The 57671-nt window shown below is 64.4% G+C and carries 43 protein-coding genes, 2 tRNA genes and 1 pseudogene (1 of these 46 cut by a window edge); 32 read left to right on the forward strand and 14 right to left on the reverse strand.

Annotated features, from left to right (window positions below; genetic code table 11):
• The 6 genes and pseudogenes from V6584_RS01050 to V6584_RS01070 form a co-directional block, all read right to left on the reverse strand.
• Positions 1-791 (reverse strand): RCC1 domain-containing protein (locus tag V6584_RS01050; protein ID WP_422678590.1); only part of this gene is annotated, 791 nt, incomplete at its 3' end.
• Between the two features lie 135 nt (positions 792-926).
• Positions 927-1415: pseudogene (locus V6584_RS07930) on the reverse strand (InlB B-repeat-containing protein); the annotation flags it as partial.
• A 285-nt stretch (positions 1416-1700) separates the two neighbouring features.
• Positions 1701-4433, reverse strand: a complete 2733-nt coding sequence (gene valS / locus V6584_RS01055; protein ID WP_340468601.1) for a valine--tRNA ligase — start codon at positions 4431-4433, stop codon at positions 1701-1703.
• A gap of 33 nt (positions 4434-4466) precedes the next feature.
• A complete protein-coding gene (locus tag V6584_RS01060; RefSeq protein WP_340468602.1) occupies positions 4467-6017 on the reverse strand; it encodes an ABC transporter substrate-binding protein in 1551 nt (516 codons plus the stop codon).
• Positions 6018-6063: 46 nt separating this feature from the next.
• Complete coding sequence (gene nth / locus V6584_RS01065; RefSeq protein WP_340468603.1) at positions 6064-6738, reverse strand: endonuclease III; 675 nt, start codon at positions 6736-6738, stop codon at positions 6064-6066.
• Complete coding sequence (locus V6584_RS01070; protein ID WP_340468604.1) at positions 6689-7468, reverse strand: winged helix-turn-helix transcriptional regulator; 780 nt, start codon at positions 7466-7468, stop codon at positions 6689-6691. The genes nth and V6584_RS01070 overlap by 50 nt, the downstream gene beginning before the upstream one ends.
• Positions 7469-7655: 187 nt before the next feature.
• Here V6584_RS01070 and V6584_RS01075 point away from each other — a divergent pair, with 187 nt between their 5' ends.
• Positions 7656-8423 carry a hypothetical protein gene (locus tag V6584_RS01075; RefSeq protein ID WP_340468605.1) on the forward strand — a complete coding sequence of 256 codons (768 nt, stop codon included), beginning with the start codon at positions 7656-7658 and terminating at the stop codon, positions 8421-8423.
• 52 nt (positions 8424-8475) lie between these two features.
• On the opposite strand, the gene V6584_RS01080 is transcribed toward V6584_RS01075, so the two are convergent.
• The 4 genes from V6584_RS01080 to V6584_RS01095 form a co-directional block, all read right to left on the reverse strand.
• Positions 8476-9144 (reverse strand): manganese efflux pump MntP, encoded by a 669-nt coding sequence (locus tag V6584_RS01080; RefSeq protein WP_422678582.1) that lies wholly within the window; start codon positions 9142-9144, stop codon positions 8476-8478.
• A 240-nt stretch (positions 9145-9384) separates the two neighbouring features.
• On the reverse strand, positions 9385-10029 hold the full coding sequence (locus V6584_RS01085) for a DUF421 domain-containing protein (protein ID WP_340468607.1): 645 nt from the start codon (positions 10027-10029) through the stop codon (positions 9385-9387).
• 4 nt (positions 10030-10033) lie between these two features.
• The gene (locus tag V6584_RS01090; RefSeq protein ID WP_340468608.1) at positions 10034-10480 is read right to left on the reverse strand and encodes a DUF3290 family protein; all 447 of its coding nucleotides are present in this window, start codon (positions 10478-10480) and stop codon (positions 10034-10036) included.
• 211 nt (positions 10481-10691) lie between these two features.
• Complete coding sequence (locus tag V6584_RS01095) at positions 10692-11183, reverse strand: inorganic diphosphatase (protein WP_340468609.1); 492 nt, start codon at positions 11181-11183, stop codon at positions 10692-10694.
• Positions 11184-11722: 539 nt separating this feature from the next.
• Here V6584_RS01095 and V6584_RS01100 point away from each other — a divergent pair.
• Positions 11723-12718 carry a hypothetical protein gene (locus V6584_RS01100; RefSeq protein WP_340468610.1) on the forward strand — a complete coding sequence of 332 codons (996 nt, stop codon included), beginning with the start codon at positions 11723-11725 and terminating at the stop codon, positions 12716-12718.
• A 128-nt stretch (positions 12719-12846) separates the two neighbouring features.
• Positions 12847-17370, forward strand: coding sequence for an LPXTG cell wall anchor domain-containing protein (locus V6584_RS01105; protein ID WP_340468611.1), 4524 nt, complete (start codon positions 12847-12849; stop codon positions 17368-17370).
• A gap of 179 nt (positions 17371-17549) precedes the next feature.
• On the opposite strand, the gene V6584_RS01110 is transcribed toward V6584_RS01105, so the two are convergent.
• Positions 17550-17626, reverse strand: a tRNA-Met gene (locus V6584_RS01110).
• 152 nt (positions 17627-17778) lie between these two features.
• Here V6584_RS01110 and V6584_RS01115 point away from each other — a divergent pair.
• The 15 genes from V6584_RS01115 to V6584_RS01185 all read left to right on the forward strand — a co-directional run bounded on the left by V6584_RS01115 (position 17779) and on the right by V6584_RS01185 (position 31797).
• Positions 17779-18816, forward strand: coding sequence for a homoserine O-succinyltransferase (locus V6584_RS01115; RefSeq protein WP_340468612.1), 1038 nt, complete (start codon positions 17779-17781; stop codon positions 18814-18816).
• A gap of 384 nt (positions 18817-19200) precedes the next feature.
• Positions 19201-20013 (forward strand): F0F1 ATP synthase subunit A, encoded by an 813-nt coding sequence (gene atpB, locus V6584_RS01120; protein ID WP_340468613.1) that lies wholly within the window; start codon positions 19201-19203, stop codon positions 20011-20013.
• 149 nt (positions 20014-20162) lie between these two features.
• Positions 20163-20393, forward strand: a complete 231-nt coding sequence (gene atpE, locus V6584_RS01125; RefSeq protein ID WP_340468614.1) for an ATP synthase F0 subunit C — start codon at positions 20163-20165, stop codon at positions 20391-20393.
• Between the two features lie 71 nt (positions 20394-20464).
• Positions 20465-21016 (forward strand): F0F1 ATP synthase subunit B, encoded by a 552-nt coding sequence (locus tag V6584_RS01130; protein ID WP_340468615.1) that lies wholly within the window; start codon positions 20465-20467, stop codon positions 21014-21016.
• A gap of 62 nt (positions 21017-21078) precedes the next feature.
• Positions 21079-21906, forward strand: a complete 828-nt coding sequence (locus V6584_RS01135; protein WP_340468616.1) for a F0F1 ATP synthase subunit delta — start codon at positions 21079-21081, stop codon at positions 21904-21906.
• 61 nt (positions 21907-21967) lie between these two features.
• Positions 21968-23659 (forward strand): F0F1 ATP synthase subunit alpha, encoded by a 1692-nt coding sequence (gene atpA, locus V6584_RS01140; protein ID WP_340468617.1) that lies wholly within the window; start codon positions 21968-21970, stop codon positions 23657-23659.
• Between the two features lie 3 nt (positions 23660-23662).
• The gene (locus V6584_RS01145; protein WP_340468618.1) at positions 23663-24616 is read left to right on the forward strand and encodes a F0F1 ATP synthase subunit gamma; all 954 of its coding nucleotides are present in this window, start codon (positions 23663-23665) and stop codon (positions 24614-24616) included.
• Between the two features lie 8 nt (positions 24617-24624).
• Complete coding sequence (gene atpD / locus V6584_RS01150; RefSeq protein ID WP_340468619.1) at positions 24625-26112, forward strand: F0F1 ATP synthase subunit beta; 1488 nt, start codon at positions 24625-24627, stop codon at positions 26110-26112.
• Positions 26112-26420 carry a F0F1 ATP synthase subunit epsilon gene (locus V6584_RS01155; RefSeq protein WP_340469685.1) on the forward strand — a complete coding sequence of 103 codons (309 nt, stop codon included), beginning with the start codon at positions 26112-26114 and terminating at the stop codon, positions 26418-26420. The genes atpD and V6584_RS01155 overlap by 1 nt, the downstream gene beginning before the upstream one ends.
• A gap of 253 nt (positions 26421-26673) precedes the next feature.
• Entirely contained in the window at positions 26674-27555 is an 882-nt protein-coding gene (gene nucS / locus V6584_RS01160; protein WP_340468620.1) for an endonuclease NucS, read from the forward strand.
• Positions 27556-27973: 418 nt separating this feature from the next.
• Positions 27974-28216: a glutaredoxin domain-containing protein gene (locus tag V6584_RS01165; protein ID WP_340468621.1), complete on the forward strand. Its 243-nt coding sequence runs from the start codon at positions 27974-27976 to the stop codon at positions 28214-28216.
• Positions 28217-28498: 282 nt separating this feature from the next.
• Positions 28499-29152: an amino acid ABC transporter permease gene (locus V6584_RS01170; RefSeq protein WP_340468622.1), complete on the forward strand. Its 654-nt coding sequence runs from the start codon at positions 28499-28501 to the stop codon at positions 29150-29152.
• Complete coding sequence (locus V6584_RS01175; RefSeq protein WP_340468623.1) at positions 29139-29810, forward strand: amino acid ABC transporter permease; 672 nt, start codon at positions 29139-29141, stop codon at positions 29808-29810. The genes V6584_RS01170 and V6584_RS01175 overlap by 14 nt, the downstream gene beginning before the upstream one ends.
• Positions 29803-30759 carry an amino acid ABC transporter ATP-binding protein gene (locus V6584_RS01180; RefSeq protein WP_340468624.1) on the forward strand — a complete coding sequence of 319 codons (957 nt, stop codon included), beginning with the start codon at positions 29803-29805 and terminating at the stop codon, positions 30757-30759. Before V6584_RS01175 ends, V6584_RS01180 begins: the two co-directional genes overlap by 8 nt.
• Before the next feature lie 120 nt (positions 30760-30879).
• Positions 30880-31797 (forward strand): cysteine ABC transporter substrate-binding protein, encoded by a 918-nt coding sequence (locus V6584_RS01185; RefSeq protein WP_340468625.1) that lies wholly within the window; start codon positions 30880-30882, stop codon positions 31795-31797.
• Between the two features lie 24 nt (positions 31798-31821).
• Here V6584_RS01185 and V6584_RS01190 read toward each other — a convergent pair whose 3' ends face one another.
• Complete coding sequence (locus V6584_RS01190; RefSeq protein WP_340468626.1) at positions 31822-32778, reverse strand: FKBP-type peptidyl-prolyl cis-trans isomerase; 957 nt, start codon at positions 32776-32778, stop codon at positions 31822-31824.
• An 80-nt stretch (positions 32779-32858) separates the two neighbouring features.
• Here V6584_RS01190 and V6584_RS01195 point away from each other — a divergent pair, with 80 nt between their 5' ends.
• From V6584_RS01195 to V6584_RS01205, 3 genes are all read left to right on the forward strand, one after another.
• Complete coding sequence (locus tag V6584_RS01195; RefSeq protein WP_340468627.1) at positions 32859-34136, forward strand: hypothetical protein; 1278 nt, start codon at positions 32859-32861, stop codon at positions 34134-34136.
• Complete coding sequence (locus V6584_RS01200; protein WP_340468628.1) at positions 34133-35137, forward strand: DUF8094 domain-containing protein; 1005 nt, start codon at positions 34133-34135, stop codon at positions 35135-35137. Before V6584_RS01195 ends, V6584_RS01200 begins: the two co-directional genes overlap by 4 nt.
• Before the next feature lie 278 nt (positions 35138-35415).
• On the forward strand, positions 35416-36372 hold the full coding sequence (locus tag V6584_RS01205) for a tetratricopeptide repeat protein (protein WP_340468629.1): 957 nt from the start codon (positions 35416-35418) through the stop codon (positions 36370-36372).
• 2 nt (positions 36373-36374) lie between these two features.
• Here V6584_RS01205 and V6584_RS01210 read toward each other — a convergent pair whose 3' ends face one another.
• Entirely contained in the window at positions 36375-37001 is a 627-nt protein-coding gene (locus V6584_RS01210) for a CYTH domain-containing protein (protein WP_340468630.1), read from the reverse strand.
• A 352-nt stretch (positions 37002-37353) separates the two neighbouring features.
• Here V6584_RS01210 and V6584_RS01215 point away from each other — a divergent pair.
• The 10 genes from V6584_RS01215 (at position 37354) to V6584_RS01260 (ending at position 54199) form a co-directional block, all read left to right on the forward strand.
• Positions 37354-37429: transfer RNA gene (locus V6584_RS01215), tRNA-Arg, on the forward strand.
• 391 nt (positions 37430-37820) lie between these two features.
• Positions 37821-39590: a pyruvate oxidase gene (gene spxB / locus V6584_RS01220; RefSeq protein ID WP_340468631.1), complete on the forward strand. Its 1770-nt coding sequence runs from the start codon at positions 37821-37823 to the stop codon at positions 39588-39590.
• 95 nt (positions 39591-39685) lie between these two features.
• On the forward strand, positions 39686-41443 hold the full coding sequence (gene argS / locus V6584_RS01225) for an arginine--tRNA ligase (protein ID WP_340468632.1): 1758 nt from the start codon (positions 39686-39688) through the stop codon (positions 41441-41443).
• Between the two features lie 17 nt (positions 41444-41460).
• On the forward strand, positions 41461-42306 hold the full coding sequence (locus V6584_RS01230; RefSeq protein WP_340468633.1) for a hypothetical protein: 846 nt from the start codon (positions 41461-41463) through the stop codon (positions 42304-42306).
• Between the two features lie 25 nt (positions 42307-42331).
• Positions 42332-43657, forward strand: a complete 1326-nt coding sequence (locus V6584_RS01235) for a homoserine dehydrogenase (RefSeq protein WP_340468634.1) — start codon at positions 42332-42334, stop codon at positions 43655-43657.
• Positions 43654-44742 carry a homoserine kinase gene (gene thrB / locus V6584_RS01240; protein ID WP_340468635.1) on the forward strand — a complete coding sequence of 363 codons (1089 nt, stop codon included), beginning with the start codon at positions 43654-43656 and terminating at the stop codon, positions 44740-44742. The genes V6584_RS01235 and thrB overlap by 4 nt, the downstream gene beginning before the upstream one ends.
• A 68-nt stretch (positions 44743-44810) precedes the next feature.
• A complete protein-coding gene (locus V6584_RS01245; protein WP_340468636.1) occupies positions 44811-46193 on the forward strand; it encodes a Maf family protein in 1383 nt (460 codons plus the stop codon).
• Positions 46194-46337: 144 nt separating this feature from the next.
• Complete coding sequence (pulA, locus tag V6584_RS01250) at positions 46338-51764, forward strand: type I pullulanase (protein WP_340468637.1); 5427 nt, start codon at positions 46338-46340, stop codon at positions 51762-51764.
• A 111-nt stretch (positions 51765-51875) separates the two neighbouring features.
• Positions 51876-52769: an ABC transporter ATP-binding protein gene (locus V6584_RS01255; protein WP_340469686.1), complete on the forward strand. Its 894-nt coding sequence runs from the start codon at positions 51876-51878 to the stop codon at positions 52767-52769.
• Positions 52766-54199 carry an FtsX-like permease family protein gene (locus tag V6584_RS01260; protein WP_340468638.1) on the forward strand — a complete coding sequence of 478 codons (1434 nt, stop codon included), beginning with the start codon at positions 52766-52768 and terminating at the stop codon, positions 54197-54199. The genes V6584_RS01255 and V6584_RS01260 overlap by 4 nt, the downstream gene beginning before the upstream one ends.
• Positions 54200-54207: 8 nt before the next feature.
• Here V6584_RS01260 and V6584_RS01265 read toward each other — a convergent pair whose 3' ends face one another.
• Complete coding sequence (locus V6584_RS01265) at positions 54208-55152, reverse strand: AEC family transporter (RefSeq protein WP_340468639.1); 945 nt, start codon at positions 55150-55152, stop codon at positions 54208-54210.
• Between the two features lie 489 nt (positions 55153-55641).
• Between V6584_RS01265 and V6584_RS01270 the strand changes: the two genes are divergently transcribed.
• Positions 55642-57671 carry the 5' portion of an Rne/Rng family ribonuclease gene (locus V6584_RS01270; protein ID WP_340468640.1) on the forward strand. It continues 958 nt past the right edge of the window, so only the first 2030 of its 2988 coding nucleotides appear in the window; it begins with the start codon at positions 55642-55644; the stop codon falls past the right edge of the window.

The following is a 57671-nucleotide window of genomic DNA, read 5'->3' on the forward strand; positions in this document are numbered from 1 at the left end:
TCGGCCGGCGGTTGCACCTTGACCGGGGTATTGCTGCTGGTGTTGGTGCCGTCTCCCAGCTCGCCGTTGGTGTTGACCCCCCATGCGTAAAGGTTGCCGTCCGAACCGAAGGCCATCACTTGCTGCGATCCTGCTGTGGCTTGTTTCCAGGTGAATCCTGCGGGTGCTTCGGCCGGCAGTTTCACCTTGACCGGGGTCTTGCTGCTGGTGTTGGTGCCGTCTCCGAGCTGTCCTTCGCTGTTGTCTCCCCATGCGTAGAGGTTGCCGTCCGAGCCGATGGCCAGGGAGTATGAATTTCCTGCTGTGGCTTGTTTCCAGGGGAATCCGGCGGGTGCTTCGGCCGGCAGTTTCACCTTGACCGGGGTGTTCCTGTTGGTGTTGGTGCCGTCTCCCAGCTGTCCTTCGCTGTTGTCTCCCCATGCGTAGAGGTTGCCGTCCGAGCCGATGGCCAGGGAGTGTGAATTTCCTGCTGTGGCTTGTTTCCAGGTGAATCCTGCGGGTGCTCCGTCCGGCAGGTTCACCTTGACCGGAGTGGTGCTGTTGGTGTTGGTGCCGTTTCCGAAATCGCCCGAGCCGTTGACCCCCCATGCGTAGAGGTTGCCGTCCGAGCCGATGGCCAGGGTGTAATCAAATCCTGTTGCGGCTTGTTTCCAGGTGAATCCTGCGGGTGCTTCGGCCGGCAGTTTCACCTTGGTCGGGGTTATCACGGATAAGCCGGTGCTGCCGACTCCCAGCTGGGTGTTGTTGTTCTCCCCCCATGCGTAGAGGTTGCCGTCCGAGCTGAGGGCCAAGGAAGAGTTTTCGGATCCCCCCCTGACCCAGGAGAAACGGATGCCCCGCGGGGCCGGCGGAGTCACTGTGACAGAGGTTCCGCCTTCGACGGGTCCATTATCCGGTCTTATGTTCCAACCGCTGTCTTTGGTCCAGTGGGCGGTGAGGGTGCAGTCCTCCGTCACGGGCTTGTTGAAATCGTAAGCCAGATCACCGATGAACCAACCGTCGAAAAGATATCCGCTTTTGGAGGGGTTGGTGGGGGGGATGGAGGCTGGTTCCCAATCCGGTATGGATTGATCGTCCGGTTTGGGTGTGCCGCCTGCTGTGTCGAACCGTATGGTATGGCTGCCGTCTGTGCGTGTTGAGAGCGGATCCTGCCTCTTGCCTGTGGTATCGGGTGGAGTTGAAGGGTCTGTCGCTGTTCCTTGCTGCGTGAGCGGAGAGGGGGCTGCAGATTCGGGACTGGTTCCCGTAACCCTCGTGACCGGGAGATTGCCTCCTTCCTGAACGGTGGCAGGAGCTGCGGCCTTCAATTGTTCACCGGCATCGGCCGCTGCCGTTCCGGTCATGGTGCACATCCCCAGGCTGGTCAATATCGCAAGAACCGCCGTCAGTCTATGCGCGATATGCTTATCCCTCATAGAAATCCTCCCCAAAACGCCTCTCGTACTCCGGCTTCCTTCAACGGAAAGCAGGGCTACACTGCAAGAAGCCACTAAGTGGATAATAACACCGTTATAGTCATCTTTGCAATATTGTTATGTTTTCCCACTGTTATGGATCGGTGTCTGTGGGCATGTCCTGCGGTTCCGCTTTCTGCAATGGTCTGATGGGGAATCCGATTGGATATGGAAAACCGGTGGAACCAGGGTCATCTGGTTCCACCGGTCCGGTTCGGAATGGGTGAGGATTCTCCTAGAGGAGCATCAACGTCCAGGTTTCTTGACGGGTGGTTCGCCCAGACGGCTGGCGGTCACGTGTACGTCCATCTCCTCGCCGGCCCCCACGGCATTCGCGGTGTCCTCGACAAGGGTCAGATCCCCGGTCACCCGTCCAGCCTCGGCCACATCGTCCGTGGCGGTTCTGACGGCCTCCATGCCTTCGGGCGACACGGCCAAGGTGGCTGATAGAATCGGTGTTTTCATCGAGACCTTGGCTTCTGACTTGATCCGACGTAAGACGGCCAAGGCTCTGCCGGCCCAGGTCAGGAGGGAAGAATCCTGACCCTGGGCCGCCTGGCGGAAGGCTTCGGACCTGGGCCAGGCCGCCCGGTGGACGGAACCCTCGCCCTGATGCATCCACTGCCAGACCTCTTCGGTGGCGAAGGGCAGGAAGGGTGCCAGGAGACGATCCAGGGCTTCCAGGACCAGCCCCAGGGTGGTCCTTGCGCTGAGCACCTGATCACGTGCGGGCACCTTGCCCGTGGCATCGGCTGTACCGTAGGCACGGTTCTTGGACAGTTCGATGTAGTTGTCGCAGAAGTCCCAGAAGAAGGACTCGACGGTTTCCAGGGCCTTGGAATGCTCATAGTCTTCCAGGGCCCGGGTGGCCTGGTCGATCACCTGGGCAAGGCCTGCCAGGACCGCGCGGTCCAGCGGAACGGTCACATCCGCTGGGTCCCAGGTGATTCTGGCGGATTCGGTCACATGGTGGTTTCCGTCCTCCCGGCCGATGGCCAGGGCGAACTTGGTGGCATTGAGGAGTTTGACGGCCAGCCGCCGGCCGATTTTCATCTGCCCCTCATCATAGGTGGCATCCAGGCCCAGACGGGCCGAGGATGCCCAGTAGCGGACGGCATCGGCACCGTACTTCCTTATTGGTTCGTCCGGTACCACCACATTACCCTTGGACTTGCTCATCTTTTTGTGGTCAGGGTCCAGTATCCATCCCGACAGCGTGGTGTTGCTCCAGGGCAGACAACCGTTTTCAAGGTGGGCCCGATCGATGGAACTGAAGAGCCAGGTGCGGATGATGTCCTGACCCTGAGGCCGCAGGTCCATGGGGAAGGTGGCCTTGAACAGGGCCTGGTCCTCCTCCCCGGGCTCGGCCCAGTGGGTAACGATCTGGGGGGTCAGGGAGCTGGTGGCCCAGGTGTCCATGATGTCCTTTTCAGCTGTGAAGCCGCCGGGCTGGTCACGCTGGGACTCTTCGAACCCATCCGGAAGATCCACGGTGGGGTCGATCGGGAGTCGGTCTTCGGAGGGGGTGATCGGATGGGCGTAGTCGGTTTCGCCGTCCTCGGTCACCGGGTACCAGAGGGGGAAGGGGACACCGAAGAAGCGCTGGCGGGAAATCAGCCAGTCCCCATTCAAGCCTTCCACCCAGTTGTTGTAGCGTACCCGCATGAAGTCCGGATGGAAGTCGAGCTCCCTGCCCCGCTCCAGCAGTTCATCGTTGAGCTTCCTGTCGGTGCCGCCATTGCGCAGGTACCACTGACGCGAGGTGACGATTTCCAGGGGTTTGTCGCCTTTTTCGTAGAAGTTGGTCATACGCTTGGTGGGCTTTGGCTCCCCGTCCAGGTCTCCGGCCTCGCGAAGGGCGTCCACGATGATCTTGCGGGCCGAGAAGGTGGTCTTTCCAGCCGTCTCTTCGAAGATCTCCCTTCCGCCCCGGTCGGTGATCCAATCGGGCACGGTCATGGTTATCCGGCCGTTGCGCTGGATGATGGACCGTGTGGGCAGGTTCAGGTCCCGCCACCATTGGACGTCGGTCATGTCTCCGAAGGTGCAGCACATGGCGATGCCGGCCCCCTTGTCCATCTCGGCGGCAGGGTGGGCCAGGATGGGGACCTCCACCTTGAAAAGCGGGGAGTAGACCTTCTGGCCGAAGTACTTCTGGTAGCGTTCATCGTCGGGATGGGCGATCAGGGCCCCGCAGGCGGCCAGGAGCTCGGGCCTGGTCGTCTCGATGTAGATGGGGGTGCCGTCCGCGAACCGGAAGGCCACCCGGTGGTAGAAGCCGTCGTATTCGCGCGACTCCAACTCGGCCTGGGCCACGGCGGTCTGGAAGGTCACGTCCCAGAGTCCCGGGGCCTCCTTTTGGTAGGCCTCGCCCCGGGCCAGGTTGCGCAAGAAGGCCTTCTGGGCGACCCGGCGGGGATGCTCGCCGATGGTGTGGTAGGTCTGGGACCAGTCCACCGACAGGCCGAGGGACCTCCAAAGCCGTTCGAAGAGTTGTTCGTCCTCTGCGGTCAGCTGCTCGCACAGCTCTATGAAATTCTGGCGGGAAACGGGCACCTGATCCTTGGCGCTGATTTTCTTTCCATCGGTGCCCTGGAAGGGGGGCTTGAAATCGGGGTCATATTTCAGGGAGGTGTCCACCCTCACCCCGTAGTAGTTCTGAACCCGGCGCTCCGTGGGCAGCCCGTTGTCGTCCCACCCCATCGGGTAGAAGACGTCATAACCCTGCATCCGCTTGAAACGGGCTATCACGTCCGTGTGAGTGTAGGAAAAGACATGGCCCACGTGCAGGTGGCCGGAGACGGTCGGCGGGGGGGTGTCGATGGAGTACACGGCCTTGCGGTCGCGGGTGTTGCGGAAGCGGTAGACGCCGGACTCGTCCCACTGCCGGGACCATTTTTCTTCCAGCCCGTCAACGCTGACCCTGTCCGGAAGGGGGGTCAGGTTGGCTGTGACGGTTCCTTGATGTTGAGCAGACATGAACACGATTTTATTGACGAACTATGACAAGGGTCAGGCGGTGACCCCCCACACAGGCAGATAGGTGTCGACCGCGGAACCAGGCAGGCCTTCCAGTCCCTGTGCAGCCAGGATGACCGGGGTCCTGGCGTAAATCCAATCACAGGGCGACTGGGCGGAAAGATCCTTGTCGTACCGGGAGAGGCCCGCCGCATAACCGTCTTCGTCGGCGGCATCCAGGAGGGCCCTGTACGACTGCTGGACCTCGGGTTTGTCGAACCGGGCCAGGGAGGCCGGATCGGCGAAGACGGCGTTGTCCTCGTTGTCCATCATCGCGAGGGTCAACTCATATGCCTGCCCGTCTGCCATGCGGTCCCGATAGGTCGTCCCGTCGACCATCTCTGTCTTGACGGGAATGTTGACCCTGCCCAGGTCGGAGGCTATCCGCTCTCCCACCTGGGCTCCGAACGATTCATGGTAGACCAGCCGCACACCGCCGCGGTAGTACCTGTTGGTGAAGTAGGTATTCAGGGATGCAGCTTTGGCAGGGTCATGGGGGAAGGGGTTGAAGGAGGGATCGTAGGCCGGGCTGAGTCCGTTGACCGGTCCGTTCAGGGGTTTGGCGGTCCCCGACTGGAGGTCGGCCAGGGCGGTCCTGTCCACGGCGTAGCGGACTACCTCCCGGCAGCGCTGGTCTGCGAAAGGGGAGGTCGGTGTGTTGTTGATGATGAGGACCAGGTTCTTCCTGCTTGACCCGGTGGTCACTCTGAGGGCCTGCCCTGTGCCAGCTGCCGCCGTCTTCCGGGCCGAGTCGGCCTGGGTTGGAGTCAGGTCCACTGCGGCATCGAGTCTGCCCTCCTTCACGGCCCTGACCTGGTCCCCTATGGAGTTCCCATAGGAGAAGGCGACCTGGTCGCTTTTCGCAGGGTGGGGGCCCTGGTAGTGCTTGTTCCTGATGAGGGTCAGACTGCGGCCGGACTGCCAGGAGCCCACGGTGTATGGTCCGGAGCCTGCCGAGGATGAGGAGTAGTCGATGCCGGCCCTGCTGTTGTAGACGATGCCGGCCCGGCCGTAGAGGGCCCGGGTGAGGTGGGCATCGGGTGTGCTCAGGTGGATGACCAGGGTGTAGGGATCGGGGTTGGTCACCTGGCTCAGGTGGTCCAGGCCGTGGTAGCCCGGGGTCTTCTTCTTGACGGTCTGTTCCAGGGACCAGAGGACATCCTGTGATTGCAGGTCGCTGCCGTCGGAGAACCTGGCCCCCCGGCGCAGGTGGAAGGTGTAAGTCAGCCTGTCGGCCGAAAGATCCCATTTGCTGGCCAGACCTGGTTCAGGCAGGCCCTTGTCCCCGGGGGTGGTGACCGTCTCGTAGACATTGCCCAAGAGGGCCTGTTCCACCTCCTGTCCGGCTTCATTGCGGATGTCCAGAGAGGCGGGGGCCTGCCTGAGACCGATCCTGACCGAGGTCTCCCCCCTCAAGCCCGGTCCACCCCCCGGCCTGCCGCCGGTGACGTAGGGCCAGGCCAGGTAGGCGCCAGCCGTCAGGACGGCCAGGGCCACCAAGAAGATCAGGGCCGACTTGAGGCTGCTTCTCTTGTGCTTTGGCATGTCTTCGATTCTAGTGGGGGTCTGCGGCCGGGCCACTGCGTGGTGATCAACCCAGCGTACCGGCGCTTGGACAGGAAGCCGCCAGGGGGCAGCTTCCGCAGTCGGGCCGGCGGGCATGGCAGGTCTGCCGGCCATGGAAGATGAGACGGTGAGACAGATCGGTCCAGTCTTCGGGAGGGAAGCAGTCGCAGATTTCGTGCTCGATCCTCACCGGGTCCGGATGGGTGGTCCTCCAGTCGGTCCTCCAGCGCAGCCGGCCAGTGACCCGGATCACATGTGTATCAACCGGGAAACCCGGGATACCGAAGGCGTTGCCCAGGACCACATTGGCCGTCTTCCGCCCCACTCCGGGCAGGCTTGTCAGTTCATCCATCGTCTGGGGGACCCGACCGTCGAAATCCTCCGTCAACATCTGGGAGAGCCCCAGGAGGTGGGCCGCCTTGGCATGGTAGAAACCCACGGGGTGGATGATGCCCTCCAGGCGGGATGGGTCGGCACGGGCCATGGAGCCCGGATCGGGGTAGATGGCGAAGAGTTCGGGTGTGACCGAATTGACCCGTTTGTCAGTGGTCTGGGCGCTCAGAACGGTCGCTACCAGTAGTTCGAATGGGTTGTGGAAGTGCAGTGCACAGTAGACATCGGGGTACATCTCGCAGAGGATGGCATACTCCTCATGCATCCTGGCCACTCGCCGGGCCTTGCTCTCCTTGCTCGCCGCCATCGCCGTCTCCCTCCGCCTGGGCGCCCCCGTTGGTCTGGGGCGGATCGAACCGATAGCCCACGTTTCGTACGGTGCCTATCAGGTGTTCGTACTCGCCGCCCAGCTTGGCCCTCAGGCGGCGGATGTGGACATCCACCGTCCTTGTTCCGCCATAGTAGTCATATCCCCACACCTCCTGGAGGAGCTGGGCCCGGGTGAACACCCTGCCGGGGTGCTGGACCAGGTATTTGAGGAGCTCGAATTCCTTGTAGGCCAGATCGATGGGCTGGCCGTGCAGACGTGCCGTGTAACCCTTGGTGTCCACGATCAGATCCCCCGACCTGATCAATCCCGATGAGGCATCATCGCCCGAGGAGGCTGTCTCGGGCAGGAACGCGGGCAATGCCTTACGCTGGTCCACCAGACGCAGGCGGGCCTCCACTTCGGCGGGGGACGCGGTCTGGACAACCATGTCGGCCATCCCCCACTGGGCGTTGACCACTGTGAATCCGCCCTCGCTCATGACCAGGATGATGGGGGTCGAAAGGCCGGAGGCCCGGATGAGGTTGCAGATGGTCTTGGCGTTGGCCAGGTCGTCGCAGGCATCGACGAAAAGAATGGTGTCCTCGGGCATCTTGACCAAGGAGGCCGCATCCAGGGGGAGCACACGTACCCGGTGGGACAGCAGGGTGAGCGCGGGCAGGACGCTAGCCGGATCCCTGGCGAACGTCATCAGCGTCAGATCGGTCATTCCGAACCCCCTTCCACGCCTGCGGCTCCACCTACTTACCATATGCCTACGTCCCGGCCGATAGGGAACATTGTACAATCGGCCGGGTCCGCCGGGCCTGCAGACGGCTCATGGACCTGCCCACAGCTTGTCTGAGGCACCCGACAGGGTACATTGATAAGAGGTCCCACGAAGCAGGAGGAAAATCGTGCCAGACAGTGTGAAACCCGGAAGCGAACAGACCCGGATCAAGCAGGCGGGAGCGACCGGGGCCCTCGTGCAGGTGTTCTGCTACATTCTCCTGGCCCTCCCCGCCCTGCTCACCATGGGTCCCCTCTCCGGGCTGGGCGGTCTGTGGACCTATGTGATCGAGGGGGTCCTCCTCCTGGCCGCCGTCCTGGTCTGGTGGCCCTTCTCCGCACCCGGTGCCAAGGACCTGCCTGACAGGGTCATCTGTGGACTGTTGGGTGTGGCCGCCCTGGTCTCCTCATACGTGATGCAATATGGCCGAATCAACGCCCTCCGCGACGGAACCCTCACGGGGGGATCGGGCTGGGAGGCCCTGCGGGGTTGGCTCGAGGCGGCGGCGGGACTTCTTGCGATTCTGGCGGTGGTCATGTTCCTCAGGCAGATGGCCAGGGTCAACCATCGCACGCAGGTCATCAGAGGCCTGTCGTTGACGGCCTTCGGCGGATTGGCCTGCATCTGCGCGGCCGGTTGGACCTTCCTGCCCTGGCTGGCGGCCGCCTCCGTCACAGTGGTGGGGGAGGGGAAGGGCCTCATCCTGGCCCTGACCCTCCTGGTGGCCCTGGCGGTCGTCGTCGCCCTGGGCTGGTCGGGCGTCCAGTGGGTCCGGCAGGCGGCGGCCTCCGGACAGCCGGCGGCTGCCAGGACCTTCGGTCTGGCCCTCCTGCCCGTCATGCTCAGTGGGGCCGTCATCGTCCTGACCCTCTTCGTCCTGCACTTCGTGATCTGATACCTCTTACCTGGCACCGGCAGGACCGCCGATGACGGCAGATTCCCTGCTTTCAGAGGATGTCCGGCATGAGGCCCAGGTGGTCCAGGAGTATCTGGGTCCCAAGGGCTATGAGAAGGATGCCTCCGGCAATCTGTGCCGGCCGGCGCCAGCGGGAACCGAAGACGTTGCCGATGCGCAGGCCCAGCATGGAGGCCAGGGCCGTGACCACCCCGATGACCGATGCCGCAAGCCAGATGTTGGCCCCCATGAGACCCAGACTGGCCCCGACACCGAAAGCGTCGATGCTGGTGGCGATGGACAGGGGGAGCATCTTCTTCCAGGAGAAGGGGCCGTCGGGCGTCTCCCTTCTCGGCCCTGGGGCCGGACCGATGCATTCAGACCCGTTTTTGCGGGCTGACCCATCCTGGGAGGGGTCTGTCTGAGTGTCCACCCCTGCCGACCTGTCCACAGCCTGGCCTTGGGGGTCGTCCTCTTTGCCGTAGACGGCCTCCCGGATCATGTTGGCCCCGATGAAGAAGAGGAGGCCGAAGATGATCCAGTGGTCCACGGCCGCCACATAGTCCTGGAAGAGGGAGGCCGTGTAATAGCCCAGAATGGGGAATAGGGCCTGGAAGCCGCCGAACCAGATGCCGACCAGCCAGTGATGGCGGACCTTCACGTTCCTGACGGACATCCCCTTGCCTATGGAGACGGCGAAGGCGTCAGCGGATACGCCCAATGAAATGAGCAAGAGTCTGAAGAGCACAGCAGTCCTCGTATGTTCATCCCCTGTCGGGGGATGGGCCTCGACGAGGTCTCACAGGACCTGCCTACGCCTCGGGTGCGTCGACAGCGGAACTGCCGGAAAATCTCCCGGCTTTGAATTCCTTGAATGCTGTTCACATGCCGCGCGTACGGAATTGAATCTTCAGCTTATAACCTATCCGTTCAGGATGCAAGGGCGGAATGGACGGCATCCTCACTTGCCCGAGTACGTAACCGCCTGGAGCTTGCCGTTCTGGTACCTGGCCATATAGACGTCCCTCACGCTGGATATGCCCTGCTCCTTGAGCTTGCGGTCCAGCCAGTCGGTGTCACGTCCCATCAGGTCGAGCACGTTGGAGCTGGGGCGGCCATCCACGATCACCGGGTAGCGCACGTCTTTCTCCTCGTTGGAGATCACGGTCAGACTTCCGTTCTGCTCCACGATTCCCCGCTTGACGTCTGCGATGTCGCTGACCCCCTTGGTGCGCAGTTTGAAGTCGACCTCCTTTGCCGTCAGATTGACCTTGAGGCAGTTCTGCACCAGGAGCTTGCCGTCCTTGATGATGGTCACGGGCTCCCCGTCTATGTACTTGCCGATGACCCTGACGTGCGTCTTGGCATAACGAATCGTCAGGATCAGCGCAGCCCACATGAGCAGGATGACGATGTACTGGGCCATTGAAATTGAATTGCTGTAGATCACCCCTCCGATGATGCCGCCCAAAACGTAGTTCTGAAGCTGGTCCATGGCCGATGTGGGGGCCAGATTCCCCTTGCCTGTGAAGTTTATGAGCAGGGTGATGAAGATGAGCCCGACAATCAGTTTGAGGGCCACGTTCACATAGAAGTCGATTTCCATGGGTTCACTCTCCGATCACTTTTACATCTGGTTTGTACAGGTCGGCTTTCTCCAGCAGAAATTCCGATCCTGAACCGTTGAAGATCAGCTTGTAATAGCCTCTTGGGGTCTTGATGATCATGTCCGTATTGCGGGATGTGTCGTTGATGCTGATGTCCTGGGGCTTGATGTCCAGCTTGGCGGCGGACTTCTCGATGACCACCGTCAGCTGGCCGCTTTGGACGCTGGCCGTGCGCATGTTGGTGAAGTCGCTGTACTGGATGGCGGCCGCCAGCAGGAGGAGGGTGCCCAGAATGATGGACAGGTCCTTGTATTTGCGGTCCCACCTGTGCCGGAAGAACATGAATATGAAGAAGAGGAAGCCCAGCGCCAGGATGACGACGGTCACGATCCTGACCAGTTTCCAGTTCGTCTGCCCCCCGTTGAGGTAATTGTATGTGTAAAAGGTCATGTGCGCTCCTCGCCCCTTGAGGCATCTTTCACTGATACGAGTCTAGGAGGAGGGCGGCGAATTCCGGTGGATTTGGTGGAGAGGCGTCGCGGGCGGGGCCGTGGTGGTTTGCGTCGGTGCGTGAATGCCTGCCGGCCTGCCCTGGTCATGGAAAAGCCCGGGGCCACGTGCGGGCGCATGGCGCAGACGTGGACCCGGGCCCCTGCCCCGATCAGGCCTGGGAGGCCAGGCGCTCGCGGGCAGCCTTGATCTGCCTCTCGGCCTCGGCCGCATCTGTCCAGTAGTCGCCGGGCTTGACTTCCTTGCCCGGCTCCAGGGCCTTGTACTGCTCGAAGAAGTGCTTGATTTCGGCCTTGTGATACTCGGAGACGTCATTCACGTCCTTGATGTCGTCGAAACGGACATCGGCAGGAACGCACAGGACCTTGTCATCGCCGCCGGCCTCGTCGACCATGTGGTAGAGGCCCACGGCGCGGCACTCGATCACGCAGCCGGGGAAGACGGAATTCGGGATCATGACCAGGGCGTCCAGGGGGTCTCCGTCCTCGCCCAGGGTGTTCTCGATGTATCCGTAATCGTCCGGATAGCCCATGGAGGTGAAGAGGGTGCGGTCCAGCTTGATGCGCCCGCTCTCGTGGTCCACCTCGTACTTGTTCCTTGACCCCCTGGGGATCTCGACGACAACATCGAATGTATCTGCCATTGCTGTTCTCCTTTGCTTGGCCCGGCCACGTGGGGAGGGCTCTTTGCATGTATCGGGCCGCCGCCGGCAACCGCTAAACCAAGCTTAGCTGTGGCAAGGCACAAGCAGCCGTCATCGGGGTGATGTGGACGGATGTGGCGGTGACAGGGTGCGCCCAGCACGCTATTGTTGGATTCACGGCCTTTTCTTGGGCCCTGCCGCCAGCGCCTGTATGGGCCCCGGTTGCCTGCGTGGGACCTGGCTCTGTGGAGGTCCGGGCCGCGCGTCGGGGCCGTAGGAGGATGCCGCCACGACGGTCGGGGATTGCCGGGGTGTGTGGTCATGGGTCGGGCCGTCTGCCGGCCCCGTCACGAGGTGGATTGCCTTCTCATTCGACCACAATTCCAGGTCGGTATCCCTTTCCGGGCGGCCATCGGGCATCCTGGCCCTATGACGAAGAAGAATGAAGATCGCCGTGGTGGTCGCGCCCGTACGCCGCCGTCACCGTCCAGGTGGCCAGGTATCCCAGGCCGCCGATTCGTAGGGGAGGAAGGAGTCGCATGCGCACAGACAGGGTTCCGGATGCGGCCGAAGACGCGGCGGGGGGAGCAGACACCGGCGGTCGTCCGGCCGTTGCACCCGCCCCCTCTGGCCCGGTCTCAGGTGGGGGTGGAAGGATTGCGGCGGTCATCGTGGCTTTTGCGGTCCTGGCCCTCCTCCTGGCCGGTCTGGGTGGTTTCGCCTGGTGGAGGTACAGAGAGGGGCGCCTGCATGATCAGGCCCTCTCCTCGTGCAAGAGGGAGTCCCGGTTGGCCGCCTCGGAGTTGGACAAGCTGGAGCAGACCATGACGGGTCGTCGTCAGCTGGCCGATATCGGCAGAAATGAGGTCGAAAAGTCCTCCACCATCGACGATTTCCGGGTCGCGCTCAAGCAGGCCGAAGATGCGGTTCATGAGGTCCCCTCCTGCCTGGGGGACGATTCCAGAAAGACCCTGGACGAAGCCGCTTCTGCCTCTCTCCGGGCTGCTAAGGCTTATGAGGACCGGAACCAGGCCCTGGAGTCGACGGCCAGGACCTTGATAGCCTCACGTGACGCGAAGATTCTGGACGATGCCAGAAAGGCCCTGTCTTCACAGAGGGAGAGGGCTTCGAGCCTCCTGTCGGACTCGGCGGGGAAGGTGGCCGACGAGACCACCCGTGATGCCCTGCGTGAGGCAATCGACAGGGCCGGGAGGATGGATTCCGGGAGTCTTGCTGACTGCAAGGCGGAGGGTGACTCCCTGTCGAAGGCCATGGATGCGGTGAATGCGTCCATGCGGGCCAGGGCCGAAGCCGATGCGGCAGGAGGGCGGCCGTCGGACGGATCGAAAGATGGCCATGCCAACGTGCGCGCCCCGTCACTTCCCCCGCGTAGGCAGAACGTCAATCCCCCCAGGAAACAGGCCCCCGCGCAGAATGACGGGGGAGACGAATCCTGGAGAGAAAAGTTGAAAGGCAACGTTTCAAACGGGGGCAAGCCTGTTTGTAAGAAGGGCGAGGCCTGTGGGATTGGCTGATGTGGTGATGTGAAGAATGTGCCGGCCGGGGCGGTCTGGTTTGGTCGCTTGCCCGCCCCGTCCGGTTTAGTTGGGCGGCCGCCCCTTGCGGGGTGGTCCGTCCCTTACATGGTAAGGGAAAAAAGAAGATGAGGAAAATCAAATGGAAGGGCCTGGCGGCCGCTGCCGCGGCCGTGGCGACCTTGACCGTCCCGCTGGTTCCGGCCTGGGCCGGCGGCGGGGGCGGCAACGGCGGCGACAACCACAGCGGGGAGCATTCGGGCCTGTTCGCCCAGTCGTGGGCCTATCGTGACAACAACGACGGCGGTTTCGGGGGCCCCACCCGCGAGGCGGTCCTGGCGGCGGCCGCCGCCATGGGAGTGACCATGGGGTCCGGCGCTTCGGCGTGGAAGACGGCCGACGAGGCCACCGCCGAAGCCAACCAAAATTGCCTGGCCCGTTTCGACGAGGCCCATGCCGATCAGAGGGGCGAGGGCAAGTGCCGCATGGTGGCCGTGGGCATGGTCACCACCCCCGGCAAGGTCTACCAGGGCCTGGACCGGGCGATTCATGACATCTGGATGGGCCATTGGAGGGATACGGTCGCCGGGAGGAGTTTCAGTAACAACGGGGCTGAATACGTCACAGCCGACATCTTCCAGGATCAGCCCGGCGCTTCGGTCGATATGATCGCGGACCAGTACGCCGGCGACGAGAATCATGGTTCGATTGTGGTGATCATGCTGAACCAGTATGAACCCCGGCCCGGCACCTATGCCCTGACGGTTTCGACCGATCAAGTGACTCCCGGCCCGTTGAAGGTGGGTTCGACGGCCGCCGTGCAGGACCTGGTCCATGCCGGCGGCCATGGCGGCGCAATCCGGGAGGACCTGGATGCGGTCGCCGTACTCCATCGCGAGGGGCGGGCCGAAGGATATGTGAAGGCGGCCCAGGCCGTGAAGCGGTTCCGGATGAAGAATCAGGGCGACACCGAGGTGTCGTTCACGCCGGCAGAGTTGGGGGTGGGGTACTGGCTGGAGGGGACCTATTGGTTCGACGTGCAGGTGCCCAAGCAGGGTCGCATGGAGGGTGCGGTGGACACCCCGGACCGTGACCCGCGCGAAACCTTCACCGTCTCCTCGGTCCCGCCCCCACCTCCGGTGAAGAGGATCCAGAAGGGCACCTCCGCCGATGGGATGGTCAACCACACGGTCATCACAACGGGAACGGGCCTGGGTGGCTATGAATTGCACATGCGCGATTCGATCGATCCGCATGGTGTGGGCTACAAGGTGGAGAACCTGCAGGTCAAGGACACGACCGAGGATCGGGACCTGTCCGGCGAGTTCGTCCTGGCCTGGGACAGTGCGGCCCATCTGGTGACCGCAGACCGCGCCCCTGACAGGGGGGCGATGCCCCTGGAGCATGTGTACGAGTTCTCCTTCGATGTGAAGGTGTCCAAACCGGACTTCTCGAAGGTCACGGACCATGCCTCCGTGGTTTGGAACCACAACCCATCCGTGGAGACCGGTGCCAGGGAATTCCCCACCTGGCGTCCCCAACCGGACAAGTCCTGGATCAGGCGGGACCCGGAGTCGGACAGGTGGGAGGCCGTCATCGACCCCTCCCGCACCAACGCCACCGGCGCGGATAACCGCGTGTTCCTGGACGGGGACAGGGTGGGGTCGGTGGTCAACGCGACCCTGCCGGCCCACCTGGTCCAGTCCCCGGCCAGGTTCGAGATCAAGGACGACTGGACCCGGGCCTCATACATATTCAAGGCGGATCCGGCCGCCGACATGCACGTCTACCAGGCGGAGGCAGGCACGGACCGGTGGTCCTCGGTCAGCGACATCGTCAGCCGTGGCCGCGACGTGACCGGCATGTTCGACATCGAAGTGACAGACGGTGTGGCCGTGGCCCGGGCCAAACCCGACTACCTGACCGGGCTGAAGGGGATGGCGACCCCCCTACAGGTGACCCTTTTGATTCCGGGCACAGTGGATTTCGCCCGCGGCAAGGGTGCATCCCAAGTCAGGCGGGATCACGGGGTCCAGCCCGGCGGGGAATTGACCTTCTGCACGGCCGCTCCCACCGGTCGTGAGGTCTCCGTAGACCCGCCGCGCCAACCTGACCCCCTGGTCGCCCCCCTGCCGACCGGTGCCCCATCCTTCCGGGAATCAGTCGGCAGGGACACTGCCATCGGCCAGGCCTCCAGGGGAAAGGTCCATGCCGAGCAACCGGTGCTCAGGGATGCCATCGGCATGCACCCCGGCATCGCTGCCGGACTGCCTGCCATGCGCGGGGGCGGGGTCCTGCTCAACAGGGGGAGTGAGACGGTCAACGCCCAGGAAATCGGCACCAATGAGCCGAAGATCTGCGGTTATGTGCCTCCGGTGAAGAAGGATGTCGTCTCGGAGGCCAGCCAGGGTGGAGACCAGGGCAGCGTGGACGGGAAGGTGGTCTACCCCGGTCAGAGGGTCGAATACCAGCTGACAACGCAGCCCAGGCTCCCCATCGGCCTGGCCTATGACGTGAAGTCCGTGAAATTCACCGACCGGTTCGACCGTTATCTGAACGTGGACAAGCAGACCTTGGAGTTGATGGACCTGGGCACCGGTAGTGTCATCCCCAAGACCCGGTATGCCACTGTCTGGGATGACAAAGCGCACATGGTGCAGGTCGTCATCACTGACAAGGACCTGATGGGCCAGTGGAAGGCCGCCGCAAACCCCCGCATCCAAATGAGGTTCGAAGGCATGGTCAGTCAGGATGCACCTGTGGACCACAAGGTCGGCAACCGTTGGATGCTGACGGTCAACAACAGCCTGACGCCCAGCAACGAGGTGATCAACATGCCCTCGAAACCGGAGCCGGTCAAGCAGGATGTGAGCTCAAAGGACCGGTCCGTCAGCATCGACGGCAGGACCCTTCTCCTGGGTGATACCGGCGTCTACAGGGTCACCCTCGACGCAAGGCAGACAGACAACGCATACAAGGTCTGGAAGCTGGGGATCGTGGATGACTTCGAAGAGGAGTACCTGGCCGTCGATCCCGCAAAGATAGAGGTGCAGGGTTCCGACGGCAGGGACTACACCCAGGCCTTCAACATCCAGATCCTGGACGGCGTCGCATACGCCTTCGCCAAAAGGGTGGACACGAAGGTCCCCGCGACCGGGGAGATCGTCAAGGGCGACCCGCAGCCCGGGGATTTGAGGGCCTATGCTTCCTCGGACAGGTACGACCCCCTGGGCGACCCGGCCATTGACCAGGGCCTGTTGGGCCGTACCTACGACCTCGTGCTCCCCTACAGGGTGGTCAAGGTAAGGGATGGCCACACTGTGAAAAACACAGCCACACAGATCACCGACGATGTCAGGAGGGACACCAACCAGGTGTCCAACCCGTTGAAGCCGCTCAATCCCGCCAAGGATGTGGTGATTGAGGTGGGCGGCGGCTCCCTGGCTGGCAGGAGTGTCTACCTGGATGGCTTCTTCCTCTACCAGCTTGACAGCAGCATCCTGCCGGCGGGGCGTGCCTACCCCAAGACAGACAGATGGCTGGTCGAAGACCGGTTGGAGACATCCGTCGACCATTTCACAGGCCAGTGGGCCGTCTATGCCACTCGTGACCTCTACCGGGAGGGCAGGCTTCTGGCGGCACAGGGAGAACGGTTGGCAGGCTCCGGGTACGACTCCTCCAGGTTCGGCGGCCCCTTGTTCACCATGGATCGGGACTCATCCGGACGGGTGTCAATCCTGGCCACGGATGCATACCTGGCGTTGGTATCCGCTTCCGGGGATCGGGAGGCCGGTTGGCGGGCCTACCTGCAATGCAGGCGCCTCAGGGCCGTCGACCGCCAGGAGAACAGGTTCACTGAGTACTACAACGACAAGGTCACCCCATCCAACCTGGTGTGGACCCGGACCCCGGATATGACCCCCCGCCTGCACATCGAAAAATTCGATACCAAGTCAGGCTTCCCGGAGGGCGACCGTGATGAGCCTGGGCAGGCCCTGGCCGTCAACGGCGAGGTGGATATCACCTTCCGGATAAGCAACAGATCCGGTTCCGACCCCGATAAGGGTCAAGGTCCGGTCTTCCGGGCCAAGGACCTGCGGTTGGAGGACATCACGGTGGCCGGCGGCGGGAGGGTCACCGACATTCGCTACCCCCAGGGATGGGAGGACCTGGTCCTCGAGCCCGGAGGCCAGGTGGATGTCCACGGGATCTTGCGCAATGTTACAGGTCACCACACCGATCGGGCCAAGGTTACAGGGGTCCCGCTGACTCCCTGTCCCACACCGAGTACGGACCCCTTCGGGACCGGACGGCCCGGGGGCGATCCTGCCAGGCCACCGGTCCCGGCTGGGTCGGCAGGTAAGGGTGCGGATGATCGCGACCTCTGCCGGGATGCCCCGGTCGAGTCCAACACGGATGACTGGAACGGCCTCAGGCCCGAGTCCAAGCCTGTTCGCCCGCTTCTGTCCAAGACGGGCGGCGATCTCCTGCCGATCCTTCTCATCGGCCTGGGCGCTTTGATATCAGGGGCTGTTGCCCTGCTGGCCCGATTTCGAGATAGGAGGGGAAGGGCCTATTTCCTTGAGAACTATGCTGAACCGGCCTTGCGCTTGGCCTTGCATAAGGAGGGAGATGTGAATGCCTCCATCTGACGGTCATCCGTGAGACTGGGTCTTCGTCAGGTCTGCCAGCCTGGTTCGCTTGCAGGCCTGACTCCGGACCCGTCGATCCTCAAGCGCCGGCCAGTGATCGGCCGGGCCGACCGACTGGCCATCTTCCTGTGCCGGAGGCAAAACAAAAAGCCCGGGATTCGTTGGAATCCCGGGCCATCTGGTAGCGGGGTCAGGATTTGAACCTGAGACCTCTGGGTTATGAGCCCAGCGAGCTACCGAACTGCTCCACCCCGCGTCGGCTGTCTGTGACAGCGCTCTCCATATTACTGGTTCCCCTGCTCTTGTCAAATGATGCCGGTGTCTCTGCCGGTGGAAGAATCGGTGGGACGGCCCGGAAGCCCGGGGTGGTCCTTTCCCCTTGGGCGGCCGCCGGGCCATAATGGTCACATGCCCATCACCATCCCCTCCGGGCTCCCGGCCCGGTCCATCCTTGACTCCGAGCGCATCTTCGCCCTCGAGACCCACGAGGCCGAGGACCAGGAGGTCAGGCCCCTCAGGTTGGTCATCCTCAACCTCATGCCCAAGAAGATTGAGACGGAGACCCAGCTCCTCCGCCTCATCTCCAAGTCCCCCCTCCAGGTGGAGGTGGACTTCATGAAGGTGTCGAGCCACGAGGCGGTCCATACCAGCCGGGATCACCTGGTCAAGTTCTACGAGACCCTGGATGCCTTCGAGGAAAATTATTATGACGGCCTGGTCGTCACCGGGGCCCCTGTGGAGCAGATGCCCTTCGAAGAGGTGGACTACTGGGACGAACTGACCAAGATACTGGACTGGGCCGCCACACACGTCTTCTCGACCATGTACCTGTGTTGGGGGGCCATGGCGGGCCTCTACCACGGATACGGCATCCACAAGCGGTCCCTGGAGCGCAAGCTCTTCGGTGTGTTCCCCCAATACCTCCAGGACGAGTACTGCTTCATCACCAACGGCTTCGACGAGATAGCCCTTCAGCCGCACTCCCGCCTGGCCGGGGTGGATGAAGGGGAGGTCCGGGCGAACCCCCGCCTCCAGATCCTGACCTGGGGCCCGCAGTCCGGCCCCGGTCTCATAGCCAGCCAGGACTTCTCGGAGATCTTCGCCCTGGGCCATTGGGAGTATGACAAGTACACCCTGGCCCAGGAGTACCGCCGCGACCTGGACAAGGGCCTGACCAACGTCCCCTTCCCCCACAACTATTTTCCCCATGACGACCCCTCGCTGGAACCCGTCTTCTCCTGGAGGGCCCATGCCAACCTCCTGTGGCGCAACTGGCTCAACTGGGTCTACGAGACCACCCCCTACGACCTGGCACGGGTGCCTGGCCTCAGGGCAAGTGGTCAGTTGGGGACGGACCGGTCCATCCGCCATGAGCCCGGTCCGCCCAGGAGGGACGGGTTCGTCCCGCTGAAGGCGGATGGATACGGTCTGATACGCGGGAGATGACCGTAAGGCGTGGCGGGGGTGCCCAGGCCTGGTGAAACGCCGACGAAGGCCGCAAGATTGTGCCCTTTGCCCCTGTTGGATTTACGAGAAATTTCGAATGAGGGTATCTTTATTCGTCGGCACTGCGCTGGCCTGACCCCAGCAAGGGGGCGGCCGACGGCAGGGTGCCAGACACGGTGTCGGCAGTCGTCCGGCCCATGGACCTTCCAGTGGATGCCCCCAGGGGCTGCCAACGTATCCATGGCCTGTCGCCCGGCTGCCGGATGTCGTCATGGTCATGCTGCCGTTTGGTTTGCCGATAACGGTACACTGCCTATTACAAGGTACGTGATGGCCGTATTCAAGGCTATAGTGGTCGCTGGTTATCGTTTCAGGAGGCGATAGATGTTAGAGGCAATAGGAGGCGGGGCGCTCATTGCGGCTGAATCAGGGCCGGAGCTTCCTTCCATCAATGACTTCCTGCCTCCCGAAATACTCTTCCAGGGGACCCCCTTCGCCATGAACCGCATCATTCTGGTCCGTGTCGTGGCGACGGTCATTCTTCTGTTGGTCCTGGGCATCACGGCCGCCCGGGCCAAGCTGATTCCCTCCCGTTGGCAGGGGGCCGTCGAATGGGTCATCGAGTTCGTGCGTGATTCGATCGTCTACGACACCCTGGGCGAGGAGCGCGGCAGGCGGTATGTCCCCATGATCGCCACCATCTTCTTCAGCGTCTTGGTCTTCAACCTCTGCGGTGTGATCCCCGGCATGAACATAGCGGCCACGGCCACCGTCACCATGCCCCTCTTCTTCGCCATCTGGAGCTTCTTCGGATACATGTCCGCCGGCATCCGCGAGCAGGGTTGGGTCGGGTACTTCAAGTCCGAGCTCTTCCCGGCAGGGGTCCCGTGGCCCCTTTACATCATCCTGACCCCCATCCAGCTCTTCGAGATGATCATCGTCAAGCCGGCCTCGCTGACCATCCGACTGTTCGCCAATATGATAGCCGGCCACCTCCTGGTCGCCGTGACCCTGGCCTTCACCCAGTTCTACATCTTTGAAGCGGCCAACAAGCTCATGGCCGTGGCCGGTGTGGCCTGGTTCGCCCTTGGGTTCACCCTGACCTGCTTCGAGATCTTCGTTGCTGCCCTGCAAGCCTACATATTCGCCATCCTGACGACCGTGTACATCGGCATGAGCTACCCTGAGGAGGACTAGACCCTGGCCGGAGGGGTTTCAACGCTTCCGACCGGCGCGTTGCGGTTCGTCCGCAGGCCAGTGCAAACAGAATTTCGCGGTCCCGGTGGCAGACAATCGGGAACGCGCTACAATCCAACAACCGGCAACGGTCTAGGAAAGGAAAATAAATGGATATCATCACCCTTGCTGCGGTCTCCGGGAATCTGAGCATTCTGGGATACGGCATCGCCGCCCTGGGCCCCGCACTTGCTCTGGGCATCGCCGTGGGCAAGACCGTGGAGAGCATGGCCCGGCAGCCCGAAATCCGCGGGTACCTCCGTACCACCATGCTGATCGGCCTGGCCCTGATCGAGGTGCTGGCCCTGCTCGGCTTCGTGGCCCTGCTCATCATCAAGTAAAGCCGGCCGTTCCGATTGGACGCCGACAGTAAGGCTGAAGTCGTGATTTTGAAAAGGGAAAGGAGGAGCCGATGAATCCGGTGGCTGCAGACGGAATACAGCTGTTCATACCCCCGATTTACGATATCGTATGGTCCCTGGTTATCCTGATCATCCTCGCGGTCTTCTTCTACAAGTTCTTCATGCCCAAGTTCCAGGCGATTTTCGACGAGCGAGCGGCGAAGATTCAAGGCAACATCGACAAGGCCAAGAAGGCCAAGGAAGATGCGGACAAGGCCAAGAAGTCCTACGAGGACCAACTGGGCAAGGCCAGGCTGGAGGCATCGCAGATCCGTGACGACGCCAGGGCCGAGGCCTCCAGGATAGTGTCCGATGCCCGGACCAGGGCCGAGTCCGAAGCCAACCAGATCACAGAGAACGCGCAGCGGTCGATCAAGTCCCAGCAGCAGCAGGCCCTGGTCAGTCTGAAGGGCGAGGTGGGCACCCTGGCCACCGCCCTGGCGGGCAAGATCCTGGGTTCGCAGCTGCAGAGCGATGCCGTGCAGTCATCCATGATCGACTCGATCATCGCCGACAGTGAGGGCGATGACGGTTCGGCCAACGATGATCAAGCTGGGAAGTAAGGGAAGGCCGACGGCCGGATCTGACGGCCGTCGCCGGACCCCAGGAAGGAAGGGGAGGTGACATGCGAGGCGAGACTTCGCTGAACTCCGACAGGGAGACCCGCGAGAAGTTCGCTTCCCGGCTCAAGGCCAAGAAGGAAGGCGCCCTGCGCGTGGCCACGGAGCTCTATGACTTCGTGGCCCTCCTCGACGAGAATCCCAGACTGGAAAGGGCTCTGACCGAACCCTCCCGTTCCGCGCAGGACAAGGGCCATCTGGTCGATGCCCTCCTGGAGGGGCAGGCTGACCCGCTGACCGTCGACATCCTCAAGGATCTGGCAGGCCGGGACTGGAGCAAGGTGTGCCACATCGCCAACGCGGTGGAGGACCTGTCGGTCGATGCCGCGGCATACTACACGGATTCACAGGGCTCCACACTGCGGGTGTCGAGCGAGCTGGCCGAAATCCATTCGGCCCTGATCGACCTGCCCCTGGTCCTGTTCAGACTGTCCGACGAGTACAGCAGCCCCAAGGCCCGTGTGGACCTCCTTCTGGCCCTGATACCCTTCGACAGGCTGCACCCCGTGACCAAGCAGCTGGCGGTCAACGCCACGGCCGATCTGCGCGGCAGGCGCTTCCTTTCCACGCTCATGTGGCTGATCAACCGCTTCTCGGAGCATATGAACCAGGTGATGGTCACAGTCACCACGGCCGTCCCCCTGAGCGACGAGCAGGGCGATCAACTGGTCCGGCTCTACGGCAGGCAGCTCGGAAAGCCGGTCCACATCAACTCCGTGGTCGACCCATCCGTCATGGGGGGCATGAAGATCCAGTACGGGTCCCTGGTCAAGGACACGACGGTGGTGGCCCAGCTGCAGAAGCTGAAGCGCTACATGTCGATGGTCGGTTGAAGGCCGGGACGGTACAGCGAGATTTGAAGGACTTGAACAAGTATGAGAATAAGGAGTGATCATGGCACAACTGACCATTGATCCCGCCGTGGTGCGCAAGGCGCTCGACGATTTCGTCGAGACCTACAAGCCCTCGGACACCCCGACCCAGGAGGTCGGTTATGTCCGGACGGCAGGCGACGGCATTGCGCACGTGGAGGGTCTGCCCGGTTGCATGGCCAACGAGCTGCTGACCTTTGAGGACGGCACGCTCGGGCTGGCGTTCAACCTGGACCCCCGCGAGATCGGCGTGGTCATCCTCGGTGATTTCGCAGGTGTCGAGGAGGGCCAGGAGGTCCGCAGAACCGGAGAGGTCCTCTCCGTCCCCGTGGGCGACGGCTACCTGGGCAGGACGGTCAACCCTCTGGGCGCGCCGATCGACGGCCTGGGGGAGATCAAGACGGAGGGCCGGAGGATCCTTGAGGCCCAGGCCCCCGATGTGATGCACAGGCACCCGGTAGACGAGCCCCTGTCCACCGGCATCAAGGCCATCGACGCCATGACCCCCATCGGGCGCGGCCAGCGCCAGCTGATCATCGGCGACCGCCAGACCGGCAAGACGGCCATCGCGATCGACACCATCATCAACCAGAAGAGGAACTGGGAGACCGGGGACCCCAAGAAGCAGGTGCGCTGCATCTACGTGGCCATAGGCCAGAAGGGGACTACGATTGCCTCGGTGCGTTCCTCGCTGGAAGAGGCCGGAGCCATGGAGTACACCACCATCGTGGCCTCCCCGGCCTCAGACTCCGCAGGCTTCAAGTACATCGCCCCCTACACGGGTTCGGCCATCGGCCAGCACTGGATGTACAACGGCAAGCACGTGCTCATCATCTTCGATGACCTGAGCAAGCAGGCCGAAGCCTACCGTTCGATCTCCCTCCTCCTGCGCAGGCCGCCGGGGCGTGAAGCCTACCCCGGTGACGTCTTCTACCTGCATTCGCGTCTGCTGGAGCGCTGCGCGAAGCTGTCCGATGACCTCGGCGGCGGTTCCATGACCGGCCTGCCCATCATCGAGACCAAGGCGAACGACGTCTCGGCGTACATCCCGACCAACGTGATCTCCATCACCGACGGCCAGATCTTCCTCCAGTCCGACCTGTTCAACTCCAACCAGCGTCCTGCGGTGGACGTGGGCATCTCGGTGTCCCGCGTGGGCGGAGCCGCACAGACCAAGGCGTTGAAGAAGGTCTCCTCCACCCTGAAGATCTCCCTGGCCCAGTACCGTTCCCTGCAGTCCTTCGCCATGTTCGCCTCCGATCTGGATGCGGCCTCCAAGGCCCAGCTGACCCGAGGCGCCAGGCTGACGGAGCTGCTCAAGCAGCCCCAGTTCACCCCTTACTCCATGGAGAAGCAGGTTGTCTCGGTCTGGATCGGCACGCACGGCAAGCTGGACGACCTCGATCTCGAGGATGTCCTGCCCTTCGAGTCCGGTCTGCTTGACTACCTGGACCACAACACGGACATCCTCAAGACCATCCGCGATACCGAGGACTTCACCGATGACACGGAGAAGGCCCTGGACAAGGCCGTGGACGAGTTCGCCAAGACCTACGTGACCAAGAAGGGCACCACGCTTGACGGCAAGAAGGCCCCCGAGGAGGATTCGCCGGCACCTGTCGAGCAGGAGAAGCTGGTGGCCAACAAGGCCCCCAAGTCCGGCAAGGCAGATGCCCAGTCCAAGGGGTCCGACGGCAAGGCGGGGAAGCGGTAGACCATGGCCTCACAACTTGCATTCAAGTCAAGGATCGCTTCCACCTCCTCCCTGGAGAAGATCTTCAACGCCCAGGAGATGATAGCTTCGTCGCACATCGCCAAGGCACGTGCCGTGGCGATGGACGCGAAGCCTTACTCCGATGCGATTTTTGACGCGGTGCAGGCCCTGGTGGCCCACGCTGATGACATCCGTCATCCGATCGTCGGGAAGAACGAGAAGAACCCTCGGGTCGCCGTTCTCGCCTTGACATCCGACCGTGGCATGGCCGGGGCCTACACCTCATCGGTCATCCGTGAGACGGAGAACCTCCTGGACCGGCTGGACCGGCAGGGGCGCGAACCCCAGCTTTATGTGTACGGGAGGCGTGGCGCCTCCTACTACAGGTACCGCAACCGGGCAGTGGCCGCCACCTGGGAGGGCGACAGCGACAAGCCCGGCGTGGGCATAGCCCAGGAGATTTCGGACACCCTGATGGATGCATACATGACCCCGGCCGAGAAGGGCGGGGTGAGTGAGCTCTACATCGTGTTCACCGAGTTCATCAACATGGTGGTGCAGAAGGTCCGCGTCCTGCGCATGCTCCCCCTGGAACTGGTCCGCGTGGACAGCGACCTGTCGCAGGAGGAGACGGCAGACACGGCCGTGGATGCCCCCTCCCCCTCCTCGGGCAGGGACGACTACGTCGCCCTGTATGATTTTGAGCCCAGTGTGCAGGAGGTCCTGGATGTGGTCCTGCCGAAGTACATCCAGTCCCGCATCCACGAGTGCCTGCTGACGTCCGCCGCCTCGGAGACGGCAAGCAGACAGAACGCCATGCATACGGCCACCGATAACGCGCGGAGCCTGATAGACGACCTGACCAGGAAGCTGAACGCCACCCGCCAGGCCGCCATCACCCAGGAACTTACAGAAATCGTCGGCAGCGCCGATGCGCTGAACAAAGAGGAAGAGTAGGAACGCCAATGGTTGCACAGGAAGAAAAGCAGACCACAGCGGACCACAAGCAGGATACGGCCTCACAGGGTCGTGTCACCCGCGTCCAGGGATCTGTCATCGACGTGGAGTTTCCGGCAGGGCACCTGCCTGACATCTACGACGCACTGACCGTCGATCTGAGCAAGTCCGCCAACACCGAGGGCGAATCCCTGACGACGATCATGCTTGAGGTCGAGCAGCATCTGGGAGACAACACGGTGCGCACGGTCGCCCTCAAGCCCACGGACGGTCTGGTCCGCGGGGCCCGGGTGACCAACACGGGCGGTCCCATCGAGGTCCCGGTCGGTGATGTGACCAAGGGCCACGTCTTCGACGTCGCCGGGAACATCCTGAACAAGAAGCCCGGCGAGAAGATCGAGGTCAAAGAGCGTTGGCCAATCCACCGCAACCCCCCGGCCTTCGACGAGCTGGAGTCCAAGACCCAGATGTTCGAGACGGGCATCAAGGTCATCGACCTTCTGACCCCCTATGTGCAGGGCGGTAAGATCGGCCTCTTCGGAGGCGCAGGCGTGGGCAAGACGGTGCTGATCCAGGAGATGATCCAGCGCGTGGCCCAGAACCACGGGGGCGTCTCCGTCTTCGCCGGTGTGGGCGAACGCACCCGTGAGGGCAACGATCTGATCGGCGAGATGGATGATGCCGGTGTGCTGGAGAAGACCGCCCTGGTCTTCGGCCAGATGGACGAGCCCCCGGGGACCCGTCTGCGCGTCCCCCTGACCGCGTTGACCATGTCGGAGTACTTCCGCGACGTGGAGAACCAGGACGTGTTGCTCTTCATCGACAACATCTTCAGGTTCACCCAGGCGGGTTCCGAGGTTTCGACCCTGCTGGGCCGCATGCCGTCGGCCGTGGGCTACCAGCCCAACCTGGCCGATGAGATGGGTGCCCTCCAGGAGCGCATCACCTCCACCCGCGGCCACTCGATCACCTCCCTCCAGGCCATCTACGTGCCCGCCGACGACTACACCGACCCGGCCCCGGCCACCACCTTCGCCCACCTGGACGCCACGACCGAACTCAGCCGTGACATCGCCTCCAAGGGCATCTACCCGGCCGTGGACCCCCTGGCCTCGACCTCGAGGATCCTGGATCCCCGTTACGTGGGGCAAGCCCATTACGACTGCGCCAACCGCGTCAAGGCCATCCTGCAGAGGAACAAGGAGCTCCAGGACATCATCGCCCTGATCGGCATCGACGAACTGGGCGAGGAGGACAAGACCACCGTCAACCGTGCCCGCAAGATCGAGCAGTTCCTGGGCCAGAACTTCTATGTGGCGGAGAAGTTCACCGGTCGCAAGGGGTCCTATGTGCCTGCGGACGAGACGATCGAGGCCTTCACCCGGATCTGCGACGGCGCCTATGACGACGTGCCCGAGCAGGCCTTCTCGGGAATCGGCGGCATCGACGACCTTGAGGAGAAGTGGCACAACATGCAGAAGGAATACAACGCATGATGGCCGCTTCCGACAAGACGCTGATGCAGGTGAACATCGTGGCGGCCGACCGTCCTGTCTGGACAGGTCAGGCCAGGTCGGCCATGGTGCCCGCCACGGCGGGTTCCATGGGCATCATGCCCGACCACGAGCCCCTCCTCACCCTCCTGCAGAAGGGGAGGATCACCGTGGTCACGCAGGACGGCTCGCAGCGGACCTTCAATGTGGACAGCGGATTCGCCTCCTTCGATTCCAACAGACTGACCGTCGCCGTGGACCACAAGCTGGCCGACGACAAACGGTCGGACGAGGATACGGACGGCGACTGAGCCCAAGGTGGACGGAGCCCGACCCTGGACGGCCGGTCCCCCTCCCGCCTGAGGGCCGTATGCAGCGATCCGGGACACCCGCAAGGGTGCCCCGGATTTTGCATGTCAGGTCGGCAGTGGCCTTGTTCCTGCGGCTCCGTCTGCTTTCTGCCGCCGACCTCACCGTCCTGGTATCGCAGGGGCCTTGCCCCTGCGGCTCCGCCACCTTGCCGGGTTGTGGGCCGAAGCAGGGACGAATGCTATATTGGCTGGCGTGCGAATCATTGTTGCCGACTGTTCGGCCGAGTACTCGGGCCGTCTCAACGCCTCCCTGGGGCCGGCCAAGCGGGTCCTCATGGTCAAGGCCGACGGGAGCTGCCTGATTTTTTCAGAATTGGGATCCTATAAGCCGCTCAACTGGATGAGCGCCCCCTGCACGGTCCGGGAGATCGACCCTGAATCCGCCCTTCCCCCACATGACGGGCAGGGGGACCAGGTCGGCCTGGAGGGCCGGACCGCTCAGGCGTGTGGCGACGACCGGGCCGAGGGTTTTGACCAGGTCGGCAGTGACGACCAGGCCGGGTCCCTGGCCCCTGACCAGCTGGTTGTGCTGGAGCAGGAGGACCAGGCCGGGCAGGCGGACGAGACCGTCGCATCCGGCAGGCGGGTGGAGAAGGTGCTCAGGGTCAGCGCCGCCAAGTCCAGCGACGTCCTGACCATAACCATTTACAAGGTCTACTCCGACCAGTCCTTCGACCTGGGGCAGGACCCAGGTCTGGTCAAGGACGGGGTCGAGGACCATCTCCAGCGCTATCTGGCCGAACAGATCGGTCGCATAGGGGAGGGGGCCACCCTGGTCAGACGGGAGTATCCCACCCCGACCGGCCCTGTAGACATCATGGCCCTGGACGGTCAGGGGAGGCATGTGGCCATCGAAATCAAGCGACACGGCGGCATCGATGGGGTGGAGCAACTGACGCGGTACTGCAAGCTCCTCAACCGGGACCCCCTCCTGGCTCCGGTTCGGGGGATTTTCGCCGCCCAGACCATCACCCCCCAGGCCCGGGTGCTGGCCGAGGACCGCGGTTTCGAGTGCCTGATCCTGGACTATGAGGATATGAAGGGGACTGACAGCGACGCGCTCACCCTCTTCTGAGCGTCTTTCGGCCCCCTTTAGGCGCCTTTAGGCCCCTTCTGGCCCCTTTCGGCCCCCTTAGGTCTTCCCCCTCGGCCGGGCGTCCTCCTTCCGGCCGTCCGACGGCCCCTGACCCGTGCAGGCCCTCTTACGTCCCCCGACCCCGATCTCCACACCTCACCGGTGCCCCAATGTGACCCATCACTCATTTCTTCCGCGACGGGTTTCCCTGGCCGGAGGGAGGCGGCATTGGCACTATATGTAGGGTTTCAACGGGTGACACGCCACTATGGGTTGGGTATTGCCCCGGATGGGGCCTCCAGGTAGAGTACAGCAAGAAGGTCATGGAGGCGGGTAGGGACATCCGCCCAAGGACCGGAATCCAAAACGTGGGTGCGATGGAGACTGCAAACGCACCAGGAGCCTAGGAGCGGCGATCATGTCGGTTACTGTGTACACCAAGCAGCACTGTCCGCAGTGTGATGCCACCAAGCGCCAGTTCGCCAAGCAGGGGGTGGACTTCGACCTGGTGGATCTGACCGACAACCGCGAGCTGGTCGACGAGTTCATAGCCAAGGGCTTCCGCCAGACCCCGATTGTGGTCACCGATGAGGAGACGTGGAGTGGGTATCGACCCGATCTGATCAGAAAGGTGGCGGAGGCCGCCAAGGTTTACGCCTGATTCTGTACGATCGTTCACAGTAGGGACCCGGTTCGCATCCTGCGGCCGGGTTTTTTGTATCTTCCGGGTTCATTGCTGGCAGCGGGGCCCGTCGGCAGGTAGACTCAGCCGGAAGCCCCGGCAGTCTTCAGGATGCGGGGATGGGGATGTCACACATGGCAGGGGATTTTCACCGGTTGTCTGTTTCCACCGGGTCCTATCGGGCGTCGCCCGCGATCCGGGGTGATGACGGGCGGCAGAGGATGACGGCGGGAGTTCATCCAGACGGGGGAGGGGAGGGTCATGGACTGGTCTTTCATCGCAGGTAACGCCCATTACTTCGTGAACGCTGCCTACATGACGGTGTTCATATCCTTCTTCGGCGTGGTCCTGGCGGTTGCGGTCGGCCTGGTCTGCGCCGCCGTCGACATCTCCCGCCTGCCTGTTCTCAGGCAGCTGGCCAGGGTCTACGTGGAACTGTCACGCAACACGCCCCTCCTGGTCCAGCTTTATTTCCTCTATTTCGGCCTGCCCAAGCTGGGTCTCAGATGGAGTCCGGAGGCTTGCGCCATCATAGGTCTGGCCTTCCTGGGTGGATCCTATATGGCCGAGGCCATGAGGGGTGGGTTCGATGCCGTCCCCAGGCTCCAGACCGAGTCCGCGCGGATGCTGGGCCTGTCCCGGGGGCAGACGCTGACCCATGTGATCATCCCCCAGGCCTTGGGCAGTGCCATCCCCGGCCTGGTGGCCAATGTCATCTTCCTGGTCAAGGAGTCCTCGGTGGTCTCTGCCATCGCCCTGGCCGACGTGATGTATGTGACCAAGGACCTCATGGGCTATACCTATGACACCTATGAGTCCCTCACCCTCCTCATCGTGACCTACCTGGTGATCCTCCTGCCCATATCGGTTCTCGGAACGCTGCTCGAGAGGAGGTTCGACTATGCAAGGCGCTGACATACTCCTCCAGCCGGGGGTCTTCCCCCGCCTCTTCCAAGGTCTCTGGGTCACTGTCTGGATAGCCGGGGTGTCCGTGGCCCTCTCGGTCCCGGTCGGTCTCCTGGTCGGCTGGCTGATGACCGCCCGCAGTGGAGCCGTCCGCTTCCTCATGAGGGTCTATCTGGACTTCATCAGGATCATGCCCCAGCTGGCCCTCCTCTTCATCGCCTTCTATGGGTTCGCCCGGTGGAACTGGAACCTGGATGCAACCGGGGCCTGCGTCCTGGTCTTCGTCCTGTGGGGAGGGGCCGAACTGGGCGACCTGGTCAGGGGCGCCCTCCAGTCCATACCACGCTCCCAGTATGAGTCCGCCTACATGCTGGGGCTGGACCACTGGCAGACCTTCACCCGGGTCATCCTCCCCCAGGCCCTGAGACGGATGTTGCCGGCCAGCGTCAACCTGGCCACCCGCGTGGTCAAGACGACCTCCCTGGCCGCCCTCCTGGGGGTGGTGGAGGTGATCAAGGTGGGCCAGCAGATAATCGATGCCAACCGGTTCGCTTACCCCCAGGCGACGCTGTGGATCTACGGGGTGATTTTCTTCATGTATTTCTTCATCTGCTGGCCCCTGTCACTGGTGGCGCGGCATATGGAAAAGAGGTGGGCTCATGACTGACGAGGACGGGACGAGGACAGTGTCTGAATACGGGATGAAGGTGCCGGGAGGGCGGAAGCCCGAAACGGAGGGAAGCTGGTCCGGGGCGGATGCGGCTGGAGGGTCCGCATCGGAGGCGGCCGCAGACCGGCCTGTCCTGCAGGTGGAACACCTGGTCAAGCGTTACCCCCAGACCGACCGGGCCGTCCTGGACGATGTCTCCTTCATGGTGCCTGCGGGGAAGGTCTTCGTGGTCCTGGGGCCCTCAGGCTCGGGCAAATCCACCCTCCTGCGGACCATAGCCGGCCTGGAACCCATCCAGGGGGGCAGGATCCTTCTGGATGGACAGGTCATCGAGGAGGGCAGCCCCCAGGCGGCTCGCAGGGTGCGCTCGCCCGGCCTGGCAGGCCCGCCAGGCCGCAGCCGGGACATGAGGACCCGGGTGGGCATGGTCTTCCAAAGCTACGATCTCTTCCCCAACAGGACAGTCCTGGGCAACATCACCATGGCCCCGGTCCTGGTCCAGAAGAGGGAGAGCCGGGAGGTCAGGCAGGAGGCTCTTGACCTGCTTGACAGGGTGGGTCTCGGGGACCATGCGGATGATTGGCCGGACCGGCTGTCCGGCGGCCAGCGCCAGCGGGTGGCCATATGCCGGGCCTTGATCCTCCACCCCGAGATCATGCTCTTCGACGAGGTGACTGCGGCCCTGGACCCGGAGATGGTCCGTGAGGTCCTCCAGGTCATGCTGGAACTGGCCGACCAGGGGCTGACCATGATGATCGTCACCCATGAGATGACCTTTGCCAGGGCCATCGCCGACCACATCGTCCTCCTGGACGAGGGGGGACTGGTGGAGGAATCGGACGATCCCAAGGCCTTCTTCGACCATCCCCGCACGGAAAGGGCCCAACGCTTCCTCTCCTCCTTCACATATGAGCGCAGGAGGCGGGAGGGGGCCGGGGAGGATTGACCGATCCAGCCGGCCGCGCCTCCTCCAGGGCTTCAGCCCATCGCAGGAACCGCAAGAACCGCAAGAACCGCAGGAACAGCAAGAACCCAGGAAATGGAAAAGAAGAGAAAGAGGATCGTCATGACACGAGCGAACAATGCAGGCTGGTTCAGACGCCTGAGCCGGGCCGCGCTGGCCCTGGTTTCGGCCCTCCTGGTGACGGCGGTGGCGGCCTGCGGCCCCTCCGCCTCACTCCCCAGCGACCAGAAGGCGGGGTCCGCGCCCTCCACCGGTTCCGGGTCGACCGGGGACGTGCGGAGCATGGACGAAATCAAGCGGTCCGGCAGGCTCAGGGTGGCCGTCTTCTCCGACAAGGCCCCCTTCGGGTATGTGGACAAGGATGGGACCTATCAGGGCTATGACGTTTACTTCGCCAATCGCCTCGCCAAGGACCTGGGCGTCAAGGCGGAGTTCACACCCGTCGACCCGGCCGCCCGCGTGGATGTGCTGGCCAGCAACAAGGTGGACGTCACCATGGCCAACTTCACCGTGACGGAGGAAAGGGCCGCCAAGGTGGACTTCGCCAAGCCCTACATGAAGGTGTTCCTGGGGGTGGTATCCCCTGAGAGCGCCCCCATCACCGATGTCTCGCAGCTCAAGGGGAAGACCCTGATCATCGCGAAGGGGACCACGGCCGAGCCCTTCTTCGAAAAGGAGCACCCGGAGGTCAAACTGCTCAAGTACGACCAGTATGCCGATGCCTACAGCGCCCTGTCCGACCACAGGGGGGACGCCATGAGCACCGACAACACCGAGGTCCTGGCCTGGGCCAAGGCCAACAAGGGATTCACGGTGGGAATCACCAAGCTGGGGGACGAGGCCACAATCGCCCCCGCCGTGCGCAGGGGGAACAAGCCCCTCCTCGACTACATCAACCAGGAGGTCGACAAACTGGGCAAGGAGGGCTTCTTCCACAAGGATTACGAGGAAACCCTCCGTCCCGTCTACGGGGATGCCGCCAACCCCGACGACATCGTCATCGAGGGCGGACAGGGCTGACGGCAGTCTGTCACCGACCCTGCATCAGTAGGCTGCGATGATGTCGATCACGAAGATCAGGGTCGAATTGGCCGGAATCTTGTCGTTGGACTGGGATCCGTAGCCCAGGTTCGGCGGGATGACCAGGAGCACCTGGGATCCCACGGTCTGCCCGGTCAACCCCTGGGTCCATCCCTTGATCACCTGATTGAGGCCGAAGGGGGTGGGCTTGCCCCGGTCCCAGGAGGAGTCGAACTGTTTGCCGTTGCTGGCCAGCCAGCCTGTGTAATGGGCCCTGACGGTCTGGCTGCTCTCGACCTTGGCCCCCTTACCCTTGATTAGGGTCTGGACCACCAGCTTGTTGCCCGGGTGATAGCCGTTGAGGTCGAGAGAGGGCTTGCCCTTGTCGTCCAGGGTGACCTTGGGCAGGTCGGAGGGGACGTCAGACACCTTGTCCCCCTTGGCCCGGGTGAGCTCCTTGGACTTGGAGACCAGGGTGATGGCCATGATGTAGGAGGAGGGCACCTGGGAGTTTGAGTTGCCGGTCTTCCCGGAAGTCTCGTCCTTGATGCCGATGGCTATCGTGGAGTTGAGTCTCTGCCCCTTGAACACGTCGTAGTAGGCGGGAATCTCTTCCTTGTCCACCAGGATGGCGCAGTCGGCATGTCCCCCCTCCCAGGTGGAGTAGATCTCCTTGCCGTCCTTGCTGTCCAGGGCCAGGTCCTGCACGCAGAGGCGGTCGCCGTCCTGGACCACCTCCCCGTCGCCCTTCTGGATCACCTCGTGTGCCTTGTCCTTGAAGTCGAGCGGGGTCTTGAAGGTGACCTTGGGTTTCTGCCCTGGTTTGCCTTCAGCAGATATCCCCGTCATGGTGTCGCCGGCGGATGAGGCCGAATCCGAAGGCTTCGATCCGGAGCATGAGGCGAGTGTGGCGCTGAGTGCGACCGAGCAGAAGATTCCCATGATTTTGGCCGCCAGACGGCCCTCATGTTGCATATACATACGGTCAACATTACGGGGCCAACCCGATTTTCCGCGCAAAGCCCGCATATCAAGGCTGCCACGGTAGAATGTTCCCTGTTATGAGCACTCTGGAAGATGGAAACGAAGACAGGGCCAGGTATCGCAAACCGTCCCGGCACAGCGCAATCATGCGCGGCATCGTGACGCCCATTTTCGGGTTGCTCGCCGTCGCCGCCGTCGTCCTTGGGGCCATGAACGCCACGGTCTGGAAACCCTCCGCTTCGGTCACCGCCACAGGCGGCACGGGCACGGGTTATGTGGTCAGCGATCCCGGTGTCCTCGCACTGGTGGACGACCAGGTGAATGTGAAGGCCACGCTGGCTCCGAGCGACAAGGTCAAGGAAGCCACCGTCTGCATGGCCCTGGCGACGAGCAAGGATGCGGCCGGCTGGCTGGCTGGCCGTCAGGTGGCGAGAATCAAGGGCCTGGCCGATTGGCACACCTTGGACATATCCCGGCAGAAGGCGGCGGGCTCCGCCGGGTCGGTCCGGGGGGTCCCCTTCGCCGACTCGGACATGTGGCAGAAGGTGACCTGCGGGCAGGATAAGGCGACCATCTCCCTGGAAGGCAGGCAGACGGACGATGTCCTTGTGGTCCAGGCCCAGCCCGCGCAGGAGGACAGTACGGGCCAGGCCGACCAGGATTCCAAGGACGATGCCGTGGAGGCCGCCGACCTCAGGATGGAGATGCATTGGCGGCGCAACAAGCTCCCCGACTTCTCCGCCCCCTTCTATTTCGCCGGTGGGCTCCTGGCCGTCCTGGCCGTCCTCTCCGCCTCCGTCTTCGCCATAGATCCGGCCAAGCGCCGCAAACGTGTGATCGACAGGCCGGCCGGGGCTGAAAAGGAGGAGGTCACGGTCGCCCAGGCCCTGGGTACCCTCCTGACCCCCAATATCAAGGTCCGTCGCGGGTTCAGGAGGTCCCGCCGTCAACGCCACGCCCTCCAGTCCGGTGAAGGGCACGATGACGAGACGGCCGTCCGGCCCGGACAGACCGCCGATGCTTCCGGGGAGGGCCCGTCGATCGTGGACATCGGCTCGCGGAATCTTGTGGCCGACCAGGAGGCCGGCCAGGACCGTGCCAAGGCCCCGACGCAATCCCTGCCCGGGGAGGAAGTTTCTGGCGGGGAAGACCCTGAGGACGACCAGGAGAACATGACCGTGGAAATCAGCAAATCCGAGATGGACTCGTACCTGGCGCGTTTCCTCGATGAGGACGCGCCCGAGGGCGATGAGGGGTCCGGTGGCGCGGACCCTGCCCCGGACCCAGGAGCCCAGGAGGACGGCCCGGACAAGGATGACGACATCCGTCCCGAGGGGAAGGGGGACCTTCGATGAGGGGCCTTGCCAAGAAGCTTCTGGCCTGCTGCCTGTCGGCGGCCGCCCTGATGGGGATGTCGGCCTGCGAGGGACAGGTGCCCAAGGTGGCCAGGTCGTCGGTGCCCCCGGTCCAGCAGCCGGATCTGACCCCCAAGCAGGAGGAGGCGGTTCGCGCCAAAATCGGTCAGGTCCTCGACAAGGCCAACGGGTCCAAGGACCCGTCCGGTCTGGAGGAAAGGGTGACCGGCCCCCAACTGCAGATCCGTTCCAGCGAATTGGCCATCGCAAAGGTGACCGGTCAGCTCAATCCCAAAACGACCATCCCCGACAAGATCGCCCAGACCGTCATACCCGGGGAGTCGGGTTGGCCGCGCTCGGTCTTCGCGGTCACCACCACCACGGAGGACCTTCAGTCCAACCGCCTCCTGGTCCTGACCCAGGACTCGGCCCGGGAGAACTACAAGCTCTGGGGGGTGGCCCGTCTCTTCCAGAAGGCGGAGCTGCCCAAGTTCCCCGTGGAAACCATAGCGGCGCAGATGGGGCGGCCGGATGACAAGGGTCTGAAGGTGACCCCGGCCGAGGCGGTCAACCACTATGCCGACCTCCTGCAGAACCCGGAATCCAGCAAATTCGCGGACGATTTCGCCCCCGACGACTTCCGCAAGTCCATGGCCTCCCTGACGGACACGGTCCGCCGGGGCATGGAGGCCAATCACGGTTCGCAGAGCCAGACCTTCACCCCGGCCGACGGACAGATCAGGGTCATGCGCTCTTCCGACGGGGGCGACCTGGCGGTGGCCCAGATCAACGCGGTATGGACCAGACAGGCCGGTGAAGGCCGCCAGTCCCTGCCCGCCTCGGACTCGGAAAAGGCCCTCTTCGGCGACGGGCATGCCACCAGCACGATGCGGGTGTCATATGTCATCGTCGTGGCCCTCTATATACCCGGCTCGTCCTCGGCGGAGAAGATCAGGGCCGTGGGGGCCGAGTGGCAGCCGGTCAAGGTCGAGGCCATCTGACCAGTCTGAGGTCATCCGCAGCCTTGCAGGTTCTCCTGCTCCCGGCCTCCCAGGACTGCCTGCCCCTCTGCGGCCATGTGTGTGCCTGGCAACGGATGTCCGAAGGCCTTCCCTGTGGGGGAGCGGTCCGTCGGCTTGATCCGGGGCGGAAGCCGAAGGTGAAAAGGCGGACGGAGAGACTAAGTTTGTAGTGGACGAAGTTGATGTGTCGAAGGCGGGTGCGTCGGCCGGCTGGCCGGTCGGGCGCATGGCGGCCCAGAACTATGCAAGGAGCGGACATGGCGCGCGATGACAGGCAGGCACAGCCCGGTGTTTCACTGGCCGGGGCGGTGGATCTGGGGGACCTCAAGCACAAGGTCGATGCCGAGCCCGGCCAGGCCGGCGGGGCGCCGGCGGCAGGTGGCTACGTCATCGACACCACCGAGGCGAGTTTCCAGGCCATGGTCCAGACCTCGGCCACCTTCCCCATACTCCTCCTGCTCTGGGTGCCGACCGATGACCGTCTCATCTCACTGGCGCAGAAGCTGGCCGACGCGGTCAACGCCCAAAAGGGCAAGATACAGCTTTCCCGCATCGATGTGACCGCCAACCCGCAGATAGCCCAGGCCCTTCAGGTGAAGGGGGCGCCGGCCCTCTTCGCCCTTCTGGCCGGCAGGCCCATGCCCATCCTGGAGGGCGTGCCCAGCGACCAGGAGCTGGCCCAGATCACAGACCAGCTGATTCCCCAGGTCATCCAGATGGCCCAGCAGGCGGGAATCACCGGATCAGCCCCCTATCAGGAGACGGGTGGCCAGGAGGCTGCCGCCGAGCCGGCCGCCGACAGCGTTCCCCCCGCCCACCAGGAGGCCCACCGTCTGGCCCAGGAGGGCGACTACGCCGGGGCTGCCGCCGCCTATGCAAAGGTGATGGAGGCCGACCCCGGTGACGACCTGGCCAGGAGGGAGCATTCCAAGGCCCTCCTCATGGCACGTTCCGCTTCGGCTGATGTCCGTCAGGTCAGGCAGGCCGCAGCGGATGATCCCGATGATGTGGAGGCCCAGCTGGCCGTGGCCGATGTCGACATGATAGGGGGGAAGGTGGAGGACGCCTTCAACCGGCTCCTCGATTACCTGGGTGGTCATCGTGACCAGATGGAGCCCGTCCGCCGGCGTCTGCTCGAATACTTCGCCATACCCGAGCCCTCCGACCCGCGTCTGGCACGGGCCAGGCGCAGGCTGGCCACCATGATGTACTGAGCTTATTCCTGGCTCTTGTTGATTCCGAAGTTGGTCAGGAAGTGGCTGCCTCCATCGGCCAGCTCGGCATCGAATGCCTCCGCCCATTCGCTGAAGGGCCTCTGCGCCAGGCCGTCGTTGGAGAAGCGGGCGTCGTCCGTGATCTCCGTGATGCAGAAATCAGGGATGGTGAGGTTGGTCACCGGTCCGGTCCGCTCCACTTCGGCCACGACCAGGGGGGCATTGACCCCGCCGAACAGGTCGATGTTCCACCAGTCCTCATCCAGCCAGACGCCGTAACGGTTTTTGACGATCCTGGAGCCCCCCCTGAGCACCAGTTCCTGGGCTATGCCCGGGTCGATGGCGCGTTCGGCCTCATACCTTGTGCCGCCCACGGAAGGGCCCTTGGCCGTCATGAAGGCGGCATTGAAGGACCTTCCCTCCTCCAGGAGGACGTGGAGGGCATCGGTGCGGGCATCCATGGCGACCCGGCTCTTCTCCTCCTGCAGGCGGACCCTTAAGGCGTAGTTGTCTTCGTGCACGTAGTAGCTCTGCACGATCAGGGTGGGTGCATCGTCCAGCAGCCCCTCGGGCAGGGTCCTGCAGAAGAATCTGCGTTCGAATTCGAAGTCGTCGCGTTCCTCGTCCATGTGTTCAGTTTAGACGTAAGAGCGGCCTTCCGTCAGGGGCAGGTACCCCTATGTGGACGCACGGCCGGCGGCCACCGCGGGCTTGTGAAGGCCGGTTGTGGCCTGGGCCGCGAGAGGATACAGTGAGATGGCGGCCCGAATGAGAATTCGGGGTGTTCGTGGCAGCCCCGCGTGATTGTGATACAAATGCAACGGCGCAGTTGGCACGGTTGCGCGGGGCCTTCCACCAGGTCCTCCTGTCCGCCCGAGGAAGGCATCACCCGGACCCTGCCAGGCCTGCGGGGCGCGCTCAGGTGCGAAATTCGGGAAAATGGCTTATCATGATATTCGTTGTCCGCCCGATGGCGGATGCGGGTTCGTAGCTCAGCGGATAGAGCGTCTGTCTCCGGAACAGAAGGTCGAGGGTTCGAATCCCTTCGAGCCCACCAGGGTGAAACCCCTGCAACCACAACGGTTGCAGGGGTTTTCCATACCACCGCAAACCCTTGAAGACCCCGGTGTGCACGGTATGTCTACGGTGGAAAGTGATTTCTATAATCCGCCCGCCGCCCCGACAGGATATGAACTTGCTTACATTCCAGGGGGTGGGATTTGCTGCCGTCGGGCGTGCCCGGGGTCCCGGTTGCCCCGGCAATCCGCCGAAAACCGGGTTCGGGTCAACTGGCCGGGTGGCGGTGGTCACGGGTTTACGCCCACGAAGAAGCGGGAAACCCCCAGGTGGATGTGACATAGTGATAGCAAGCGGTGCGGCAGGTTGGCGAAGGGCTGTGCGGCCATAATCGAAGGGTTGAGAATCAACATTCCAAAGGAGGAATGGCTATGTCAGACATCAATGCGGGCGATGCGGTGCTCAGGGTCCTGGAGCAGTGGGGTGTGCCCCGTATATACGGGCTGCCCGGGGGGTCCTTCGACTCCATGATGAACGCCATCCACGATGAGCGCGAGCGCATCGACTTCATACAGGTCCGCCATGAGGAGGCAGGTGCCCTGGCGGCCGCTGCCGAGGCCAAGTTGACCGGCAGGATCGGCGTCTGCTTCGGATCCTCGGGCCCTGGTGCCGTCCACCTCCTCAACGGCCTCTACGATGCCCGCGAGGATGGTGTCCCCGTGCTGGCCCTGGTGGGGGAGGTCCCCCAGCAGCAGATGAACATCGACTTCTTCCAGGCCATGGACGAGGAGCCCATCTTCACCGACGTGGCCGTCTTCTGCCGCACGGCCACCAATGCCCAGGGCCTGCCGGCCCTGGTGGACGAGGCCGTACGTCGCGCATACAAGTTCCACGGGGTCTCCGTCATCATCATCCCCAAGGACCTGGCCTGGGCCCAGATAGACGATAGGCCCGTGGCGACGGCGGCCAACTTCCGCCGGCCCCTGCCCCAGGCCCCCCACCAGGACCTGATCGAAGAGGCTGCGAAGCTGATCGGGGAGGCCAAGGCCCCCCTCCTCTACTTCGGATTGGGGGCGCGCGAGGCGCGCGAGGAACTGATCGAAATGTCCGAGAAGTTCAAGATGCCCCTGGTTTCGACCTTCCCTGCCAAGGGAATCGTGGAGGACGACTATCCCGCCTACCTGCAATCCGCCGGCAGGGTGGCCACCAAGACGGCCAACGAAGCCATTTACACGGCCGATCTGACCATCTGGGTGGGGTCTGACAACCCATTCGGCTCCATGTTCGTGGCCCCTCATACCAAGGTCATCCAGATCGACACCGACGGGGCCAAACTGGGCAAGCGCTTCCAGCCGAACGTCACCCTGGCCATCCAGGCCGATGCCAAGCTGACCCTGAGGGCCATCATCGAGGCCGGTGACCGGCGGGAGGAGTCCGTCTTCTACCGGGCCTGCCTGCGGAGCAAGAGGAACTGGGATGACTGGGTGGCCTCCTTCAACGAGGACGATTCCACCCCCCTGCGGCCCGAGCCCATCTACCACATCATCAACGAGCAGCTGGATGACGAGGACATCCTCCTGCCGGACGTGGGCAATGTGGACATCGACTTCCTGCGCCTGGCCAAGCTCAAGCCCACCAACAGGTGGGCGGTCTCCGGAAAGCATGCCACCATGGGCTTCGCGGTCCCGGCGGCCCTGGCGGCAAAACTGGAGTTCCCCGATTCCACGGTCTACTCGCTGAACGGGGACGGAGGTTTCGCCATGCTCTGCGAGGAGGTGCTGGCCCAGCTCAAGTACCATGCACCGGTGATCAACGTGGTCTTCTCCAACCACTCCCTCGGCTTCATCGAGGCCGAACAGCGGGATGACAGCCACCAGCCCCTGTCCGGGGTGGACCTGCCCGATACGGACTGGGCCAAGGTGGCCGAGGGCTTCGGGGCCGTGGGCTTCACCGTCAGGACCGTGGAGGAGGCCCGGCAGGCCTTCGCCCAGGCCAAGCAGGCCGACCGTGCCTCGGTCATCGATGTGAAGATGACCGGTGCCTCCCCCCTGGATGTCCGCTACATGAAGTTCCCGGAGACCACCAAGGATCCGGCCGAGGTGGAGGAATTCGTCAAGACCTACCAGGCCGGGGCTCTGAAGTCCCTGGCATTCTGGATCGGCCAGGAGACCCGGCAGGGCGGTCCGGAAGGGGCCAGATGAAGGTAGTCGGATGAAGCGAGCCTGAGCTGAGGGCGGGCGGGCCGATTCCAGGGCCCGCCCGCCCTTTCGTCTCCTGCTCCGCTAGACTTGGGTCCATGAGTCCTCAAGCACTTGCCGAATTGATATACTCCACGACCCGTGAGCTGGCCGAAGCCGGCCGTCTGGGCTCCCTGGATGCCGATGCCGTGCCCCCCGTCGAGAATCTGGCCGTCATGAGGCCCAAGGACAGGGCGCATGGGGACTGGTCCTCCAACCTTGCCATGCAGCTGGCCAAAAAAGCGGGCATGAACCCCCGCCAGCTGGGTCAGTCCCTGGCCGATGCCCTGGCCCAGGCCGACGGGATCGGCAGGGTGGATGTGGCCGGCCCCGGCTTCATCAACATCACACTGGATTCGGCCTCGGCTGCCGCGGTCGTCGACACCGTCCTGGACAGGGGGGGAGATTTCGGCTCCAACGGGCACCTTGAGGGCAGGACCCTCAATCTGGAGTTCGTCTCGGCCAACCCCACCGGCCCCATACACATCGGGGGGACCAGGTGGGCGGCCGTCGGCGACTCCATGGCCCGCATCCTGACCGCCAATGGGGCCAAGGTGGTGCGTGAGTACTACTTCAACGACCACGGCGCCCAGATCGACCGGTTCGCCCGCTCCCTGGTGGCGGCGGCACATGGGGAGCCCGTGCCGGCAGACGGGTACAAGGGGGCCTACATAGACGAAATCGCCCAGGCCGTCATCGCCCAGGCAAGGGGTGAGGGGATCGACATCCTCTCCCTGCCACGGGTGGTCGACGAGGACGGGGCCGAGGGGGACAGCGAGCAGAGGGAGGCCTTCCGCAGACGGGCCGTCCCCATGATGTTCGCGGAAATCCAGAAGTCCATGAAGGACTTCCGCGTCGACTTCGACGTCTGGTTCCACGAGAACAGCCTCTATGAGTCCGGTCAGGTGGCCAGGGCCATCGATGAGCTGCGGGCCAAGGGTGACATCTTCGAAAAGGACGGGGCCACCTGGTTCCAGTCGACCAAGTACGGGGACGACAAGGACCGCGTTGTCATCAAGTCCAACGGGGAGGCCGCCTACGTGGCCGGCGACATCGCTTACTATCTGAACAAGCGCCGCCGGGCCAAGGACCCCTGCGACGAGGCCATCTACATGCTGGGGGCCGACCACCACGGCTACATAGGCCGGATGATGGCCATCTGCGCCGCCTTCGGCGACAAGCCGGGCGTCAACATGCAGATCCTCATCGGTCAGATGGTCAACGTCCTCAAAGACGGCAAGGCCGTGAGGATGAGCAAGAGGGCCGGCAACGTGGTCACCATCGACGACCTGGTCGAAGCAATAGGGGTGGATGCGGCCCGATACTCCCTGGCCCGCACCGACTACAACCAGTCAGTCGACATCGACCTGGACCTTCTGGCCTCCCATACCAATGAAAACCCGGTCTACTACGTCCAGTACGCCTATGCCAGATCGCGCAACGTGGACCGGAACGCGGCGGAGGCCGGAATCGACAAGGCCCTGGCAGACCTCGCCCTGCTCGACACCCAGGCCGACAACGAGGTGGTGGGGACCCTGGCCCTCTACCCGGGTGTGGTGGAGACGGCCGGGGACCAGAAGGCCCCCCACCGGGTGGCCCACTACCTGGAGCAGCTGGCCGGTGTGTACCACCGCTGGTACAACCAGGAGCGCGTCGTCCCCCTGAACCCGGAGGGGGGGCAGGCCCCGGGAGCGGGGGAGGACAAGAACCCCGGTCCGTCACGGGCCGCCGCCAGGCTCAAGCTCAATGACGCGGTCCAGCAGGTCCTCGCCAACGGCCTGGACCTTCTGGGCGTTCAAGCACCAGACCGCATGTGAACCGGGAGGAGGGCCCGGTGCCCGGACTTCAGGTGGCGGACCCCGGCGTGGCCGGTCGACCTGCCGAACTCACCGCTTTCGTGAGAAGCCTGCGCGCCGCCGTCTCATCCGCCTTCCCGACGGCCACCACCAGGATCGCCTGGCATCCTGGTCCCGCCTGTGACGAAGAGGACCTCCTCGCCCTCTTGGAGGGCGGATCGGACATCATCGCCGATTCTTACATCCTCCCCTCCGTCACTTCCTCCATCCCTGCCCGACGGTTGGTCCTGCCGGCCGCCGCCTGTGACGGCGGCACGCTCGCCTCCGCCGTGGCCGGGGGTTGCGGGCGGGTGGTCGTCGAGACGGATGAGGAGATCCCCGCACTGGCCTTCACGGCCCACCAGGCCGGCCGACGGGCCAGGGTGGTGCTGGCCGTCGACGGCAGGGAATTCTCGGGACTGTCCGGCAGCGATCAGGACATGAGCGACAGGCTGGCGGAGGGGGCCGCGATCGCGGCCCTCAAGGAGATCCTCAGGCGGCAGGCCGACCTGGAACTGGTGGGACTGCAGGAGGCGGACGGATGCCGGCAGCATGTCTGTGCCGGTCCCGGCCGGATCGGCCCGGCCCAGGGTCTCATGCTCCTGCGCAGGACCTTCTGGGCCACCGACGGTTTTCTTCTGCCCATGGTCGCCCTGCCCGCATCCGTTTCCATCCGGGCGGGTTCTGATGCCGTCATGTCGTTCCGGGAGGGATGCCTCTCCCGGCTGGCCCCAGCCATGTACCGGACCAACGCCCGGCTGGGCCTGCCCATGCCGGTCGTGGCCCTTGACCTGGAGCCCTTTGAGGGGGCGGGACCAGGAAGCTCGTGTACGATACAGCAATAAGTCCATTGAGGGAGGGAGGCCTGAAGTGACAGAAGGAAATGCGTCGGCGCAGCAGACAGGTCCATCCGGGAGGGATCCCATCCGCGTGGCCCTCCTCGGGGCGGGAACCGTTGGTTCGCAGGTGGCCCGCCTCCTGGTCGAGCGATCCGGGGAATTGGCCCAGGACCTGGGCAGGCGATTGGAATTGGCTGGTGTGGCCTGCCGCCACCCCGGTGCCGTCGAGGCGCCCTGGATTGACAGGTCCCTGCTTACCACGGACCTGTCCGGTCTCTGCCACAGGGCCGACATCGTGGTCGAGCTCATGGGTGGCATGGAACCGGCCCGGACCATGCTGCTGACGGCCATGGAGTCCGGTGCCTCCGTGGTCACCGCGAACAAGGCCCTTCTGGCGGCCAGCGGGCCGGAACTCTACCGGAAGGCGGCAACCTGCGGGGTCGACATCCGTTTCGAGGCGGCAGTGGGCGGGGCCATGCCCGTCGTCCGGGTCCTGTCCGAATCCCTGGCCGGCGACAGGATCCTCTCCCTGTCCGGCATTGTCAACGGGACCACCAACTTCATACTCGACCAGATGGCCACACAGGGGCTGGACTTCGACGAGGCACTGGACCAGGCCCGCGAGGAAGGGTACGCGGAGGCCGACCCCACGGCCGACATAGAAGGCAGGGACGCTGCCAGCAAGGCGGCCATCATGGCCACTCTGGCCTTCCATACCCGTGTGACCTCCGACGACGTGGCCGTGCAGGGAATACGCAGGATCACTGCCGGGGACATGCTCTGGGCCGCCGCCCAGGGCAGGGTGGTCAAGCTTCTGGCCACCGTCAGCCAGGGGGAGAAGGGGGTTGCGGCCCGTGTCCGCCCCGTCCTCCTTCCCAGGGACCACCCCTTCGCCTCGGTGCATGGGGGCTTCAACGCGGTCGCCATACAGGCCGAGGCGGCAGGTGAAATCGTCCTCTACGGGCAGGGTGCCGGCGGGACGCCCACCGCATCCGCCGTCATGGGCGACATAGTGACAGAGGCGCGCAATATCATCGCCTCGGGCCGGGGGACCTCCATCCATCTGGGCAAGACGGTCCCCATCTGCCATCCCGACCCGGACGGCGGATTCTTCTGCGTCCGTTTCCTCACCGACGACTGCCAGGGATTCCGCGTCCGGATGGATGAGAGGCTGGAAGAGGCTGGAATCACCCTCCACAAGGCCGACTACCTGATGTGTCCCGGTGGCATCAGCCAGGTTCACACCCTGATCGGACCCTGCCGGGAATCATACCTGGCCACGGTGGCCGCCGACCTGGGGCGTTGTGACCGGTCCGCAGGAAGGCCGCTGATTCTCGGGATGGTGGATGAACGATGACCGATCGCCTGCATGGGGCCGCAGACGGGTGCCGGCCGGTCTGCCGCCAGGTCACGGTCGATGTGCCGGCCACCAGCGCCAACCTGGGGTCGGGTTTCGATTGTGCCGGCCTGGCCCTTGACTTCTGCGACCATCTGACCTTCACCCTCCCGCAGGTGGATCCAGACGGGTCCGGGGTGGACCGGGCTGACCGGGTGGACCGGGCTGAGAGAGTGGACCTGGCTGAGAGGGCTGGCCGGGAGGCCCGGACCCTGGTGACCGTCAAGGGGGAGGGCCAGGGTCGCCTGCCCGTGGATGGCAGGAACCTGGTCGCCTCGACCTTCCGCCGCGCCTGCGCCGCCTTCGGCCTGGAGGTGGACGACCTGTTCCTTGAAGCAGACAACCGGATCCCCCAGGCCAGGGGGATGGGGTCTTCCGCCTCCGCCCTTGTTGGGGCAGTCGCCGCTGCTGATGCCTTCTGCCATAGCGGAAGGATCGACCGCCACCGGGTCTTCGAGCTCGCCGCCTCCTATGAGGGGCATCCGGACAACGTGGCCCCGGCCGTCTACGGGGGTCTGACCATCTCCTGGCCCCTGGCCGGAGCGGACAGGGAGGGCCCCGGCGGCTACGGTACCGTCGGATACCCCGTGGATGAGGGGGTGGAGGCCGCCATCCTGGTGCCGGACTTCCGGGTCCCCACCTCCCAGGCCAGGCAGATCCTGCCTGACGGGCTGTCCATGTCCGATGCGGTCTTCAACATGGCCCGGGTGGGTCTTCTTCCGGCTGCCCTGGGTCCCTCCGCAACGGAAGTGGGGGCCACCGGGTCCGGCGACCGGCGCGAGGGCCTCCTCTACACGGCCACCCAGGACCGGGTGCACCAGCCCTTCCGCCGGTCCCTCATGCCGGCTTCCTGGACCCTGGTCGAAAGGTTGAGGGGGCAGGGGCTGGCTGCGGCCATTTCCGGCGCAGGGCCCTCGGTCATCGTCCTCCACCGTGGCCGCAGGGAGGAAATCGCCCACCTGGCCGGCCCGGAACTGGCAGGCGGGCATTGGGACCTCCTTGACCTGCCCATCAGGACAGGCGGCGTGGAGGTCACCAGAGGCTGAGACCAGCTGATGCCGGCCTGCCTGCCGGTGGTAGTGTGCAGGGAAACAAGAGGAAAGCGGTGTGATTCATGACCATCCCAGTTATTTTGGCCTCCGGGTCCCCATCCAGGCGGCGGGTCCTCTACGATGCGGGCATCATGCCCACCATCCGGGTCTCCTCCGTGGACGAGTCCGGCCTGTTGGAGGCGGCCCGGCGGAGTGAGGGGGCCGGCCTGCCGATAGGGCGTCAGGTCGGTCTCCTGGCCAGGGCCAAGGCCCAGGCCGTCAACCGGGCCTACAGGGAGGTCGCCGAGGTCTCGCGCGAGGCCACGGGCCAGGCCCTGGTATCCCGCCCCCTCCTTCCCGGCCCCGCCCGGAAGTCCGGAGGGGCAGGCGGAACCACAGGCGGGTTGGGGGACCAGGAGGATGCCCTCACCGCCGAGGACCTGCCGACGCTCCTGGCTGGCGAGGGCTCCCTTGGGTCTTCTGGGGTGGGCCCCCTGATCATCGGCTGTGATTCCATGTTTCTCTTCGACGGGGAGATCTACGGCAAGCCTCACGACCCCCAGGTGGCCCTCAGCCGGATCGAGGCCTTCAGGGGAAGACAAGGTCAGCTGTGGACCGGGCACTGCCTGATCGATTTCGCCACCGGAGACATGAGGGAGGGGGCCAGCTGCGCCACCGTCAGATTCGCCGACTACACGGATGCCGAGGCCGAGGCCTATGTGGCGACCGGGGAGCCCCTGGAAGTGGCGGGGTCTTTCACCCTGGAGGGTTATGGGGCCGCCTTCATCGAGGGGGTCGAGGGGGACCCGCACGGGGTCCTGGGAATCAGCCTTCCCCTGGTCAGGCGTCTGGCCGCCGATCTGGGCATTGCCTGGGAGGATCTGTGGAACATCCGCCGGGGTGGGCAGGGAGCCCGGCTGACGGACCACGATAAGGCGGCGGCCTCCACCCCGCCCGAGGGGAATGTCCGCCAACCGGGCGACGGATGGGTGGATTGCGCCTGCGGTCACAGGCATTGGGGTCTCAACGGCGCCTCCGGCGTCCTCCTGGTCCGCCGGGACGGGGAGACGGGCGAACCGACGGCGGTGGCCATGCAGCACCGGGCCGTCTGGAGTGCTCAGGGAGGCACCTGGGGTGTCCCCGGAGGGGCCATCGCCGACGGGGAGAACCCCGTGGAGGGGGCCCTGCGCGAAAGTCACGAGGAGGCCGGCATCGACCCGGAGGACATCGAGGTGGTCGGCACCTTCCGCGAGGACCATGGACCCTGGGCTTACACAACGGTCTTCGCCTTCGAGCGGCCAGGCCGGCAGGTGGATCTGAAGGCCAATGACGATGAGAGTCTGAGCGTGGAGTGGGTCCCCATCGACCAGGTTCCCGACCGCCGGCTCCTGGCGGCTTTCAAGGCCGATTGGCCCGGCTTCCGCAAAAGGGTGGAAACCCTGGCCCAGGAGCACCGCCAGGGGTAGCCCCGCCTGTCCTGCAGGGCCCCGCGCCGCCCTCCGCGCCGCCATATGGTGGATTTTGCCATCTGACGGTTGTGGGTTACCATTAATCTGCATAAAGATGCAAACGTATGCAGACCTCAGGTAATCAAGCACAAGGATTGGGTGATGATTATTCAAAGAAGAATATCGACAATCAGAAAACTAGCTGCCATAGGTATTACGACTGCCATGGCTGTGACCGCCCTGGCCCTGCCTTCCCAGGCCGTCCCGACCAGTGGGACCGGGAATTCGCAAACGATTGCACAGCCGGTGGATTCCGCGAGTGCCATTGGGGGTGATGACGTCATCGTCATCGCCTTCCAGCAGAACTGGCGGTCCGTGGCCAGGCAGTGCACCCAGGTATACGGGCCCGAAGGGGTCGGTCATGTCCAGGTGTCCCCTCCCCAGGAGAGCGTCGTCGGCAGCCAGTGGTGGACCTCCTACCAGCCCGCAAGCTACCGGCTGGATTCCAAACTGGGCAGCGAGGAGGAATTCAAGACGATGATCGCCACCTGCAGGGCCGCAGGTGTCGGTGTGATCGCAGATGCCGTCATCAACCACATGGCGGGCACCTTCACGGGCGGAGGCACCCGGAGGGGGACGGCAGGCAGCGAGTACGACGGGGATGGTTCCTTTCCCGCCGTCCCCTACGAGGAGGGGGACTTCCATGCCTGCAAGACCAACGTGGACGACTACACCAACGCCGACAATGTCCAGAACTGCCGTCTGACCGGATTGCAGGACCTGGACACATCCAAGCCCTACGTGCAGGAGAAACTGGCCGATTATCTCAACCACCTGCTGAATCTGGGCGTGGAGGGGTTCCGGGTGGATGCCGTCAAACATGTGGCCACCCAGGACGTGAAGGCCATCAAGGCCAGACTGGCACAGAAGAGCGGCCGCCCGGCCGATGAGATCTTCTTCGAACAGGAGGTGATCGGCGGGGCCTCCGAGGCGGCGCAGACCCAGCCGGCCAACTACCTGGACAACGGGAAGGTGTCGGAATTCAACTTCACCAACCACCTGTCCGTGGCCTTTTCGGGAGACATCACCGATGAGGCCAGGGGCCTGTCCAAGGTGGGAGGGGCCGGATGGGTCCCGTCCGACAAGGCCGCGGTATTCGTCACCAACTGGGATACGGAGCGGTCCAACGCACTCACCTACAAGAAGGGGTCCAGATACCTCCTCGCCAATGCCTTCATGCTGGCTTACGGCTACGGACAGCCGCATGTTTACTCGGGCTACTACTTCGACGACAAGGACAGCGGGGCCCCGGGCGCCACGGAGACCTCGGTGCCGGACGTGCAGTGCCCCGCGGACGGGTCCATGAGGTCCGGGACCTGGCAGTGTGCTGAACGTTGGACGGCCATCAGGGGGATGATAGGTTTCCACAGGGCCGTGGCAGGCACCGACATGCGGGACTGGAAGAACTACGACAGGAACGTACTCGGCTTCTCGCGTGGGAGGAGCGGCTACCTTGCCATCAACAACGGCGATGCCCCCTCCAGTCAGACCTTCCATACCTCCCTGCCTGCAGGGACCTACTGCAACGTCTACGCCAGCGGTGACTGCTCCGACACGGCCACCGTGGACGGATCGGGCCTTATGACGGCCACGGTCCCGGCCCGCTCGGCCCTGGCCGTCCACACCGGCGCCACACGGGAGGGTTGGACCGGCACAAGCCGGGACGACCCTGCCGACCCCGACCTGTCGCGGTTCGACCAGGGGGCCAGGCCGGCCACCGATACGGGCAGGACGATCTATTACATGCCATCAGGCGATTGGCCCTCGGTCACGATGAGGTACACCGTCGACGGGTGGGCCACTTTCCGGGACCTGGCCATGAAGGATGCCGGCCACGGCTGGAAGAGGGCCGACGTGGACCCCAAGGGGGGACGTTTCGAATACGTCTTCAGTGACGGCCTCGGCCACTGGGACAACCCCTCCGGCGGCGGCAACTACACGGCCGGCGGGCACTGGACGACCGTGGACGGGCACCGGGCCACACCCGGCATCCCGGAGGAGCTCAGGCCTTACCATCCCCGAACCAGGGTGGTGGTCCATTACAAACCGGCCGATGAGATGAAGAGGGGAATATACATGTGGGGGACCGACAAGGACGGAAATGCGATCGCAGGCGCCCACCACGCCTTCACGGGAGAGGACGGTTGGGGCCAGGTCTTCGACACGACCCTCGACGGTGCCTACGATGCCGGCAAGATCAGCTTCATCGTCACCGACGCCCAATGGAACAAGGTGGGAGGTGACCGCAGCCTGAACGCCTCCGACGGGACCGCCGAGGTCTGGGTGGATGGTTCACACCCCGACCGGACCCTGTCCCAGGCGCCGGCAGGCCAGGCCAAGACCCCCAGCTCGGTGGACGTGACCATCCACTACCACCGTCCGGCCGATGACTACGCCAGCGGTGACGGATCCAAGGCCTGGGATGTCTGGGGCTGGTCCGACAGCGCCAACGGGGCCGCCCATCCCTTCAGCGCGCATGACGGTTACGGACTGATAGCCAGGTACCACGTCAACGGTTCCCGCCCATCCTTCAAGATCCGCTATGGGGGTGACGCCTGGGAGGCTTCGGACCCCGACGTGGACCGGTCCATACCGCAGACCGCCATGACCATGAGGGCGGACGGGACGGCGTCCGCCGAGATATGGCTGGTGCAGGGCGATCCGACCGTCTACACCAACGGTTCCCTCCTGGTCACCAGGAAGAGCATCACCAGGGCCGATATGAGCGCCTTCCGGACCATTTCGGTCAGGCTCAACGCTCCGGCGGAAGGGATCGATGCCGGCGACGTCCGACTCACGGACGAGGGTGCCGGCGGTCCCGCCGTGACCGCGGTCAGGGTGGATGGTTACCTGCTCACGATCACCACGGCGGACGACCTGGATGTCACCAAGCCTTACAAGGTCAAGGTGGCCGGCTTCGGCAGCGCGGTCATCCACCTGGGTGCGGTCGTCCGCTCCGACGAGTTCGACCGGAGGTTCGCCTACACGGGGGACGACCTGGGTGCGAGGACCCACGGCGGAAGGACCGTGATCAAGGTCTGGGCCCCGACCGCCGTACAGGTGGCGCTCAACGTCTACGCCGCCCTGGACAACACAGCGCCTGCGGACGGCAGGCCCCTGGCCATGGCCCCCTCCGAGCGGGGGGTATGGTCGGCCACGGTTGACAGGACCGACTTCGCCTACGACTTCACGCTGACCTTCGCCGATGGGACCGTCAACCAGTCCGTCGACCCCTATGCCAGGGCCTCCACAGTCAACGGACTGCGTTCCGTGGCCCTGCAGGACGGGGACACCGAGGTCGAAGGTTCCGACAAGAGGATGAAGCCCTTCGGGCCGGCGACCGATGCCGTCATAGCGGAGACGGACATACGCGACTTCTCCATCAGGCCGGATTCCGGTGTGTCCGCCGAGCGCAGGGGGCGTTACCTGGGCATGGTCCAGACCGGGACGAAGACGGACAAGGGTGCCGTCTCCGGCCTGGACTACGTCAAGCGACTCGGAATCACCCACGTGCAGATCATGCCCATGTACGACTACGGCAGCGTGGATGAGACCGGGGACCTGAGCTATGACCCGCAGAACACCCACGGGACGACCGGAGCCCAGAACTGGGGCTATGATCCGGTGAACTACAACGTGCCGGAGGGATCCTACTCCTCCGACCCCACCCGTCCCCAGGTCCGCATCAAGGAGGTCAAGCAGATGGTCAAGGGCCTGCATGACCAGGGGATCCGGGTCATCATGGACGTGGTCTACAACCACGTCCAGGACCCGTCGTCCCACGCCTTCGAGCGGACCGTCCCCGGCTACTACTTCCGTCGGGACCGGGAGGGCAACCTGGTCAACAACTCAGGCGTCGGCAACGACACCGCCTCGGAGCGGGCCATGATGCGCAAGTACATCGTGGACTCGGTCACATACTGGGCCGGGAACTATAATCTGGACGGCTTCCGTTTCGATCTGATGGGCCTCTTGGACCTGGAGACCATGAAGGAGGTCCGCGCGGCCCTGGACAAGATAGACCCCTCCATCATCGTCCTGGGAGAGGGCTGGGACATGAACACGACCATGGACAAGGCCAGGATGACCATCCAGGCCAACGCCCATGAGCTGTCGCCGGCGCGGGGCGACAACGGAGTGGCCTTCTTCAACGACTCCATCCGGGATGCCCTCAAAGGGTCCGTCTTCGACGACCGGTCGACCGGATTCATATCCGGTGATGTCGATGCCCCCGGCCATGAGGGAAGGGAACGTCTGATCGCAAGGAATCTCATGGCCTGTTCCTCGGGCGGGGGTGAGGAGGCCGGCGGGACCGCCTGCAGTGCAGGGGCCCGGTACGGGTCGCCCGGCCAGGTGGTGCAATATGCCGAGATTCATGACAACCTCACCCTTTACGACAAACTGGTCAAGAGCCTGCCCCGAAGGCAGGGGCAGGATGAAGAGGAGTATCGTCAGGAGATCCGGGCCAGGGCCCGCCTGGCCGACTCCGTCGTCATGCTCTCCCAGGGCATGCCTGCCATCCAGCTGGGGCAGGAGTTCCTGAGGACCAAGGGAGGTGACGGCAACAGCTACCGGTCGGGTGACGCCGTCAACGCCATCGATTGGGACCGCAGTCAGCAGGAGGGAGACACGGTCGCCTACATGCGCGGGCTGGTCGCCCTGCGCCGGAGGATACCCGCCCTCCGCCTGTCCACATACGGGCAGATCGCGCGGCAGATGACGGTCATCCGCCAGGACCACGGGGTCGTCGCCTACCGGTTGGAGGACGGCGACCATACATATGTGGTCGTCATCAACGCAAACGAGGAGGCTACCAGGGTGACCCAGGTCCCGGCCGGTGAATACACCCGGCTGGTGTCCGAGGGGCGGGTCTTGGCCCTTCCCGCCGGTGAAGGCGCACTGCCGCAGGCGTCCCCTTCGGCCCGCGCGGCCGGCGACCGGCTGTCCGAACTGGTCGGCGCCGAAGGATACATGGCCCCGGCCCTGTCCGCCACCGTCCTGAAAGCTGGGGCGCCGGACCCGGGTGACGAACCCATCGAGCCTGGTGATGGTGGTGATCCCGGTCATCCTGGTGGTGGGGGTGAGCCTGGTGATGGTGGTGATCCCGGTCATCCTGGTGGTGGGGGTGAGCCTGGTGATGGTGGCGATCCCGGTCATCCTGGTGGTGGGGGTGAGCCTGGTGATGGTGGCGATCCCGGTCATCCTGGTGGTGGGGGTGAGCCTGGTGATGGTGGCGATCCCAGTCACCCAGGAGGCGGGACCAGCTCTGGTGACGACCATCAAGGGGATAAGCCGCAGACAGGAGGTTCGCATGCGTCCGGTCCCCATTCATCCTCCGAACCCGTCCCCGGCCGAGGGCGCGGGAGGGACGGTGATGCCGGGCACCGGGAAGACCCCGTCCATGACGGTCCACTGCCCTCGACGGGCACATCGATAGCTGTGCCCATCCTGTTCGCACTCCTGGCCGTGGTCGGCGGGGCGATCCTCCTCTCGCCGCGCATATCATCCATCAGGATGATGCGCCACTGACACGGCGGTCCTTCCGGTGCCGGAGGGGGGACGGCAATTCATCCCTGGGTCCGATTCCCCCTCCCCCTGCCGTCCCATAGGCTCGGATGCATGACATGGACACACGAGAACATGAGCACAGGTGGAAGTGGGCGGACCCCCTCCCTGAATGGCAGGCCGGAAGGGGGTGCGCCCATACTGGAGTGCGACCGGGTGGTCGTCGACTACAGGTCGCGCCGGTCCGTCGATCCTCCGGTCGGGGTTGCGGGTACGGCCCCGGCGCTCAACGGGGTCTCCTTCAGACTGGCCCAGGGGGAATCCGTTGCTGTCATGGGACCTTCGGGTTCGGGCAAATCCACCCTCCTGCACGTCCTTGCAGGAATCATCAGACCCACTTCGGGGATGGTGGCCTACCGGGGCGAGGACCTCTCCGCCCTCGGTGACACCAGGAGGACCAAATTGCGCCGGACCGACTTCGGGTTCGTCTTCCAGTCCGGCCAACTCCTGCCTGAACTCCCGGCCGTCGAAAATGTGGCGCTTCCGCTCATGCTGGCCGGGATGGACTACCGGAGGGCCACCCAGGAGGCCATGGGATGGTTGGACCGGTTCGGACTTGTGCCTCTGGCCCGGAGCCGTCCCGGTCAGATGAGCGGGGGCCAGATGCAGCGTGTGGCCATCGCCAGGGCCCTGTGCATCGGCCCCAGTGTGGTCTTCGCGGATGAACCCACAGGGGCGCTCGACCAGAGGACAGGCCACCAGGTCATGGGGATACTGACGGCGGCCGCCCGGGCCAACGGTGCTGCCGTCATGGTCGTGACCCATGACCGTTCAGTGGCATCCTTCTGCTCCCGGACCGTCACCCTGCGCGACGGTTCCCTGATCGATCCCGCCACTGGGATGCCCCTGGGGCCTGATGCCGCTCCCGGCCGGACATTCCAAGACAGGAGGCCCACCTGGCAGGCCATGCCACCAGGCGTACAGGCCGGGCAGGAGGGCCGGCGGGCCGGGGAGGGTGATCTGCGATGAGCATGTTCCGCCTGTGGCAGATGCTCAATCGGCGCGGTTCCGCCTCCAAGACCCACACCGCGGTCCTGGCCGTGATCGCCTTTGCGTCTGCGACCGCCATATTCCTGACCGTCCTGGGAGGGGTCCATGCCTTCATCTGGAGGGCCTCCGCCGGGCATACCATCTCCTGCGCCTTCGATGGTCTTTGCGGGCCCGGCATTTCCGGTGTCGCGGAGGGACCTGACTCCCTGTATGTGGTCCTGGCCCTCTTCGCCTGCCTCCTCCTCCTGGTCCCCTTCGCCACCCTGGCGGCTTCGGCCGCCCGCCTCTGCGCCGCCCGGCGGGATGCCCGTCTCTCAGCCCTGCGGCTTGTCGGCGCCACCAACGCCCAGGTGGTTCGTCTGACCGCCCTGGACACGGCCTTCCAGGCCCTCTGCGGCGCCCTGTTCGGGGTCGCCGGCTACTTCATCCTCATGCCGGCCGTCATGTTGCTGAAGTTCCAGGGCAGGCACTTTGCCTTCCATGAGCTCTGGGTGGGTCTGCCCGCCCTCCTGCTGACGGCGGCCGGCGTCACGATGATGGCGCTTCTGGCCTCCGTTTCGGCCCTGCACCGGGTGGTCATAACCCCTCTTGGGGTGAGTGCCAGGGTCGGGACAGGACAACCCGGGGTCTGGAGGTTCGGGGTCGTGGCGGCGGCCTTCATCACGGCCATCGTGGTCTTCAAGACCCCCCTGATCCGGTATTTCGGGACGGCGGTGGCGGTGGCGGTGGTCATCGGTTTCATCGTCATCTGCTATGCCCTGCTCAACCTCCTGGGCCCCTGGGTCATCTCGGTCAGGGCCAAGGCCCGGGCCCGTCACCCAGGCAGTCCGGCGACCCTGATTGCCATGAGGCGAATACTCGACAACCCCAAGCGGGCCTGGCGCAACGTGTCAGGCATAGCGCTGGCGGTCTTCGTGGCAGGCATCACCTCGGTATGCTCCTACCTGGCCGCCAGTGGTTACGATGACGGCGCTGCCGCCGGTGATGACGGCCCTGTCCAGCGGGCTGCCGTGACCCTCCTGCAGGACATCGGCACGGGAGGCCTGCTCACCCTGGTCTTCGCCGCCGTCCTGGCTGCGGTCTCCTGTGGGATCATGCAGGCCGGCAATGTCTACGATCAGGAGGATGAGTACCGGATGCTGGCCCTGGAAGGGGTGGACGCCTCGGTCATGGACCGGGCGCGGCTGACGGAGGTGATGACCCCCCTCAACGTGGTCGTCCTGGTCGCAGGGTCCTGCTCCCTGCTCCTCATGCTCCCCCTGGTCGGCTCCCTCCTGACGCGGCCACAGACCCTGGTCGGGCTGGTCGTGGGAATCGTCCTGTGCTACCTCCTGGTCTCGGTGGGGGCCCTGGCATCCAATCGTGTCGCCGCCGGGCTGGATCTGCTGGATTACCGGGCCGACGACTGATCCTGAGGTCAGCTCAGCAAGGCGGCGATCAGGGCGATGACCACCGGTGACGTGATCGTGCTCAGGAGGATCCCGTCCCTGGCGAAGGTCATGCCCACGTTGTATCTGGCGGCGTAGTTGTATACGTTCTGTCCGGTCGGCAGGGCGGCCAGGACCACGCATCCGTACAGCTCGGTCCCCCTGAACCCCATCACGAACCAGGCCAGGAGGAAGGCGATGAGGGGCATGACCAGGTTCTTCAGGGTTACCACGGTCAGGGTGGCTGCCCTGTCGGTCTGCTTGCGCATGGGCCTGCCGCCCTTGAGGGACATGCCGAAGGCCATCAGGATCATGGGGACCGCCGAGGCCCCTATCATGTCGATGGGTTTGAAGATGAAATCGGGCACCACAAAGTGGCCGGCCCAGGCGCTGATGGCCGAAATCGCGATTCCTCCCAGTGAACCGATCAGAAGGGGCTGCTTGAGGGGCTGCTTGGCCAGGGATTTCAGAGAGAAACGGCCGGTGGTGCTGGCATCCAGCACGGTCAGGCCGATGGGGGTGAAGAGGGCCTGCTGCATGACCAGGATCGGGGCGACCAGGGTGGGATCTCCCAGTATGTAGGTGGCTACGGGCAGGCCGATGTTGTTCGAGTTCAGATAAAGGGAATTCAGAGCGCCGATGGTGGCGTCGGCCGTGTCCATGTGGAAGCAGGTGGCGTTCAGAATGACGAAGAGGATGCCTACGGCGGCGGCCGAGAGGAAGGCGACGATGATGCTCGGGTGGAAGATGACGCTCAGTTTCTGCTTGGAGAGAATGGCGAACATCAGGCAGGGGCTGGAGACGAAGAAACTGAATTTGTTGAGGACCATCTGTGCCGAGGGCCCCCCGATACGGAAGCGGGCCGCCACGTAACCGACGGCTATCACCACCCCGATGATGAAGAACCCCTCCATGGCTTTGAGCAGACCGGGCATGTTTCCTCTTGACTCCCTCCCGAACGGTGCCGACCCCTCCCGGCTCTGCCGGGTCTTCCACGGGGCTGCGTCAGGCAAGGGACCGGCCTGGCGGCCGGTGCCCGTGGACGCAACCCCATTGTGCCATTGGCCGGCAGGCAGGTGCCACCGCCGTCTCACATCCTTGACCATGCCAGGGCCACATTCCGCCGACCGTGACAGCGACGGGGGCGATAGTGTGCGGAAATTCGCCGGAGAACACAAAGGAAACGATCTTGTGCCATACTAGGAACCGGTGGTTCTGCTTGACCACCATGCGGTGCAGACGTTGATCCCCTTGCATGAATCGCCTCAGGCGTATGCAGGCGACGGTGTCCGTCTGTGCACATGGAGACTTTTCGACAGTGATGTTTCGACGGTGCGCACACGCGCGGCCACGGTGAGAGCGTGGCGTGACAGGCCGTCGAAACCTCAGAAGCGGTGCGATGCAGCGCACCCGCAAGGAGCATTGTGCCCAGTAAAGACAATGAGGATCCCGAAGTGAACGGGTCCTCCTACACAGACAGCAAAAGAGCGGACACCAGGTCGGAGCAGGGACGGTCCGGCCGTGCGGGTGCGGGCGAAAAGGCCGAACCGGCTCCCGCTTCCGGCGGTGACAAGGGCAAGGAACCCCCGGCTCCCAGGCGGCGGTCAGGCCGGCGGGTGGTCCGGGTGGCAGGTGCCGCGGGCGCACGGGTTCCGGTCCAGGTGGAGGCCAAGGAGGGCGCGAGGTCCGATGCCCCGTCCGAGACGGCCAAGACCTCGGAGACAGGCGGTGCGGAAGAGGGTGCCGGCGAAGAGAGGTCTTCCAAGTCCTCACGGCCGTCCTCCCCCTCCGCCGGTTCCTCAGCCGGCAAGACCCGGACCCGCACACGTTCCGTCCGTCATTCCGCCGCTCCTGATGAGGGCGCCGAGGAGGGGGAATCCGCCGGCCGCACGCGCGGCGGTGAAGGTTCCGAAGAGGGGGCCTCCGGAAAGGAGACTTCCACCTCGCGGTCCGCCACCAGGAGGAGGTCCCGCCATGTTGTGGCGGCCGTACCGGATTTCGAGGAGCCTGAGCAGGCCACCCGCCGTTCTTCCGCCTCATCCCTAAGGAAGTCCGCGAAGGCCGGTGACACCGACCCTGACGATCGTCAGGAGAGGGCCCTGGAGGCCGTGGAGTCGCTGGGGGCCGGCCAGGGAGGGCCGGCATCGTCATCCAGACGTCCTTCCGCCAGGACGGTGCGCCCACGGGTCAGGCCCATGACCTCCCTCCTCTTCCAGGAGCCGGTCATCCCCGATGTCCCCGCGAGCGGCAGCCGCGAGGATGAGGATGAAGGGGACGAGGGCAGTCATGCCCGCCCCTCCCGGTCCACACGGAGGACCAGGTCCCAGCATGGCCGCTCCAGGCACGAATCCGAGGAGGACGTTTCCAGCGATTCCGGTGAGGAAGAGGAGCAGGAGGAGACGTCAACCCAGGGCCGCTCCCGCCATTCGCGCAGGCTGAACGCCCAGGAGCGCAGGGCGGCGGCCGAGGTCGAGCAGATCGAGGAGGACCTCCGCCAGGAGGGTTCCCCCCGGGATGACGACCAGGAAGATTCCGAAGACGGGCAGGAGAGGTCTTCAAGGACCGTCTCCAGAAGGCGCAGGTCGAAGTCCGACCGGGAGGAGGAAGAGACCGAGAAGACCTCGACCCGCCGCCGCAGGAGGACCCGTGACCATGAGGCCGACGAGGACGATGAGGAGGAGACCGCGCTCACCCGTCGCCGTCGCCGCCGCAGGACCTCCAAGGGGTCCGACGAGGAGGAGGCGCAGCCTGCCCGGCAGCGCTCGCGCAAGCAGCAGTACATCGACGAGATCACCGACGTGGAGGGGTCCACCCGCCTGGAGGCCAAGAAGCAGCGCCGGCGGGACAACCGTCGGGAACGCTCCCGCCAGTCACACATGGTCGAGCAGGACTTCCTCGCCCGCCGGGAGGACGTCAACCGTCTCATGGTGGTCCGCGAGAAGGAGCACCACACCCAGATCTCCGTCATCGAGGATGACATCCTGGTGGAGCACTACGTCTCCGACATCGAGGAGGTCTCCTCGGTGGGCAACATCTATCTGGGTCGGATCCAGAACGTCCTGCCCAGCATGGAGGCCGCCTTCGTAGACATCGGCCAGGCCCGCAACGGCGTCCTGTACGCCGGAGAGGTCAACTGGGATTCCACCCGGTTGGAGGGGCAGCCCCGCCGCATCGAACTGGCCTTCAGGTCGGGCGATCCGGTCCTGGTCCAGGTGACCAAGGACCCGATCGGCCACAAGGGGGCGCGGTTGACCTCCCAGGTGACGCTGGCCGGCCGTTTCCTGGTCTTGGTCCCCTCGGGCGGGATGACCGGGGTGAGCCGCAAGCTGTCGGATCATGAGCGTTCCCGGCTCAAGGGAATCGTCTCCCGCGTGGCCCCCAAGGACATGGGGGTCATCATCCGCACGGCGGCCGAAGGGGCCAGCGAAGAGGCCATCACCAAGGACCTGGAGAA

The organism is Bifidobacterium favimelis, from assembly GCF_037963085.1.
Classification (GTDB): Bacteria; Actinomycetota; Actinomycetes; order Actinomycetales; family Bifidobacteriaceae; genus Bombiscardovia; species Bombiscardovia favimelis.

Excerpts from the sequence above, each read along its gene's own strand:
- valS (WP_340468601.1), bottom strand. The coding sequence starts at position 4,433 with ATGTCTGCTCAACATCAAGGAACCGTCACAGCCAACCTGACCCCCCTT.
- V6584_RS01060 (WP_340468602.1), bottom strand. The coding sequence starts at position 6,017 with ATGCCAAAGCACAAGAGAAGCAGCCTCAAGTCGGCCCTGATCTTCTTG.
- nth (WP_340468603.1), bottom strand. The coding sequence starts at position 6,738 with ATGGCGGCGAGCAAGGAGAGCAAGGCCCGGCGAGTGGCCAGGATGCAT.
- V6584_RS01070 (WP_340468604.1), bottom strand. The coding sequence starts at position 7,468 with ATGACCGATCTGACGCTGATGACGTTCGCCAGGGATCCGGCTAGCGTC.
- V6584_RS01085 (WP_340468607.1), bottom strand. The coding sequence starts at position 10,029 with ATGGAAATCGACTTCTATGTGAACGTGGCCCTCAAACTGATTGTCGGG.
- V6584_RS01090 (WP_340468608.1), bottom strand. The coding sequence starts at position 10,480 with ATGACCTTTTACACATACAATTACCTCAACGGGGGGCAGACGAACTGG.
- V6584_RS01095 (WP_340468609.1), bottom strand. The coding sequence starts at position 11,183 with ATGGCAGATACATTCGATGTTGTCGTCGAGATCCCCAGGGGGTCAAGG.
- V6584_RS01100 (WP_340468610.1), top strand. The coding sequence starts at position 11,723 with ATGCGCACAGACAGGGTTCCGGATGCGGCCGAAGACGCGGCGGGGGGA.
- V6584_RS01105 (WP_340468611.1), top strand. The coding sequence starts at position 12,847 with ATGAGGAAAATCAAATGGAAGGGCCTGGCGGCCGCTGCCGCGGCCGTG.
- V6584_RS01115 (WP_340468612.1), top strand. The coding sequence starts at position 17,779 with ATGCCCATCACCATCCCCTCCGGGCTCCCGGCCCGGTCCATCCTTGAC.
- atpB (WP_340468613.1), top strand. The coding sequence starts at position 19,201 with ATGTTAGAGGCAATAGGAGGCGGGGCGCTCATTGCGGCTGAATCAGGG.
- atpE (WP_340468614.1), top strand. The coding sequence starts at position 20,163 with ATGGATATCATCACCCTTGCTGCGGTCTCCGGGAATCTGAGCATTCTG.
- V6584_RS01130 (WP_340468615.1), top strand. The coding sequence starts at position 20,465 with ATGAATCCGGTGGCTGCAGACGGAATACAGCTGTTCATACCCCCGATT.
- V6584_RS01135 (WP_340468616.1), top strand. The coding sequence starts at position 21,079 with ATGCGAGGCGAGACTTCGCTGAACTCCGACAGGGAGACCCGCGAGAAG.
- atpA (WP_340468617.1), top strand. The coding sequence starts at position 21,968 with ATGGCACAACTGACCATTGATCCCGCCGTGGTGCGCAAGGCGCTCGAC.
- V6584_RS01145 (WP_340468618.1), top strand. The coding sequence starts at position 23,663 with ATGGCCTCACAACTTGCATTCAAGTCAAGGATCGCTTCCACCTCCTCC.
- atpD (WP_340468619.1), top strand. The coding sequence starts at position 24,625 with ATGGTTGCACAGGAAGAAAAGCAGACCACAGCGGACCACAAGCAGGAT.
- V6584_RS01155 (WP_340469685.1), top strand. The coding sequence starts at position 26,112 with ATGGCCGCTTCCGACAAGACGCTGATGCAGGTGAACATCGTGGCGGCC.
- V6584_RS01165 (WP_340468621.1), top strand. The coding sequence starts at position 27,974 with ATGTCGGTTACTGTGTACACCAAGCAGCACTGTCCGCAGTGTGATGCC.
- V6584_RS01170 (WP_340468622.1), top strand. The coding sequence starts at position 28,499 with ATGGACTGGTCTTTCATCGCAGGTAACGCCCATTACTTCGTGAACGCT.
- V6584_RS01175 (WP_340468623.1), top strand. The coding sequence starts at position 29,139 with ATGCAAGGCGCTGACATACTCCTCCAGCCGGGGGTCTTCCCCCGCCTC.
- V6584_RS01180 (WP_340468624.1), top strand. The coding sequence starts at position 29,803 with ATGACTGACGAGGACGGGACGAGGACAGTGTCTGAATACGGGATGAAG.
- V6584_RS01185 (WP_340468625.1), top strand. The coding sequence starts at position 30,880 with ATGACACGAGCGAACAATGCAGGCTGGTTCAGACGCCTGAGCCGGGCC.
- V6584_RS01190 (WP_340468626.1), bottom strand. The coding sequence starts at position 32,778 with ATGTATATGCAACATGAGGGCCGTCTGGCGGCCAAAATCATGGGAATC.
- V6584_RS01195 (WP_340468627.1), top strand. The coding sequence starts at position 32,859 with ATGAGCACTCTGGAAGATGGAAACGAAGACAGGGCCAGGTATCGCAAA.
- V6584_RS01200 (WP_340468628.1), top strand. The coding sequence starts at position 34,133 with ATGAGGGGCCTTGCCAAGAAGCTTCTGGCCTGCTGCCTGTCGGCGGCC.
- V6584_RS01205 (WP_340468629.1), top strand. The coding sequence starts at position 35,416 with ATGGCGCGCGATGACAGGCAGGCACAGCCCGGTGTTTCACTGGCCGGG.
- V6584_RS01210 (WP_340468630.1), bottom strand. The coding sequence starts at position 37,001 with ATGGACGAGGAACGCGACGACTTCGAATTCGAACGCAGATTCTTCTGC.
- spxB (WP_340468631.1), top strand. The coding sequence starts at position 37,821 with ATGTCAGACATCAATGCGGGCGATGCGGTGCTCAGGGTCCTGGAGCAG.
- argS (WP_340468632.1), top strand. The coding sequence starts at position 39,686 with ATGAGTCCTCAAGCACTTGCCGAATTGATATACTCCACGACCCGTGAG.
- thrB (WP_340468635.1), top strand. The coding sequence starts at position 43,654 with ATGACCGATCGCCTGCATGGGGCCGCAGACGGGTGCCGGCCGGTCTGC.
- V6584_RS01245 (WP_340468636.1), top strand. The coding sequence starts at position 44,811 with ATGACCATCCCAGTTATTTTGGCCTCCGGGTCCCCATCCAGGCGGCGG.
- pulA (WP_340468637.1), top strand. The coding sequence starts at position 46,338 with ATGATTATTCAAAGAAGAATATCGACAATCAGAAAACTAGCTGCCATA.
- V6584_RS01255 (WP_340469686.1), top strand. The coding sequence starts at position 51,876 with ATGAGCACAGGTGGAAGTGGGCGGACCCCCTCCCTGAATGGCAGGCCG.
- V6584_RS01260 (WP_340468638.1), top strand. The coding sequence starts at position 52,766 with ATGAGCATGTTCCGCCTGTGGCAGATGCTCAATCGGCGCGGTTCCGCC.
- V6584_RS01265 (WP_340468639.1), bottom strand. The coding sequence starts at position 55,152 with ATGCCCGGTCTGCTCAAAGCCATGGAGGGGTTCTTCATCATCGGGGTG.